The 57,671-nt window shown below is 63.7% G+C and carries 49 protein-coding genes and 1 pseudogene (1 of these 50 running past the window's edge); 28 read left to right on the top strand and 22 right to left on the bottom strand.

Annotation, left to right across the window (positions count from 1 at the left end; genetic code table 11):
* Positions 1-27, bottom strand: the start of a protein-coding gene (locus QQS38_RS24545) for a LacI family DNA-binding transcriptional regulator (protein WP_479647945.1). The gene continues 1,074 nt to the left of window position 1, outside the view; the window shows 27 of its 1,101 coding nt (coding positions 1-27); its start codon is at positions 25-27; its stop codon lies beyond the left edge, outside the window.
* Positions 28-440: 413 nt separating this feature from the next.
* Here QQS38_RS24545 and QQS38_RS24540 point away from each other — a divergent pair, with 413 nt between their 5' ends.
* The 3 genes from QQS38_RS24540 to QQS38_RS24530 all read left to right on the top strand — a co-directional run bounded on the left by QQS38_RS24540 (position 441) and on the right by QQS38_RS24530 (position 4,130).
* The gene (locus tag QQS38_RS24540; protein WP_479647944.1) at positions 441-1,988 is read left to right on the top strand and encodes a sugar ABC transporter ATP-binding protein; all 1,548 of its coding nucleotides are present in this window, start codon (positions 441-443) and stop codon (positions 1,986-1,988) included.
* A gap of 67 nt (positions 1,989-2,055) precedes the next feature.
* Positions 2,056-3,057, top strand: coding sequence for an ABC transporter permease (locus tag QQS38_RS24535; RefSeq protein ID WP_479647958.1), 1,002 nt, complete (start codon positions 2,056-2,058; stop codon positions 3,055-3,057).
* A 146-nt stretch (positions 3,058-3,203) separates the two neighbouring features.
* Positions 3,204-4,130, top strand: a complete 927-nt coding sequence (locus tag QQS38_RS24530; protein WP_479647957.1) for a substrate-binding domain-containing protein — start codon at positions 3,204-3,206, stop codon at positions 4,128-4,130.
* 147 nt (positions 4,131-4,277) lie between these two features.
* Here the strand turns inward: QQS38_RS24530 and QQS38_RS24525 are convergent, their stop codons facing one another.
* The 6 genes from QQS38_RS24525 to QQS38_RS24500 all read right to left on the bottom strand — a co-directional run bounded on the left by QQS38_RS24525 (position 4,278) and on the right by QQS38_RS24500 (position 10,934).
* Complete coding sequence (locus tag QQS38_RS24525; protein WP_479647943.1) at positions 4,278-5,750, bottom strand: NAD-dependent succinate-semialdehyde dehydrogenase; 1,473 nt, start codon at positions 5,748-5,750, stop codon at positions 4,278-4,280.
* Between the two features lie 99 nt (positions 5,751-5,849).
* Positions 5,850-6,938, bottom strand: a complete 1,089-nt coding sequence (locus QQS38_RS24520; protein WP_479647942.1) for a tartrate dehydrogenase — start codon at positions 6,936-6,938, stop codon at positions 5,850-5,852.
* Positions 6,939-7,044: 106 nt separating this feature from the next.
* Positions 7,045-7,536, bottom strand: a complete 492-nt coding sequence (locus tag QQS38_RS24515; protein ID WP_479647941.1) for an Lrp/AsnC family transcriptional regulator — start codon at positions 7,534-7,536, stop codon at positions 7,045-7,047.
* 43 nt (positions 7,537-7,579) lie between these two features.
* Entirely contained in the window at positions 7,580-8,977 is a 1,398-nt protein-coding gene (locus tag QQS38_RS24510) for an aminotransferase class III-fold pyridoxal phosphate-dependent enzyme (RefSeq protein WP_479647940.1), read from the bottom strand.
* A gap of 158 nt (positions 8,978-9,135) precedes the next feature.
* Positions 9,136-10,065 carry a 2-hydroxyacid dehydrogenase gene (locus QQS38_RS24505; protein WP_479647939.1) on the bottom strand — a complete coding sequence of 310 codons (930 nt, stop codon included), beginning with the start codon at positions 10,063-10,065 and terminating at the stop codon, positions 9,136-9,138.
* 8 nt (positions 10,066-10,073) lie between these two features.
* On the bottom strand, positions 10,074-10,934 hold the full coding sequence (locus tag QQS38_RS24500) for a GNAT family N-acetyltransferase (protein ID WP_479647938.1): 861 nt from the start codon (positions 10,932-10,934) through the stop codon (positions 10,074-10,076).
* Positions 10,935-11,273: 339 nt separating this feature from the next.
* On the opposite strand from QQS38_RS24500, the gene QQS38_RS24495 reads away from it, so the two are divergent.
* The 13 genes from QQS38_RS24495 to QQS38_RS24435 all read left to right on the top strand — a co-directional run bounded on the left by QQS38_RS24495 (position 11,274) and on the right by QQS38_RS24435 (position 25,527).
* A complete protein-coding gene (locus tag QQS38_RS24495; protein WP_479647937.1) occupies positions 11,274-12,752 on the top strand; it encodes an aldehyde dehydrogenase family protein in 1,479 nt (492 codons plus the stop codon).
* Between the two features lie 210 nt (positions 12,753-12,962).
* Positions 12,963-13,631: a haloacid dehalogenase type II gene (locus QQS38_RS24490; protein ID WP_479647936.1), complete on the top strand. Its 669-nt coding sequence runs from the start codon at positions 12,963-12,965 to the stop codon at positions 13,629-13,631.
* 39 nt (positions 13,632-13,670) lie between these two features.
* Positions 13,671-14,948 carry an NAD(P)/FAD-dependent oxidoreductase gene (locus QQS38_RS24485; protein WP_479647935.1) on the top strand — a complete coding sequence of 426 codons (1,278 nt, stop codon included), beginning with the start codon at positions 13,671-13,673 and terminating at the stop codon, positions 14,946-14,948.
* A 141-nt stretch (positions 14,949-15,089) separates the two neighbouring features.
* Entirely contained in the window at positions 15,090-16,709 is a 1,620-nt protein-coding gene (locus tag QQS38_RS24480; RefSeq protein WP_479647934.1) for an ABC transporter substrate-binding protein, read from the top strand.
* A gap of 92 nt (positions 16,710-16,801) precedes the next feature.
* A complete protein-coding gene (locus tag QQS38_RS24475; protein ID WP_479647933.1) occupies positions 16,802-17,758 on the top strand; it encodes an ABC transporter permease in 957 nt (318 codons plus the stop codon).
* Positions 17,755-18,669 (top strand): ABC transporter permease, encoded by a 915-nt coding sequence (locus tag QQS38_RS24470; RefSeq protein WP_479647932.1) that lies wholly within the window; start codon positions 17,755-17,757, stop codon positions 18,667-18,669. Before QQS38_RS24475 ends, QQS38_RS24470 begins: the two co-directional genes overlap by 4 nt.
* 8 nt (positions 18,670-18,677) lie before the next feature.
* Entirely contained in the window at positions 18,678-20,513 is a 1,836-nt protein-coding gene (locus QQS38_RS24465) for an ABC transporter ATP-binding protein (RefSeq protein ID WP_479647956.1), read from the top strand.
* Entirely contained in the window at positions 20,510-20,824 is a 315-nt protein-coding gene (locus tag QQS38_RS24460) for a (2Fe-2S)-binding protein (protein WP_479647931.1), read from the top strand. Before QQS38_RS24465 ends, QQS38_RS24460 begins: the two co-directional genes overlap by 4 nt.
* Positions 20,809-22,194, top strand: coding sequence for an FAD/NAD(P)-dependent oxidoreductase (locus tag QQS38_RS24455; protein WP_479647930.1), 1,386 nt, complete (start codon positions 20,809-20,811; stop codon positions 22,192-22,194). Before QQS38_RS24460 ends, QQS38_RS24455 begins: the two co-directional genes overlap by 16 nt.
* Positions 22,191-23,354: an NAD(P)/FAD-dependent oxidoreductase gene (locus tag QQS38_RS24450; protein WP_479647929.1), complete on the top strand. Its 1,164-nt coding sequence runs from the start codon at positions 22,191-22,193 to the stop codon at positions 23,352-23,354. The genes QQS38_RS24455 and QQS38_RS24450 overlap by 4 nt, the downstream gene beginning before the upstream one ends.
* Entirely contained in the window at positions 23,351-23,740 is a 390-nt protein-coding gene (locus QQS38_RS24445; protein WP_479647928.1) for a helix-turn-helix domain-containing protein, read from the top strand. Before QQS38_RS24450 ends, QQS38_RS24445 begins: the two co-directional genes overlap by 4 nt.
* A gap of 11 nt (positions 23,741-23,751) precedes the next feature.
* Positions 23,752-24,750: a M14 family metallopeptidase gene (locus QQS38_RS24440; RefSeq protein WP_479647927.1), complete on the top strand. Its 999-nt coding sequence runs from the start codon at positions 23,752-23,754 to the stop codon at positions 24,748-24,750.
* 123 nt (positions 24,751-24,873) lie between these two features.
* Positions 24,874-25,527, top strand: coding sequence for a nucleoside/nucleotide kinase family protein (locus QQS38_RS24435; protein ID WP_479647926.1), 654 nt, complete (start codon positions 24,874-24,876; stop codon positions 25,525-25,527).
* A gap of 80 nt (positions 25,528-25,607) precedes the next feature.
* On the opposite strand, the gene QQS38_RS24430 is transcribed toward QQS38_RS24435, so the two are convergent.
* The 5 genes and pseudogenes from QQS38_RS24430 to QQS38_RS24410 form a co-directional block, all read right to left on the bottom strand.
* A complete protein-coding gene (locus tag QQS38_RS24430; protein ID WP_479647925.1) occupies positions 25,608-26,099 on the bottom strand; it encodes a VOC family protein in 492 nt (163 codons plus the stop codon).
* Positions 26,100-26,142: 43 nt separating this feature from the next.
* On the bottom strand, positions 26,143-26,625 hold the full coding sequence (gene arsN2, locus QQS38_RS24425; protein WP_479647924.1) for an arsenic resistance N-acetyltransferase ArsN2: 483 nt from the start codon (positions 26,623-26,625) through the stop codon (positions 26,143-26,145).
* Between the two features lie 20 nt (positions 26,626-26,645).
* Positions 26,646-27,062 (bottom strand): VOC family protein, encoded by a 417-nt coding sequence (locus QQS38_RS24420; protein WP_479647923.1) that lies wholly within the window; start codon positions 27,060-27,062, stop codon positions 26,646-26,648.
* A complete protein-coding gene (locus QQS38_RS24415) occupies positions 27,059-27,730 on the bottom strand; it encodes a helix-turn-helix transcriptional regulator (RefSeq protein WP_479647955.1) in 672 nt (223 codons plus the stop codon). Before QQS38_RS24415 ends, QQS38_RS24420 begins: the two co-directional genes overlap by 4 nt.
* Positions 27,710-28,594, bottom strand: a pseudogene (locus QQS38_RS24410) (AraC family transcriptional regulator); the annotation flags it as partial. The gene QQS38_RS24415 and the pseudogene QQS38_RS24410, both read right to left, overlap by 21 nt.
* 105 nt (positions 28,595-28,699) lie before the next feature.
* On the opposite strand from QQS38_RS24410, the gene QQS38_RS24405 reads away from it, so the two are divergent.
* Positions 28,700-29,437, top strand: coding sequence for an SDR family NAD(P)-dependent oxidoreductase (locus tag QQS38_RS24405; RefSeq protein ID WP_479647922.1), 738 nt, complete (start codon positions 28,700-28,702; stop codon positions 29,435-29,437).
* A 134-nt stretch (positions 29,438-29,571) separates the two neighbouring features.
* Positions 29,572-30,327 carry a Fic family protein gene (locus tag QQS38_RS24400; protein WP_479647921.1) on the top strand — a complete coding sequence of 252 codons (756 nt, stop codon included), beginning with the start codon at positions 29,572-29,574 and terminating at the stop codon, positions 30,325-30,327.
* A 106-nt stretch (positions 30,328-30,433) separates the two neighbouring features.
* On the opposite strand, the gene QQS38_RS24395 is transcribed toward QQS38_RS24400, so the two are convergent.
* Genes QQS38_RS24395 through QQS38_RS24385 form a run of 3 tightly spaced genes read right to left on the bottom strand, consistent with a single transcriptional unit; the run spans position 30,434 to position 36,277 of the window.
* Positions 30,434-34,069, bottom strand: coding sequence for a hydantoinase B/oxoprolinase family protein (locus tag QQS38_RS24395; protein WP_479647920.1), 3,636 nt, complete (start codon positions 34,067-34,069; stop codon positions 30,434-30,436).
* A gap of 34 nt (positions 34,070-34,103) precedes the next feature.
* Positions 34,104-35,426, bottom strand: coding sequence for an MFS transporter (locus tag QQS38_RS24390; protein WP_479647919.1), 1,323 nt, complete (start codon positions 35,424-35,426; stop codon positions 34,104-34,106).
* A gap of 44 nt (positions 35,427-35,470) precedes the next feature.
* Positions 35,471-36,277 (bottom strand): putative hydro-lyase, encoded by an 807-nt coding sequence (locus QQS38_RS24385; protein ID WP_479647918.1) that lies wholly within the window; start codon positions 36,275-36,277, stop codon positions 35,471-35,473.
* 392 nt (positions 36,278-36,669) lie between these two features.
* Here QQS38_RS24385 and QQS38_RS24380 point away from each other — a divergent pair, with 392 nt between their 5' ends.
* Both QQS38_RS24380 and QQS38_RS24375 read left to right on the top strand, forming a co-directional pair.
* Positions 36,670-38,247, top strand: a complete 1,578-nt coding sequence (locus tag QQS38_RS24380) for a methyl-accepting chemotaxis protein (protein WP_479647917.1) — start codon at positions 36,670-36,672, stop codon at positions 38,245-38,247.
* Positions 38,244-39,176: a LysR family transcriptional regulator gene (locus tag QQS38_RS24375; protein ID WP_479647916.1), complete on the top strand. Its 933-nt coding sequence runs from the start codon at positions 38,244-38,246 to the stop codon at positions 39,174-39,176. Before QQS38_RS24380 ends, QQS38_RS24375 begins: the two co-directional genes overlap by 4 nt.
* A gap of 122 nt (positions 39,177-39,298) precedes the next feature.
* Here QQS38_RS24375 and QQS38_RS24370 read toward each other — a convergent pair whose 3' ends face one another.
* A complete protein-coding gene (locus QQS38_RS24370) occupies positions 39,299-40,213 on the bottom strand; it encodes a choline sulfate utilization transcriptional regulator (RefSeq protein ID WP_479647915.1) in 915 nt (304 codons plus the stop codon).
* A gap of 178 nt (positions 40,214-40,391) precedes the next feature.
* Here QQS38_RS24370 and betC point away from each other — a divergent pair, with 178 nt between their 5' ends.
* The 4 genes from betC to QQS38_RS24350 all read left to right on the top strand — a co-directional run bounded on the left by betC (position 40,392) and on the right by QQS38_RS24350 (position 45,643).
* A complete protein-coding gene (gene betC / locus QQS38_RS24365; protein ID WP_479647914.1) occupies positions 40,392-41,933 on the top strand; it encodes a choline-sulfatase in 1,542 nt (513 codons plus the stop codon).
* 106 nt (positions 41,934-42,039) lie between these two features.
* The gene (gene choX, locus QQS38_RS24360; RefSeq protein ID WP_479647913.1) at positions 42,040-43,008 is read left to right on the top strand and encodes a choline ABC transporter substrate-binding protein; all 969 of its coding nucleotides are present in this window, start codon (positions 42,040-42,042) and stop codon (positions 43,006-43,008) included.
* A gap of 64 nt (positions 43,009-43,072) precedes the next feature.
* Positions 43,073-44,215: a porin gene (locus QQS38_RS24355; RefSeq protein ID WP_479647912.1), complete on the top strand. Its 1,143-nt coding sequence runs from the start codon at positions 43,073-43,075 to the stop codon at positions 44,213-44,215.
* A gap of 321 nt (positions 44,216-44,536) precedes the next feature.
* Complete coding sequence (locus QQS38_RS24350) at positions 44,537-45,643, top strand: Rieske 2Fe-2S domain-containing protein (protein WP_479647911.1); 1,107 nt, start codon at positions 44,537-44,539, stop codon at positions 45,641-45,643.
* A 51-nt stretch (positions 45,644-45,694) separates the two neighbouring features.
* Here QQS38_RS24350 and QQS38_RS24345 read toward each other — a convergent pair whose 3' ends face one another.
* On the bottom strand, positions 45,695-46,675 hold the full coding sequence (locus tag QQS38_RS24345; RefSeq protein ID WP_479647910.1) for a LysR substrate-binding domain-containing protein: 981 nt from the start codon (positions 46,673-46,675) through the stop codon (positions 45,695-45,697).
* A 159-nt stretch (positions 46,676-46,834) separates the two neighbouring features.
* Here QQS38_RS24345 and ydiJ point away from each other — a divergent pair, with 159 nt between their 5' ends.
* The 3 genes from ydiJ to QQS38_RS24330 all read left to right on the top strand — a co-directional run bounded on the left by ydiJ (position 46,835) and on the right by QQS38_RS24330 (position 50,586).
* Positions 46,835-49,912 carry a D-2-hydroxyglutarate dehydrogenase YdiJ gene (ydiJ, locus tag QQS38_RS24340; RefSeq protein WP_479647909.1) on the top strand — a complete coding sequence of 1,026 codons (3,078 nt, stop codon included), beginning with the start codon at positions 46,835-46,837 and terminating at the stop codon, positions 49,910-49,912.
* Positions 49,913-50,023: 111 nt separating this feature from the next.
* Complete coding sequence (locus QQS38_RS24335) at positions 50,024-50,272, top strand: AbrB/MazE/SpoVT family DNA-binding domain-containing protein (protein WP_479647908.1); 249 nt, start codon at positions 50,024-50,026, stop codon at positions 50,270-50,272.
* Positions 50,266-50,586, top strand: coding sequence for a type II toxin-antitoxin system PemK/MazF family toxin (locus QQS38_RS24330; RefSeq protein WP_479647907.1), 321 nt, complete (start codon positions 50,266-50,268; stop codon positions 50,584-50,586). Before QQS38_RS24335 ends, QQS38_RS24330 begins: the two co-directional genes overlap by 7 nt.
* A 130-nt stretch (positions 50,587-50,716) precedes the next feature.
* Here QQS38_RS24330 and QQS38_RS24325 read toward each other — a convergent pair whose 3' ends face one another.
* Positions 50,717-51,154, bottom strand: a complete 438-nt coding sequence (locus QQS38_RS24325; RefSeq protein WP_479647906.1) for a hypothetical protein — start codon at positions 51,152-51,154, stop codon at positions 50,717-50,719.
* 291 nt (positions 51,155-51,445) lie between these two features.
* Here QQS38_RS24325 and QQS38_RS24320 point away from each other — a divergent pair, with 291 nt between their 5' ends.
* Entirely contained in the window at positions 51,446-51,913 is a 468-nt protein-coding gene (locus tag QQS38_RS24320; RefSeq protein WP_479647954.1) for a hypothetical protein, read from the top strand.
* Here QQS38_RS24320 and prpF read toward each other — a convergent pair whose 3' ends face one another.
* From prpF to QQS38_RS24300, 4 genes are all read right to left on the bottom strand, one after another.
* Positions 51,914-53,095, bottom strand: a complete 1,182-nt coding sequence (gene prpF, locus QQS38_RS24315; protein WP_479647905.1) for a 2-methylaconitate cis-trans isomerase PrpF — start codon at positions 53,093-53,095, stop codon at positions 51,914-51,916.
* A 26-nt stretch (positions 53,096-53,121) separates the two neighbouring features.
* Positions 53,122-55,716, bottom strand: coding sequence for a Fe/S-dependent 2-methylisocitrate dehydratase AcnD (gene acnD, locus QQS38_RS24310; RefSeq protein ID WP_479647904.1), 2,595 nt, complete (start codon positions 55,714-55,716; stop codon positions 53,122-53,124).
* 97 nt (positions 55,717-55,813) lie between these two features.
* Positions 55,814-57,457 carry an acyl-CoA synthetase gene (locus QQS38_RS24305; RefSeq protein WP_479647903.1) on the bottom strand — a complete coding sequence of 548 codons (1,644 nt, stop codon included), beginning with the start codon at positions 57,455-57,457 and terminating at the stop codon, positions 55,814-55,816.
* A gap of 67 nt (positions 57,458-57,524) precedes the next feature.
* Positions 57,525-57,671 (bottom strand): citrate/2-methylcitrate synthase (locus QQS38_RS24300; RefSeq protein WP_479647953.1); only part of this gene is annotated, 147 nt, incomplete at its 5' end.

The following is a 57,671-nucleotide window of genomic DNA, read 5'->3' as shown; positions in this document are numbered from 1 at the left end:
CGCCACATCTTTCATCGTTGCTGCCACGTTCTCATCCAATTCGGTTGTGCAACGCAATCGCGGACGCCGTGACGCGGGTGGCTCGGCCGAGACGGGGCCAGCGCACGAGCGCTGCGCTCTGCGTTTGCGCTCCCCGGAGGCTCGCCCGGGAGGGCGCGAAGTAAGCATTTTTTCGCTCGAATCATACGCGCGCCGCCCCGCGTTTGGCAAAGCAAAACGTTTAGCGAAACGTTTCGTTGGAGGGGGCGATATCGTTAACCCTATTCAGGCTAGGTCCCGGATTGACATTGCCTCATCGCCATCCTAGTCTCTCGCCGAAACGTTTAGCGAAACGTTTCGGCCGTGCGGCTGCACCAGGCTTGTCAAAGCCTGGTGCAGCCTCGTGAAACGCACGGAGTGCCCGTCGCCACCCATGCGGTTTTGACGCAATCAAGGCAGACATGAGCGAGACAGCAAGGCACTGCGGCGAGCCCGCCGAACCGGCGCTCGTGTCGATTAGCGGCTTGTGCAAGTCGTTTCCGGGCGTACGGGCGCTCGACCGCTGCCAGTTCGAGTTGCGCGCGGGCGAGGTTCACGCCCTGATCGGCGAGAACGGCGCCGGTAAATCGACGCTGATGAAAGTGCTGTCGGGCGTCTATCAGAAGGACGCCGGGGAGATCCGCATCGATGGCCGGCCGGTCGAGATTCGCGATCCCCGCAGCGCGCGCGATCTAGGGATCGGGATCGTTCATCAGGAACTCAACTTGATGAACCATCTGAGCGCGGCCCAAAACATTTTCATCGGCCGGGAGCCGCGGCGGGCGATGGGATGGTTCATCGACGAAAAGGAACTCAATCGTCGTGCAGCGGCGATTTTCGCGCGCATGCATTTGAAGCTCGATCCGCGCACGAACGTGGGCCGGCTGACGGTTGCCATGCAGCAAATGGTGGAGATCGCCAAGGCCTTGTCGTTCGATTCGCGCGTGCTGATCATGGACGAACCCACCGCGGCGCTGAACGACGCGGAAATCCACGATTTATTTCGAATCATTCGCCAATTGCAGTCGCAAGGCGTTGGCATCGTCTACATCTCGCACAAGATGGACGAGCTCCGCGAAATTTCCAGCCGCGTCACGGTGATGCGTGACGGCCAATACGTTGCGACCGTGCCCACCGCCACGACGCCGATCGAGACGATCATCGCGCTCATGGTGGGGCGCGAGCTGGATCTGACGCAGCGGCGGGCAAGCGTGGCCGCCGATGGCGAGATCGCGCTCGAAGTAAACGGGCTCACGCGCGGCAAGACGCTGAGAGACGTCGGCTTTTCGGTGCGCAAGGGCGAGATTCTCGGATTCGCCGGTTTGATGGGCGCGGGGCGCACGGAGGTTGCGCGCGCGGTGTTCGGCGCGGATGCGATCGACTCGGGCGAGATACGCGTGCATGGGCGCGCTGTTTCCATCCGATCGCCGCAGGACGCGGTTCGTCACCGCATCGGCTACCTCTCCGAAGATCGTAAGCAATTCGGCTTGGCGACGGGCATGGACGTCGCGTCGAACGTCGTGATGCCGTGCCTGCGCGAGTTCACGTCGCTCGGCTTGTTTTTGGACAAGCGGCGCATCGACGAGGCGGCCCGCGGTTATGTCGATCGGCTGCGCATCAAGACGCCGTCGGTGCACCAGCAGGTTCGACTGTTGTCGGGCGGCAACCAGCAAAAGATCGTGATCGCGAAGTGGTTGCTGCGCGACTGCGACATTCTGTTTTTCGATGAACCGACGCGCGGCATCGACATTGGCGCCAAGACGGAAATTTACCGGTTGCTCGACGCGCTCGCGGGGCAAGGCAAGGCGATCGTCATGATTTCGTCGGAATTGCCGGAGGTGCTGCGCATGAGCGACCGCGTGCTCGTCATGTGCGAGGGGCGCGTCACGGGCGAATTGTCGCGCGCGCAGGCCTCGCAAGAAGAGATCATGCGGCTTGCGACACAGCGAGAATCGACGGTGTTCGCATGAATCGACGGAAGCCCAAATGACCCATACCCCGAACCCCGCACCCGAAGCCGAGCCGCCGCTTCCCGTCATGGGAAGCAGAAGGGGCTTCGCCGCTGTCCGCGCACGGCTTTTCGATTCGAGCGCAAGACAAAAGCTGCTCGCGTTTGCAAGCTTGATCGTCTTGATCGCATTCTTCGGCTTTGCATCGCCCGAGTTTTTGCAGATGGAGAACGTCGTCAGCATTTTGCAGGCGACGGCAGTCAACGGTGTGCTGGCCATCGCTTCGACCTTCGTCATCATCACGGGCGGCATCGATCTGTCGGTCGGTACTCTGATGACCTTCTGCGCGGTCATGAGCGGCGTCTTTTTGACGAACTGGGGCATGCCGCTATGGATCGGCGTGCTGGCGGCGATCGGGTTCGGCGCGCTGTCCGGATCGATCTCGGGCGTGCTCGTCGCGAAGCTGCGGATTCCGCCGTTCATCGCTACGCTGGGCATGATGATGCTGCTCAAAGGCCTTTCGCTCGTCATTTCGGGCACGCGCCCCATCTACTTCAACGACACGCCCGGCTTCACCAGGATTTCTCAGGATTCGGCGATAGGTGCGATCGTTCCGGCATTGCCCATTCCGAATTCCGTGTTGATTCTGTTCGTCTTGGCTTTCCTGGCGGCGATAGCGCTCAACAAAACGTTGTTCGGCCGGTATACGTTCGCGCTCGGCAGCAACGAAGAAGCGATTCGGCTCTCGGGCGTCAACGTCGATCTTTGGAAGATCGCGGTCTATGCTTCGGGCGGCGCGATTTGCGGCATTGCCGGGCTGTTGATCGCCTCGCGTTTGAATTCCGCGCAACCCGCGTTGGGACAGGGCTACGAGCTCGATGCGATCGCCGCGGTGGTGATCGGCGGTACATCGCTCTCGGGCGGCACCGGGACGATTACCGGAACGATGATCGGCGCGTTCATCATGAGCGTGCTCGTCAATGGATTACGGGTGATGTCGGTCGAGCAGGAATGGCAAATCGTCGTAACCGGCCTCATCATTATTGCGGCCGTCTATATGGACATACTGCGTCGGAGCAAACAACGCTGAGGCTTTCATCCGCCTGGCGGGTGGCTGTGCGGTCGACGTTTCGACGCTCGATAGTCGGGCCTTGCTTGCATACGGCGCGCCGGGTGGGGGCGCCGCGGGTTTAACCAGAGAGGAGACGGGAAATGAACAAACGAACCTTCGCCCGCATGACCCTTGCGCTCGCGGCCACGCTCGCGCTGGCCGGAGCGGCCCGCGCGCAGTCGGCGCCCGAGCCGTATGTGGCGTTGATTTCGAAAGGCTTCCAGCATCAGTTCTGGCAGGCCGTGAAGACGGGTGCGGAAAAGGCCGGCCAGGACTATCACGTGCGCGTGACTTTCGAAGGCCCAGAGACCGAGGCGATGGTCGACAAGCAGATCGACATGCTGGCCGCCGCACTGGCGAGAAAGCCGAACGCGCTCGGATTCGCGGCGCTCGACAGCCAGGCTGCGATCCCGCTGCTCAAGAAGGCCCAGGCGCAGCACATCCCGGTGATTGCTTTCGACTCGGGCGTGGACAGCGCGATTCCCGTGACGACGGCCGCGACCGACAACAAGGCCGCCGCGGCGGAAGCGGCAGACCGGATGGCCGCGTTGATCGGCAACGAAGGCGAGGTGGCCGTGGTCGCACACGATCAGACGAGCCGCACCGGCATGGACCGGCGAGACGGGTTCGTCGCGCGCATGAAGGCGTCGCATCCCAAGGTCAAAATCGTCACGGTGCAATACGGCGGCGGCGATCAGTTGAAGTCGACCGAGGTGACCAAGTCGATCCTGACGGCTCATCCGAATCTGAAAGGGATCTTCGGCACGAACGAGGGCTCGGCCATCGGCGTGATCAACGGATGCCGGGAAATGAAACGCAAGGTCGTGATCGTCGGCTTCGATTCGGGCAAGAAGCAAACGGATGCGATCCGCGAGGGCTTCGAGGCCGGAGCGATTACGCAAAATCCCGTAGGGATCGGCTACAAAACCGTGGAAGCGGCCGTGAAAGCGCTCAAGGGCGAGAAATTGCCGAAGGTGATCGACACGGGCTTCTATTGGTACGACAAGAGCAACATCGACGATCCGAAGGTTCGCGCGGTCCTGTACGACTGAACGCATTGATCGACGGTCCCGCCGCATGCCGGCGCAGCGATGCGCGCCATCCGAACCTTGCGGCGGGGCGGTGCCCGATGGCGGGGCGCGGATGCGAGGCGAACGTGCCCTCCATCACGTGCCCCGCCTGCTGCTCTACGCAGCTTGCTACGCAAGCCCCCCCTGACACACGTACTTGATCGACAAGTAATCGTCGAGCCCGTATTTCGAGCCTTCCCTGCCGTAGCCCGATTCCTTCACCCCGCCGAAAGGCGCCGCCTCGCTGGCCAGCGCACCTTCATTGACACCGACGAGGCCCGCTTCGAGCGCGCGCGACACGCGTTCGATGCGCTTCATGTCGTTCGTGTAGAAATACGACGCGAGCCCATAGGGCGTGGCGTTCGCCGCCTCTACCGCTTCCCGCTCGCTCTCAAAACGAAACAACGGCACGACCGGCCCGAACGTTTCTTCGCCGCACAGCTGCATGGTCGAGTTGGCGTCGGCGAGCACGGTCGGTGCGTAGAAGTTGGGGCCGAGCTCAGGCAAACGCTTGCCACCCGTGACGATGCGCGCACCGTGCGCGAGTGCGTCGTCCACATGGCGCTCGATCTTGTCCACCGCGCGGGCGTTGATCATCGGCCCGATCTGCGTATTGGCCTCGCGCGCCGGGCCGACCACCATGTCTCGCACGCGATCGCCCAACAACGCGGCGAAGCGCTCGTACACGCCGCTTTGTACATACACGCGATTCGGGCAGACACAGGTTTGCCCGCCGTTGCGGAATTTGGCCGCGATCAGCCCGTTCACGGCGGCCTCCAGATCGGCGTCGTCGAAGACGATGAAGGGCGCGTTGCCACCGAGCTCGAGCGAGAGCTTCTTGAGCGTGCCGGCCGATTCGCGCGCGAGATGCTTGCCGACGGCCGTCGATCCCGTGAACGTGATCTTGCGCACGCGCGAATCGTCCAGCCAGTCGGCCACTGCTTCGACGCCGCGTTGGCGCGATGCCGTGATCAGATTGAGCACGCCCGGCGGCACGCCCGCTTCTTGCGCGAGCAGCACGAGCGCCGAGGCCGTCAGCGGCGTATCCTCGGCCGGTTTGGCGACGACGGTGCAGCCGGCCGCCAGCGCAGGGGCGATCTTGCGCGCAATCATCGCGAGCGGGAAGTTCCAAGGCGTGATTGCCGCGACGATGCCGATCGGCTCTTTCACCGCGCTCATGCGCTTGCCGCGTTGCTGTTGCGGAATCAAGTCGCCATAGATGCGCGTCGCTTCTTCGGCGAACCATGCGACGTACGATGCGCCGTAGGCGACTTCGCCGCGCCCTTCCGAAAGCGGCTTGCCTTGCTCGCGGGAAATCAGCGCACCGAGCGCGTCCTGATTCGCGAGGATCAGCGCATGCCAACGGCGCAGGATTTCAGCGCGTTCTTTCGGCAAGCTATCGCGCCAAGCGGGAAGCGCCGCGGCGGCAGCATCGGTTGCGGCGCGCGCGTCCGCCGCGTGGCTGTCCGCCACTTCGGCGATCGAGGCGCCATCGGCCGGATCGGTCACGGCAAAGCGAGCGCCGTCCGCAGCGGGCAGCCAGCGGCCGCCGATAAAGTTCTCCGTCCGAATCAAGGCTTCGGGGGTAAAGGTTTTCGTCATGCTCGTGCTCCTGGTTCTGATCGGCGCCGGCCGTTGCGCTCCGGCGGTTCGGCGGCCGCCCCGCGCCGCACCGCGCAGGCCGGAAGCCGCCCTCGTGGTTCACATCTTCGCGACGCGCTCGGCAACGGCTGCGCCCACTTCGGCGGTGCTGGCCTTGCCGCCGAGATCTCCGGTGCGGGGGCCCTCTTTCAGCGTCGCTTCGATGGCGGCAAGCATCGCGTCGTGCGCCTCGCGTTCCTTGCCGCTGTGCCCGCCAAGGAAATCGAGCATCATCGCCGCCGACCAAATCATCGCGATCGGATTGGCGATGTTCTTGCCGGCGATGTCGGGCGCCGAGCCGTGCACGGGCTCGAACAAGGAAGGGAACTTGCGGTCGGGGTTCAAATTCGCCGACGGCGCGAGACCGATGGTGCCGGTGCAGGCCGGGCCCAAATCCGAAAGAATGTCGCCGAAAAGATTCGTGGCGACGACGACGTCGAAGCGGTCGGGACTGAGCACGAAGCGGGCGCAGAGTATGTCGATATGCTGCTTGTCCCACGTCACGTCGGGGTAGGCGCGCGCCACTTCGGCGGCTCGTTCGTCCCACCAGGGCATGCTCACGGCGATGCCGTTGCTTTTTGTGGCTACCGTCAGTTTTCGTTTGGGGCGCCGTTGCGCGAGGTCGAATGCGAACTTGAGTACGCGCTCGCTGCCATGGCGCGTGAAGATCGATTCCTGCACGACGAACTCGCGGTCGGTACCCGCGAACATGACGCCGCCCACCGACGAATATTCGCCTTCGGTGTTCTCGCGCACGATCCAGAAATCGATGTCGCCCGCGCCGCGGCCGGCGAGCGGCGAGGGGACGCCTTCGAACAGGCGCGCGGGCCGCAGGTTGATGTATTGATCGAACTCGCGCCGGAATTTGAGCAGCGAACCCCACAGCGAAATGTGATCGGGCACCTTGGCCGGCCAGCCCACGGCGCCGAACAAGATCGCATCGCAGCGCGCCAATTGGGCTTTCCAATCGTCGGGCATCATTTGCCCATGCTTCTCGTAGTAGTCGCAACTTGCCCACTCGATGTGCTCGTATTCGAGCGAGATGCCGAAGCGCCGGCTCGCGGCGTCCAGCACGCGCAACCCTTCGGGCATGACCTCGACGCCGATGCCGTCGCCGGGGATGACGGCGATTCGATATTTGCCAGTCATGTCGGAATTGCCTCCATAAAGCGTAATGAGCGAAACGAGAAATCAATCGCCCGCGCCTGCGCGTCGTCGCGAAGGCAACGGCTCGGCGCGTCGCAGGCAGCGCGCGCTACGAGTGGGGAAACAGCACTTCGAGCGGGTAGTGCGTTTTCACGAACGGCGATTTGATGATGACGTAGCTGAAATACTTTTCGATACCGATGTCGCGTTCGAGCAGCCCTTCGATCACGCTTTGATAGTGGCTGACGCTGCGTGTCACGAACTTGAGCAGATAGTCGTAGCCGCCGCTCGCGAGATGGCATTCGATGATCTCGTCGACGTCCTTGATCGCGGCGACGAACCGGTTGAAATCCTCGCGGCGGTGGTCGGCCAGCGTGACTTCGGTGAACACGATTTGCACGTCGCCGAGCTTTTCGAGCTGAATCTGCGCGCCGTATCCGACGATGTAACCGGCCTTCTCGAGCCGCTTGACACGTATCAAGCAGGGGCTGGGAGATAGGCCGACGGCATCGGCGAGTTCCACGTTCGTAATACGCCCACGCTTCTGAAGTTGCGAAAGGATCCGTAGGTCGATCCGATCAAGCTTGCAATCGCCGCTCATCGTGCTGTCGCCAAAGTCGTACCACTAACGGTGAGCGGCTACTTTAGCACGCTGCCACACGCGTTCGGCGATGGAGCGCGGATCGCACTTCCCTTTGCGCCAGCACCTCGTCGAGGGTTCGGCGCAAGCGTTCGAACAGCAGGTCGAATTCGGCGGCGCTATAGGACAGGGCTGGGGCAAACCCGAGTATGTTGTCGCCGAACGCACGAAAAATCAGCCGGTTGCGATAGGCGGCAGCTGCGATGCGATCCGGCAGGGCGAGCGCCGCATCGAAGCCGGCCTTGCTGTCCTTGTCGGAGACGAGTTCGAGCGCGCCGAGCAGGCCGCGGTGGCGCGAATCGCCCACGAGCGGATGCTCGAGCAACGCGTCGAGCCCTTGCGCGAAACGAGGGGCGAGCGACGCGGCGTTGGCGAGCAAGCCGCCTTCGTGATAAAGGCGCATGACTTCGAGCGCGATCGCCGCGCTGACCGGGTGCGCGGAATAGGTATAGCCATGTCCGATCGCCGAGCCCGGGCTGCCGTCCGCGATGCCGCGGTAGACCTCGTCGGACATGAGCACGGCCCCCATCGGGGCGTAGCCGGCGGTCAGCCCCTTGGCGACCGTCATCAGATCGGGTTCGACGCCCTCGGCCTCGCAAGCGAACAGGGGACCCGTGCGGCCGAAACCCGTGATGACTTCATCGGCGACGAACAGGATACCTAGCCGGCTGCACGCGTCGCGCATGGCTTTGAGCCAACCGACAGGAGGCACGATCACGCCGCCCGATCCCTGTATCGGCTCGCAAAAGAAGGCGGCGACGTTCTGAGCGCCCAGTTCGGCCACCTTCGCTTCCAGTGCGGCCACCGACGCGGCGATGAGCGCCGCATCGTCGGCGAAATCGTTGCGGTAGGCATAGGGCGATGCGATGTAATGCTGGTGCGGCAGCGGCAGGTCGAAATGGCGATGAAAAACCGGAAGCGCAGTCAAACCTGAACCCACCGAGGACGAGCCGTGATAGCCGCGCTCGAGCGAAATGAATTGCTTCTTTTGTGCTTGGCCTGTCGCGTTGAAGTAATGCGTGATGAAGCGGACGGCCGAATCCACGGCATCGGATCCGCCGAGCGTGAAGTAGACATGCTGGAGTGATGCCGGGGTGCGCGCGACGAGCTGCTCGGCCAACTCGATCGCGGGCGTCGACCCGAAATGAAAATATCCCGTTGCGTAGGGCAGCTTCTTCATTTGCTCGGCGGCGGCATCGACGATGCTCTGCTGGCCATAGCCGACATTGACGCACCAGAGTCCCGCGAATGCATCGAGAAGCTCGTTGCCCTCGGCATCGGTCACGAACGAGCCGCGCGCCGATTCGAGGATCGTGACGCCGCGCGCCTCGTGCGCACGATAGTTGACGACGGGATGAATGAGATGCTTGCGGTCGGCTTCGATGAGTGAGGAAATCGACATGGTGGCGGGCTCGTACGGGGGTGATCGATGAACCATGGTACCGATCGGACGTCCTGCTTCTTTTCCGAAAAAAGCCTGCGAAAAGCGTGCGCCGCGCGTTTTGATGCGTGCCGTCAGCATTTTCTGCTGCCCGCAGGACGCGGCCGGCGCAGCGTCCATCAGTAGCCGCGCCGGCGATCGATTTCTCCGATCATCGGCAGGCCTGAGCGATGCCGGCGCAGGTTCTCCAACACCGATTCGACCGCCGTCTCGGGGCGCGTCGCGCTCGCGATGTGCGGCGTGATGCGAACACGCGCGTGCCGCCAAAGCGGATGATCGGCGGGCAGCGGTTCCGGCGTCGTGACATCGAGCAGCGCGCAGCGCAGGTGTCCGTCGTCGAGCAGGCGCAGCAGATCGTCTTGGACGAGGTGAGCCCCGCGGCCCGTTTGAATCAACGATGCGCCGCGCGGCAGCTTGGCGAGCAAACGCGCATCGAGCAGATGATGCGTGGCCGCCGTGAGCGGCAACAGGCAAACGAGGATGTCGGTACGCGCGAGGAACGCATCGAGCCCTTGGTCGCCGGCATAGCAATCGACGCCTTCCATGCGGTGCGGGGACCGGCTCCAACCGGCGCACGGATAGCCGAACACGCGCAACCGTTCGAGCACGGCTGCGCCCAATTGCCCGAGCCCGAGAACGCCCACCCTGCAGGAAGCGGCCGGGCGCACCGGCAATTCGCGCCAGCAAGCTTGCCGCTGTTGCTCGGCATAGTCGAAGAAATCGCGATGGACCGTCAGCACGGCATGCGTGACGTACTCGACCATCCCTTCCACGATGCCCGGTTCGACCATCCGGACCACGGGCACGTGCGCGGGGATGCCGGATAGATCGAATTGATCGACGCCCGCACCCACCGAGAACAACACTTCGAGATTCGGCAGCGTTCGCATCGGATCGTCGGGCGGCTGCCAGGCCGCCAAATACCGGATTCGCGTCGGGTCGCCGCCCATATCGGGCCAGACGTGAAACGGGATATCGGGCTCGCGTTCGGCGAACAGGCGAGCCCATACCGCGCCGCGCGCGGGATCGGCCTTGTAGAGAAAGCTCATGGCGCTCGTCAACCGATCGCTTGGTTGATGATGCCGTACTGCCCGAACGCTTCGTCTGGCGGCGGCATTCGCTCGGCGTTGCGCGCCATTTTGACGACACTGTCCACTCGCGCGAGCCCCAGCGCTTCGAGCCAGTCGGTCAGGCCGCTTTCTCTCGGCACGTCGATGCGAATGAACATGCCCGGATTGGAAGCGAGCCAGTGTCCGATCAACGCCTTCGCGCGCACGGGATCCGCATCGCGCGGCGCGACCACGGGACCGATCGCACGGCCGCGCCCGAACCGGCGAAACAGCGCGAAGCCGATCAGCTCGCCGTCGCGATCGAGCCCGATGCCGTCGGAGCAGGCGACGAGCGCGGGCAGCACGGCGGAACGATCGAGGCCGCTCGTGCGCGAGGCCAACTCGATGAGGCGCGGCGTGTCGTTCACGCCCAGCGGGCGCAGCCGTTCGCGCGAGGGCAACGGCAACAACGGCGGCTGCAGTGCCGCGCCTTGGTGTTGATCGAGTGTGCCGATACGCCTGAAGCCGAGCTTCTCGTAGAGCGGCAGCCCGGCCGGCGTTGCGTGTAGCAGCGTGGCCCTTGCGCCGAGCGCTTCGAGCGCCATTTCGGTCAGCCGGCGGCCGATGCCGTATCCCTGGAAAGCAGGCGAGACGATGACCATGCCGAGCGACGACGTATCTGCGCCGTACTTCCAACACATGACCGTGCCGACGACGCGCCCGTCGCGTTCGGCGACGAAGCCCGTGCCGAGGTTGGCGACGAACAGCCAATCTTCTGGGCGATGCGGCCATTTGAGTTCGAGCGTCAACCCATGGGCGGCATCGACGTCCGCCACGGTAAACGGCCTGTAATGGATGGAGTCGGACACGCGAGGCCCCTCGTTGTCTTGATGGGTAAGCACTGTGTCATGCGGCGCAGGCCTTGACTAGGACGATCTTTTTATCGGCCGCGTCTCGCTCGCTCGTGCGTATCCCGCGCAATGGGCCGCGCTGAAAGGCCGTCCGTTTGGTGCAATGCAATCTCGCTGCTACGCGGTGCAACGACGCTTGCGTTGTGCGGTCTGCGCAATTTTGTCGATGCAATATGCCGCGGCGCTCGCCGTACGATCTTCGGTATGGAGCGAATGCGCCGCCGCGCTGATGCTCGCCCGATCGATCGACGGCAACGGCTCGCCGGCCGGATGCCATGCCATGACGGAGCGTATGCCGTGAACACCTTCGACCCCAATGCGATTGCCGTGCGCAGCGGCCATTTCATCGACGGCGCGTATCTCGACGCGCAAGGCCCGGCACTCGATGTTGCTCGCCCATCGGATGGGCAAATTTATGCATCGGTGCCGATCGGCGACGAGAGCCTCGTCGCTCATGCCGTCGACAACGCGTGGGGTGCGTGGCGCAAGAGCGGATGGGCGACGATGCCGCCGCGCGAACGTGCTCGCATCCTGCGCCGCTTCGCCGATCTCATCGCCGCCGATGCCGCGACGCTCGCCCCGTTGGAAGCGGTCGGTTCGACTCGGCCCGTCCGTGACGCGTTCGCATGGGACATCCCGTTCACGGCCGAAGGAATTCGCTTCTACGCGGAGTTCGCCGACAAGATCGGTGGGCAGGTTGCGCCTACCGGCCACGATCATCTAGGTATGACGATTGCCGAACCGATCGGCGTGGTCGGTGCGATCGCGCCGTGGAATTTCCCGCTGGTGATGGCATCATGGAAGATCGGCCCGGCGCTCGCGGCCGGTAACGCGGTCGTGTTGAAACCGTCGGAAATGACGCCGTTTTCCGTACTGCGTCTCGCCGAGTTGGCGATCGAGGCGGGCGTGCCCGCCGGTATCTTCAACGTGGTTCAAGGCGATGGCCGTGTGACAGGCGACGCGCTGGTGCGGCATCCGCGCGTGGGCAAGGTGACGTTCACGGGGTCGACCCGAACGGGAGCCGCGATCATGGCCGCCTGCGCCCTGTCGGGAACGAAGCCCGTTACGCTCGAACTCGGCGGCAAGAGTCCGCAAATCGTCTTCGCCGATGCACCGCGGATCGACGATGTCGCGCGCCGCATCGCTTCGGCCATCACCATCAACGCGGGGCAAGTCTGCGTGGCCGGATCGCGGCTCATCGTCGAGCGTTCGATTGCCGAGCCGCTGGTCGAGCGCATCGCGCAGATCTTCCGCGGGCTCGAAGCGGGCGCGACTTGGCACGAGCACACCCATCTCGCGCCGATCGTCTCTTCCGCCCAAGCCGAGCGAATCGATGCGATCGTGCGCTCGACGCTCGAGGCGGGTGCGCAAGCGCGCTGCGGCGCACGGCGAGCGGCGAGCGATGTAGCCGGCGCTTACTACATGCCGACCATCGTCGAAAACGTGACGGCCGATTCCGCCGCGGTGCGCGAGGAAATTTTCGGTCCGGTGTTGACGGTCCAGACGTTCGATTCGGAAGACGAGGCGTTGGCGCTCGCTTCCCATCCCGACTACGGCCTGGCCGCGGGCGTCCACACGGCGAACCTGGGCCGGGCCCTGCGTTTCGTGAGAACGCTCGATGCGGGCACGGTCTGGGTCAATCGTTACGGCCGCAGCAACGACTTCATCGTTCCAACGGGCGGCTACAAGCGCTCGGGTATCGGCAAAGATCTAGGGAAAGAGGCTTACGAGGCCAATTTGCGCTTCAAAAGCGTCCTGATCGACTTGAACGGCTGAGGGCTAGCGCGGCCCCGGGCCAAGCCTGTCGGGCGCGCCGCAGACTCTGCTGTCGGACCGCTGCAAAACGCACGCTTTATGTCGTGGGCGGCGACCACTTTAGAGACATCTTTGTTTTTGCATTGATTAAATCTTTCTATGACGCGAGCTTTCGCAGGACGACGCGGCGGCTCGCAAGCCACTCACGAACCTACCAGAGGATGCATTGAGATGATCGATTTCGAGCCGAAATACATCACGTTCGACTGCTACGGCACGTTGACTCGTTTCCGCATGGCGGACATGACACGCGAGCTTTATGGCGAGGAACTCGATTCCGCCAAACTCGAAAGTCTCGTCAGTGCGTTCGCCGGTTATCGCCTCGACGAGGTGCTCGGTGCGTGGAAACCCTACCGCGAGGTGGTCGTCAACGCCTTTCGCCGCGCCTGCAAGCGGGTGGGCGTGCCGTTCGACGAAGCAAAGGCGGAAAGCTTCTATCTGGCCGTGCCGAGCTGGGGCCCCCATCCGGACGTGCCGGAAGGGCTCTCGCGTCTCGCCAAGAAGTACAAGCTCGTGATTTTGTCGAACGCATCGAACGACCAAATTCAGAGCAACGTCGATAAGCTAGGTGCGCCGTTTCACGCAGTGTTCACGGCCCAGCAAGCGCAGTCCTACAAGCCGCGCATGCAGGGCTTCGAGTACATGTTCGACAAGCTCGGTTGCAATCCGCAAGACGTCCTGCACGTGTCGTCGAGCCTGCGCTACGACCTGATGACGGCGCACGACTTGGGCATCAAGCACAAGGCGTTCGTCAACCGTGGACATGAGCCCTCCACGCCGTATTACGAGTACTACGAAGTGAACGGCATCCCGCAGCTCGCATCGATGCTCGGGCTGTGATCGCTCGACGCAGCCGCCATTGAACCGAGGAAAGCCACGATGAAGCTAGAGTCCTACTGGCTCGATACCGTGCCCGCCGCGCCGCTCGGCGACGAGGGGCCCGTGCAGGGCCGCGCGGACGTCGCCATTATCGGCGGCGGCTTCACGGGGCTCTCGGCAGCCGTTGCGCTCGCCCGGCGCGGTGCGGCGGTGGCGTTGCTCGATGCCGGGCGGATCGGCGGCGGCGCGTCGGGCCGCAACGGCGGGCAAGTCAACACCGGGGTCGCGCAGGATTTCGCGGCGCTCGCGTCGCAGTTGGGTCTCGAGCGTGCGCGCCGCTACTACCTTGCCTACGCGGCTGCGGTCGATACGGTCGAGCGCTTGATTCGCGAGGAAGCGATCGATTGCGACTATCTCGCCACCGGAAAGCTCAAGTTGGCCGCCAAGCCGCAGCATTACGCGCACTTGGAGAAAACGGCGGAGTTGATACATCGGGAAGTCGATCAAGACATCGAGCTGATCGATGCGGCGCATATTGGCGACGAGGTGCAGTCCGAGCGGTTCTACGGCGGTTTGCTGCAGCGCCATGGCGGGCAGATGCATATGGGCAAGTTCGCGGCGGGTCTCGCGCATGCGGCGCGCCGGCACGGGGCTGCCTTGCACGAGCATGCGCCTGTTTCGGCGATCGTCAAGCAAGGAGCGGGCGGCTACCGCATCGTGTCCGAGCGGGGCGAGCTGACGGCGACGAACGTGCTGATCGCGACCGGCCCGTCCAAGCACGGACCGTTCGCATGGTATCGGCGGCGGCTCGCACCGATCGGCTCGTTCATCATCGTGACCGAGCCCATCGGCGCCGAAGCCGTGGTGCGCATCTTCCCCCAGCGGCGCGCCTATACCACGACGCGGCTCATGCACAACTACTTCCGCGTGACGGCCGATGCGAGGCTCGTGTTCGGCGGCCGCGCGCGGTTCACGGCGTCGGAGCAGCCGTCCGACGAAAAGAGCGGGCGCATTTTGCAGCGCAGCCTTGCGGAGCTGTTTCCGCAATTGGCGAGCGCGCGCATCGACTATTGCTGGGGCGGCCTGGTCGACATCACGGCGGATCGCTTGCCGCGCGCCGGGCAGCACGACGGCTTGTACTTCTCGCTTGGCTACAGCGGGCATGGCACGCAGATGTCGACGCATATGGGGCAGGTGATGGCAGATGTCATCGACGGCCGAACGGATGCCAATCCGTGGCGCGATCTGCCCTGGCCCGCGATTCCCGGCCACACGGGCAAACCCTGGTTTCTGCCGATCGTCGGCGCCTATTACCGTATCAAAGACGTGTTCTATTGAGATCGGGCCGACGAACGCGCTCACAGTCGTTGCAGCGAAGGTAAGAAAACCTTCGTTGAACGTTAAGGCGTATTAAAACCTTCAAGTTGACCGCCGGTTAACTGTTTTTGCCAGCCTTGGCTTACTTCGCGGAGAAGTGAAATGAAAAAGGACACCTCACAATACGGTGCTGTCGGAGCCGAGACCACACTCGAGCAATTGACCGCGAAAGGCGCTTCGCGCCGCGACGCGTTGCGCGCGCTGGTTGCGGCGGGGCTCGTCTCGGTGACGGGTGGCGGCTTGCTCGTGGCGAGCACGGCCGCGCAGGCGCAAGCCAAGCCGAAGCAGGGCGGCAAGATTCGGGTGGCGACGCAATCGTCGTCCACGGCGGACACGCTCGACCCCGCGAAGGGCTCGCTCGCAACGGACTACGTTCGCTGCAACATGATCTACAACGGCTTGACCGAGCTCGACGAGCACCTCGGGGCGAAGATGGCGCTCGCCACTTCGTTCGATACGCAGGATGCGAAGGTTTGGGTCGTCAAGCTGCGCTCGGGCGTGCAGTTCCACGACGGTAAGGCGCTCACGCCGGCCGACGTAGCCTATTCGCTGTTGCGCCACAAAGACCCGGCCACGGCCTCGAAGGCCAAGACGCTTGCCGATCAAATCAGCGACGTGAAGGCGACCGGCCCGAACGAGCTGACGATCACGCTGTCCGGCCCGAATGCCGATTTGCCCGTCATTCTTGCCGACGCGCACTTCCTCATCGTGAAAGACGGCACCAAGGATTTCGCGAAGAGCGCGATCGGGACGGGTCCGTTCAAGCTCAAGGAATTCACGCCGGGCGTGCATACGGTGGTAGTCAAGAACGATCGCTACTGGAAGCCGGGCCTGCCGCATCTGGACGAAATCGAGCTCATCGGCATCGCGGACGAATCGGCGCGCGTCAATGCGCTGCTGTCGGGCGACGTACAGCTCATCAATCAGTTGAACCCGCAATCGACGGGCCGCATCAAGGCCACGCCCGGTTTCGCCGTGCTCGAAACGAAGACGGGGCAATACACGGATCTCATCATTCGCAATGATGGCGGGATCACGGGCAATCAGGATTTTCGTCTCGGGCTCATGCATTTGCAGAATCGCGATCAGATGCGTCAAGCCGTGTTTCAAGGCTACGGCGCGATCGGCAACGATCAGCCGATCGACCCGACCAACAAGTACTACTTCGCCGGGCTGCCGCAACGGCCGTTCGACCCCGACAAGGCGAAGTTCTACTTCAAGAAGGCCAATATCGGCAGCACGCCGCTGCAAGTCTTCGCGTCCCCGGCCGCCGATGGCTCCGTCGATATGGCGATGCTGCTGCAGCAGGCCGCCCCGCTCGCAGGCTTGACGTTGCAAGTGACGCGCGTGCCTTCGGACGGCTACTGGTCGAATCACTGGATGAAGCATCCGCTCTCCTACGGCAACATCAATGCGCGCCCCACGGCCGACATGCTGTTCACGCAGTTCTTCAAATCGGATGCGCCATGGAACGAGGCGAACTGGAAAGACCCGCAGTTCGATCAAATGCTCGTTGCGGCGCGCGGCGAGCCGGACGAAGCAAAGCGCAAGAAGATCTACGGCGATATGCAGGTGCTCGTGCATGAAAAAGGCGGCATCGGCATTCCGATGTTCCTGAGCTCGCTCGACGCGCATACGACGAAGCTGCAAGGGCTAGGCTCCATTCCGTTGGCGGGGCTCATGGGCTTCGCTTTCGCGGAGCATGTCTGGCTGGAAGCCTGACGGGCCGGGAAGGGCGCGCGCGGTTAAAGGGCAGGGGATCGAGTGATCGAACTCGGACATGCCATGCACGAGACTGAAGGAGGCACATCTAAATGAAACGTCAAGCATATAGGTTGATTGCCAGCCGCCTGGGCCTTGCGTTGCTGACGTTGCTGATCGTCTCGGCAATCGTGTTCGCGATGACGGGTCTCCTGCCCGGCGACGCCGCGCAGGAGGCGCTCGGCCAGGCCGCCACGCCCGAGGCCGTGGCGGCGCTGCGGCATCAATTCGGCTTGGATCAACCGGCGCTGCAGCGCTACTTGAGCTGGCTCGCACACGTCGTGCGAGGCGACTTCGGCATGTCGCTGTCCAATAGCCTGCCCGTTGGCGAGCTGATCCGAACGCGTCTGCCCAACTCGCTGATGCTCGCCGGTTTGACGACGGTCGTCTCGGTGCCGATTGCGCTCGCGATCGGCATCTTCTCGGCGATGTTTCGCGGTTCGTTGCTGGACCGGGCGCTTAACATTTTGACGCTCGCGACCGTGGCGGTGCCCGAGTTCCTGGTCGCGACGGTGGCCGTCTTGATCTTCGCCGTCAATCTGCATTGGCTTCCGGCGCTGTCGTATCTGTCTTCGGTGTCTTCGTTCAGCGATATCGTGCGCATCTATGCGATGCCGGTCATGACGTTGTGCTGCGTGCTCGTGGCGCAAATGGCGCGCATGACGCGGGCGGCCGTGCTCGACCAACTCAACGCCGGGTATGTCGAGATGGCCTACCTCAAGGGCGCATCGCAAGTGCGTGTGGTGTTGCGCCACGTGCTGCCCAATGCAATCGGCCCGATCGCCAACGCGGTGGCGCTCAGTTTGTCGTACCTCTTCGGCGGCGTGGTGATCGTCGAATCGATCTTCAACTACCCGGGACTCGCGAGCTTGATGGTGGACGCGGTAACCAATCGCGACATGCCGCTCGTGCAGGGCTGCGTCATGGTGTTCTGCGCAGCGTATCTCGCTCTTGTTTTGATGGCAGACCTATGTCAGATCGTTTCCAATCCGAGGCTCCGTCAACGATGACTCGCCCTATCCAACCCTCGATTGCCCACCCCGGCACGCAGATTTACGACGAGGCGGCGTCCGACGCGGCCGCGCCCGCGCGCCGCCCGCGCCGCGCTCGTCTGTCTTGGCTCGGCAAGATCGGCATGACGCTCGTTTGCTTCTGGCTGGCGATGGCCGTGTTCGGCCCCATGCTCGCGCCGTACAAGGAAGGCGTGCTCGCGTCCACGCTGAGCTTCGCGGGCTTCAGCGCCGCCCATCCGTTCGGCACCGACTATCTGGGCCGCGACATGTTGAGCCGCATTCTGTACGGCACGCGCTACACCGTCGGGCTCGCGCTTGCCGCCGCCTTGCTCGCGAGCGGCATCGGCACTTGCTTGGGGCTCGTTGCCGCCGTGTCGGCGCGCTGGGTGGACGAGGTCATGTGCCGCCTGTTCGACGCCTTGATCTCGATTCCGAGCAAGGTGTTGGCGCTCGTCGCCATCGCCGCGTTCGGCTCGTCGGTTCCGATGCTGACGATGGTGGCGGCCGTGGCTTACATTCCCGGCGCCTTCCGTATTTCGCGTTCTCTCGCAGTCAATTTAATGACGCTCGAATACGTTCTCGTGGCCCGGGCGCGCGGCGAACGCCTGCTGTACATCGCGCGCGTGGAAGTGCTGCCGAACATGATTCACCCGGTGCTGGCCGATTTCGGCTTACGGTTCGTCTTCATCGTGTTGCTGCTGAGCGGCCTCAGTTTTCTCGGCCTGGGCGTGCAACCGCCCAACGCGGATTGGGGCTCGCTCGTACGCGAGAACATCGGCGGCTTGGCGCAAGCGGCGCCGGCTGTGCTGATGCCTTCGATCGCCATTGCGACGCTGACGGTCGGCATGAACTTGCTGATCGACAGCTTGCGGCGTCATGCCGGGTTCGGAAAGGGAGGACGGCCGTGAGCGACATCATGATCGAGGTGAAGGGGCTGCGCATCGTTGCCGCCAGCCCGGGCGGAGATGCCGCGGAAATCGTCAAGGGCGTCGACTTCGACGTGAAGCAAGGCGAAGTGCTGGCGTTGATCGGGGAATCGGGCTCCGGCAAGACGACCATCGCGTTGTCGCTGCTCGGTTATACGCGGCAAGGGTGCGCTTTCTCGGGCGGGAGCGTGCGCGTGGGCGGCACCGACGTCCTCGCGCTGGACGAAGCGGGCCGGCGCACATTGCGCGCCCGGACCGTGGCGTACGTGGCGCAAAGCGCGGCGGCCGGATTCAATCCGGCGCGCACGTTGATGGATCAGGTGATCGAACCTGCGTTGCTGCATCGGTTGACGACGCGCGAGGCCGCGCGCGCGAAAGCCGTCGCGCTCTTTCGCGCATTGGCGCTGCCCGATCCAGAGCACATCGGCGAACGGTATCCGCATCAAGTGTCGGGGGGGCAACTTCAGCGCCTGATGGCCGCCATGGCGTTGATCACGGATCCGGCGGTGATCGTCTTCGACGAACCGACGACGGCGCTCGACGTCACGACGCAGATCGAAGTGCTCGCCGCCTTCAAGCGCGTGATCAAGGAGGTCGGCACCACGGCGGTCTACGTATCGCACGATTTGGCGGTGGTCGCGCAAATGGCCGACCGGATCGTCGTGCTCAACGGCGGCGAAGTGCAGGAGTGCGGCGACGTCGATCAAGTGCTCGACGCGCCCGCTCATGCCTACACGCGAGCGCTGTTGGCTGCATCGGCGCGCCGAGAGGCGAACGCCGGCTCGAGCCAAGCAGCCGCAGCGGCCCCCAACGTATCGTTGCTCGAGATTCGAGGCCTTTCGGCCGGCTACGGCCGCGTCGATCGCAATGGCAACCCCGCCGTGCGGGTGCTCGACGATGTCAATTTGTCGATTCCGCGCGGCGGTGCGCTCGGCGTGATCGGCGAGTCGGGGTCGGGCAAGACGACGCTCGCGCGCGTCGTCGCGGGGCTCGTGCAGCGGACGAGCGGTGAGGTGCTGTTCGAGGGGCAGCCTCTTGCGCCGGGATTGCATGGGCGCACAGCCGATCAATACCGCAGGATTCAGCTCGTGTTTCAGAATGCCGATACGGCGCTCAATCCGAGTCATACGGTGGCGGACATATTAGGCCGTCCGCTGGCGTTCTATAGAGGGTTGCGCGCAGCGGCCGCGCAACGGCGCATCGGGGAATTGCTCGATCTCGTCAAGCTGCCGGCGTCGATCGCCGGGCGGCGTCCTGCCGGCTTGTCGGGAGGACAAAAACAACGCGTGAACTTTGCGCGTGCGCTGGCTGCGGAGCCGTCGCTCATTCTGTGCGACGAAGTCACGTCGGCGCTCGACACCTTAGTGGGCGCGGCGATTCTGGACTTGTTGCGCGAGTTGCGTCGCGAACTGGGCGTGTCGTACATGTTCATTAGCCATGACATCTCCACCGTGCGCGCGATCTGCGACGACGTGGTCGTGCTCTATGCCGGCCGGCGCGTGGAGGCGGGGCAGCGCCGCTTGCTGGATCAACCGCCGCATCACCCGTACACGGGTTTGCTGGTCGATTCGGTGCCTGCACTGAAGCGCGGCTGGCTGGACGCGCATCGCAATATCGGCAACTGCGCGCTGCCTCCGCTGTCGGAAAGCGCGTCGGGCGAAGCGGAGGGACTGTGCAGCTTCCGGGCGCGGTGCTCCGCGCGCGTGGAGGGCAAATGCAATGTCGAGCGGCCGCCGATGAGAGTGCTGCCGTCCGGCGCGCAGATTCTCTGTCATCGTTCGGCGGATGAATTGAAGCTGCTTCAACCCCTGCGAGGCGCCGCATGAGCGGACGGTTCGTGCGGGTGGCCGAACGCGAGAGAAAGACGTTCACGATCGAGGTCGATGGCGTCGCCTGCGAAGCCGCCGAGGGGGATACGGTGCTCGTCGCTTTGCTCGGCACCGTGCGCGCGGTCCGCGATTCGGAGTTCGGCGACGGGCGCCGTGCCGGCTTCTGTCTCATGGGCGCGTGTCAAGACTGCTGGGTATGGTGCGAGGACGGCACGCGTCTGCGCGCATGCACGACGCCCGCCGCACCGGGCATGTCGCTCGTGACACGCCTGGCGGCGACCGGGAGAGGTGTATGGCCGCGCGCATAGTGATCGTCGGTGCGGGTCCGGCGGGCGTGCGCGCCGCGCAAGCGCTCGTGCAAGCCGGGCATCGGCCGTTCGTCGTCGACGAAGGAAGGCGAGACGGCGGCCAGATCTATCGCCGGCAACCCGAGGGATTCACGCGCTCGTACGAGACGCTCTACGGCACGGAGGCCCGTCGCGCCGAGGCGCTGCATCGAAGCTTCGATGCCTTGAAAGGCGATATCGATTACTTGCCCGAGACGCTCGTCTGGAACATCACGCCCGGGGAAATCCACCTCGTCGCGGGCGAGCGCTATCGCTCGCTCGCTTTCGATGCGCTCATCGTCTGCAGCGGCGCGACAGATCGGCTGATGCCGGTCAAGGGCTGGCAATACGCGGGCAGTTACAGCCTGGGCGGTGCGCAGATCGCATTGAAATCGCAAGGCTGCGCCATCGGCAGCCGCCCGGTTCTGTTCGGCAGCGGGCCGCTCCTTTATCTGCTTGCCGCTCAGTACGTGAAGGCGGGCGCCAATCTCGTTGCAGTGCTCGACACGTCGAAGGCGCGCGAGCGCTATGCGGCGTTACCGGCGATGCTTGCCGTGCCGTCGGCGCTCGTGAAAGGGCTGAACTTGCTGCGCGTGCTGCGCCAAGCGCGTGTGCCGGTGCATTGCGGCGTGCGGCCCGTGGAAATTCTCGGCACGGCCGAAGACGGCGTTTGCGGTGTCGTGGCCGAGCAAGCGGACGGCAGCCGGCTCGAGCTGAATTGCGACGCGGTGGCGATGGGGCACCACTTGCGCCCTGAAACGCAATTGGCCGATCTTGCCGGTTGTGCATTCGAGTTCGACGACGCGAGCCGACAGTGGCTGCCGAGCGTCGACGCAGACGGGCGCAGCAGCGTCAAGGGTGTGTACCTTGCAGGCGACGGCGCCCGCGTTCGCGGGGCCGATGCCGCCGAACGCGCGGGGCGCGCGGCCGCGTTGGCCGTGTTGCGCGATTTGGGCGGCGTGCAGACGAACGGGCCAGGGCCGGGCGCGGCCCAATTGCGCAAGGCGCTCGCTCGATACACGCGCTTCGCCGATGGCTTGCGGCGGGCGTTTCCATGGCCCGCACACGAAGCCGCTCGGTTGCCGGACGATACGATCGTGTGCCGCTGCGAAGCCGTTACGGCGGGCGCCTTGCGCGAAGTCGTTCGCGCGACGGGGGCCACCGAAGCCAATCGTGCTAAGGCATTCTCAAGGGTGGGCATGGGGCGATGCCAAGGCCGCTATTGCGGCCATGCCGCGGCAGAGGTCATTGCAGCCGAGGCGGGCGTGCCGCTCGTGCAAGTGGGCAGGCTGCGCTCGCAAGCGCCGGTGAAACCGCTTCCCATGGCGATCGTCGAGGACTCCGAAGCATGAAGACGCTCGAATCGGATGTCCTCATCGTGGGCGGCGGCATAGTCGGAACGACGACCGCATTTTTCCTGCGTCGCCGTGGCCAATCGGTGCGCTTGCTCGAACGAGGGCTGACCGGCCAGCAAGCGAGCGGCGTCAACTTCGGTGGCGTTCGACGGCAAGGGCGCGCGTTGGAGCAATTGCCGCTTGCCAATCGCGCGCTGGTTACGTGGCGGCATGCCGCCGAATGGCTTGGCGAGGACGTCGAATTCCTCGCAAGCGGCCACACGCGCGTGTGCTACCGCGAGCAGGACGTCGATACGTTCGTGCGCTATGCGGGCGAGGCGCGCGAGTGCGGGCTCGAGCTCGAAGTGCTGCAGGGACGGGCGCTCCTCGAGCGTTTTCCGTTTCTGGGGCGCGACGTGCTGGCGGCGTCGGTTTCGCCCTTGGACGGCCACGCCAACCCGCGACTGGCCGCGCCGGCGTTCGGCAGGGCCGCTCGCAAGCTGGGCGCCGACGTGCATGAGAACGTCGAGGTGGTTCGCGTCGAGCGCGAGGGCGCGGGCTTTCGCGTCGAAGATACCGCGGGGCGGGTCTATCGCAGCGCTCAACTCGTGATTTGCGCAGGTGCTTGGGCGAATCGGCTCAGTTCGCAATTCGGCGAGTCCGTTCCGCTCGAATCGCGCGGTCCGCAAATGGCGGTGACAGAGCCGGTACCCTACGTGTTCCATTCGTCGATGGGCGTGTTCACCACGGTGAAGGCGGAAAGCGTCTACTTTCGCCAAATTCCGCGCGGAAACCTCATTCTCGGCGGCGGGCCGCACGGCCCGGCCAGCATCGAAACGAACCGCGCCGGTGTCGTACCGCTCAACACGGTGCGCCAAATGGCGCAATTCCGGCGGCTCGTGCCCGGTCTTGCGCCACTGCATGTGATTCGCACTTGGAGCGGTGTCGAAGGCTACTTGCCCGACGCCGAGCCGGTGATCGGGCCGAGTCGAGCGGTCGATGGTCTTTACTACGGTTTTGGATTCAGCGGATCGGGATTTCAGATCGGTCCCGGGGTGGGCGAAACGCTGGCCGAATTGATATCGACGGGCGCCACGCCTATTGCGCTCGATAAGTTTTCGATCGGCCGCTTCGGCGAACGAGCGGCGGCGAAGCAGGAAAAAGAAGGTGCGATATGACGCGATCAGAAGGGCTTGACCTAGCCAGGGCGTTTATCGAGGCGCATTTCGCCGAACCGCTGACGCTCGCGCAAATGGCGGCGCCGGCCGCGCTGAGCATCTCCCGTTTCGCTACCGTGTTTCGCGAGCGTTTCGGTTCCTCCCCGTATCGCTATCTATGCGGCTTGCGCATCAAACGGGCGCAATCGTTGCTGTTGGCCGGCGTACCGAGCGTGGCGGTCGCGACCGAAGTCGGTTTTTTCGACCAAAGCCACTTCGGGCGGCATTTCAAGCGCATGTGCGGGATGACGCCGACGGCTTTCGTGGCCGCCGGCGGCGCGGCGCTCGGCAAGGCCAAGCGCGCGCCGGGCAAGCGCCCTGCGATGGATCAAAGGCGTTCAGCGTAAGGAGCGATTGCGTGACCAACGAAGCCTATCCGATCGAAATCGAGTTTCCGGATATCGACCGGCACGCGCCGGGCAACACCGGCGTCGATTACGTGCACACGTTCGATTCCGGCGTTGCCGGTCCGCACGTGATGATCAATGCGCTGACGCACGGCAACGAAGTGTGCGGTGCGATCGTCGTCGACGCCTTGCTCCGGCACGGCCTGCGTCCGCGCCGCGGAAGGCTCACGCTGTCGTTCGCGAACGTGTCGGCCTATGCTCGTTTCGATCCCGCCCAGCCCGACGCGGCGCGTTACGTGGACGAGGATTTCAATCGGGTATGGACCGCCGCTGTGCTCGACGATCTCACGCGTCGATCGCAGGAGCTCGAGCGCGCCCGAGCGATGCGCCCCGTGATCGATAGCGTGGATTTGCTGCTCGATCTTCATTCCATGCATGAGCGAAGCGCGCCGCTGATCGTGTCGGGCCCCCTCGATAAAGGGATCGAGCTTGCCGTACACCTGGGCACGCCGGCTACCGTCATCAGCGACGAAGGGCATCCGCAAGGCAAGCGCATGCGCGATTACGCCGGTTTTGGCGATCCCCACAGCGCGAAGAACGCATTGTTGATCGAATGCGGGCAGCATTGGGAGCGGCGCGCGGTGGACGTGGCGCGCGATTGTACGGCGAGGTTTTTGCTGATGTCGGGTGTAGTCGAAGAACCCGATCTGCCGCGGAGATGGATCGCGCCGTTGCCGCGGCGGATGACGGTCGTGCGCGTGACGCAACCGGTGGTCGCCAAGAGCATGGATTTTCGCTTTGCGGGCGATTACACGGGGCTCGAGACGTTTCCCGAAGCGGGGACCGTGATCGGATGGTCGGACGGCGAGCCTGTCGTGACGCCATACGACGATTGCGTTCTCGTCATGCCTTCGCTGAGACAGCTGCGGCCCGGCGTGACGGTGGTACGGCTGGGCCGAATCGGCGCGCGCATTGACCGACGTAAGGACGAAGGGCAAGCGGGTGGCTGATGCGAGCGGCATCTGGCGTGCCGCAGGGGAAGACTGGATAATCTAGCGCAGGTTGCGCGACATGCGCGCCTGAACGAAGGCAGGACGCCTACATTACCAGCCCACCCACCGGAGCCGTTTGCAGTGAACCGCACAACCGCGCAGCAGAGCCGAATCGATCTTGCACAATTAATCGAGCGCGTGCGCGCCATGCCGCGTGGCGCGCGTCGGCTCATCGCCATCGCAGGCGCACCGGGCGCGGGCAAGAGCACTTTCGTGCAGTCGCTATGCGACGGTCTGAACTGCGATCATCCGGATTTCGCCTGCATTCTCGCGATGGACGGCTTTCATTTCGACGATCGCGTGCTCGAGGCGCGCGGCCAACGCGCCCGCAAGGGCGCGCCTCATACGTTCGACGTCGGTGGGCTCGAAGCGATGCTCGAACGCCTCGTTGCCGACGATGGAAGAGAGATCGCCGTTCCGGTGTTCGACCGCTCTCTTGAAATCGCACGAGCCGGCGCTCAAATCATCCCGGCCTCGGCAAGGTGCATCGTGGTCGAAGGCAACTATCTGCTGCTCGACGATCCCGCATGGGCACCTTTGCGGCGGTTCTTCGATGTCACGGTCATGCTCGACGTTCCGCGCGAAGCGCTGATCGATCGCCTGACGGCGAGATGGCGCGGGTACGGCATGGATGAAGCTGCCGTACGCGCGAAGCTGGATGGCAACGACCTGCTCAACGTAGAGCTCGTGCTGTCGCGAAGTGTGGCCGCGCAGTTCGTCGTGGCGAACGTTTAGTCGAAGCACCGGCGCGCTGCGCAGAGTCGGTCGCCGCGCCGAGCGTGCCTACGGATTCTCGCAGCGCGACATGCGAACGGTCAGCGACGGCTCGCTTGAACGGCGCGTTCGATGTCGGCAATGACGATTTTTTTCATCTCGAACATTGCGCGCATGGCGGCCGATGCCGCAGCGGGATCGTCGCCGCATACGAATTCGAGCAGACGCCGCGGCGTGATTTGCCACCTCAAGCCGTAACGGTCGACCAGCCATCCGCACGGGCGCTCCTCGCCGCCTTCGCAGAGCTTCGTCCAGAGTTCGTCGACCTCCTCCTGCGTTTCGCATTCGACGAGCAGCGAGATCGATTCGTCGAATTTGTATTGCGGGCCGCCATTGAGCGCATGAAACCGTTGACCGCCAAGCTCGAACGTGACGACCATGACGGAACCGGCTTTGTCGGGCACGGCGTCGGGGTATCGGCTCGTGGTGACGATACGGCTATCGTCGAAGAGCGACGTGTAGAAGCGGGCGGCTTCTTCGGCCTCGGTGTCGAACCAGAGAAAGGGCGCAATCGTGTGGCTGAGTTTGACCATTTTCGTCTCTCCGTGCGAATCGAACCGTATTGGATCGCCGCTCTCAGCGATCGCCTATGGGGCGCGCCGCGGCGGCGTCCTCACCCAGTGCCTTCATCATGCAAACTGCCGATGCTGGACACAGCGACGCAAATTGTGAACTCGACTGCATGGGCGCCGAAGCGTCGCTTCTAGGGACCTCACGATAGCCCATGCCCGCGAAATAGCCGCTCGCATCGATCGTCAGCAAGAATAGACGATGTACGCCACCACGTGCAGCTTCTTGTTGGGCACGCTCGACGAGCGCCGCGCCCAGCCCCCGCCGCTGTGCATTCGTCGCAACCGCCACCGACCGCAGCAACGCATCGGCCCCGTAGGGCTCGATCGCGGCGCAGCCGAGGAGCGTGTCGTCGCTGCCCGCTGCAACGTAAAAGCGCTGGGCGTCGCCGGCGGTGACGTCGTCCGCGGGCAAGCCCTGTGCGACGAGCAACGCACGGATAGCGGGGAAGTCATCGGGCCGTGCCGCACGGATGGCGTGCGTGGGCACGGCGGACCTCGCGTTCGTATTCAATCCTTTGCCTTCGGTGCTTGGATCATTTTCCAGCCGTTTCCGGCAGGATCGCGAAAGCCCGCGTCGACACTGCCATAGCGGTCGATCGGCTCTTGCGTGAATTCTACGCCGCGCTTGCGCAGCCGCTCGTAGGTCGCGCGGCAATCGGCGACGGCAAGCACGAGCGGCGGCATCGCGCCCTTGGCTACCATCGCGCGCAGGCTTTGCGCGGTGGCGACGTCGTGCATGGGCGGCCCGGGCGTGAACAGCCCGAGCTGAAACGACGGTTGGTCCGGGTGCTGAACCGTGAGCCAGCGGTAATCGCCGTTGCGCACGTCGGTATGAACCTTGAAGCCGAGCTTGTCGACGTAAAACGCGAGCGCCTCGTCCTGGTCGCCGACATACAACCCTACGACATCGATGCCTTCATTCATAACGCCTCCTTGGTTGAAGGCGGCAATGTAGCGCCTGCCGCACGCCGTCGCTTCTCCGAAACTGCGATGGTGATATCGGGGCGTTGGGCGGCCTTCACGACGCAGGCCGGCACGACCGACAGACGGGTCTCGTCCGCCGTGGCTTGGTCGCGCAATGCGCCGGGGCTGTGTCCGGTGACGTCGCGAAAAATGCGCCCGAATGTACCAAGGCTTTCCCAACCGGTGGCGAAGGCGATTTCGGTGATGCTCAGATCGCTCTCGCGCAGCAGTGCGGCAGCCTGCTCGATGCGCCGCGTCAAGAGGTAGCGGTGCGGCGGCAAGCCGAAGGCGCGCTTGAACGAGCGCGCAAAATGCGCTGCGGACACGCCGCTTATTTTCGCCAGGCGCTCGACGGGCCACGCCTCATGCGAAGCGGCATCGATGCGGTCCTTTGCGCGCAGCAGGCGGCGCAATAGCCCGGGATCTTCCAATGGGGCGGAATCGGCGGGTCGAGGCGATGCCGCAGGCGGCGGGGCGGGCTTTTCAGAGGGCGGCGCTTCCAGCTCGGACTCGGACTCGGACTCGGACTCGGACTCGGACTCGGATTCGGATTCGGATTCGGATTCGGATTCGGGCTCGAACTCTGGCTCTGCTTTCGCCTTTGCGTTCGCAAATCGCGTAGGCGGCACGCCCACTACGCGCGCAAACGCCACGCTAAATGCGCTGGCCGAACGATATCCGACGCGCTCTGCCACTTCGGCCACGCTGCCTTCGTTTCGCAGCAAGAGGCGCTTGGCCATCGCCATGCGCCAATTGAGCAAGTACTCCATGGGCGCAACGCCCACGGCGCGATTGAATCGATCGAAAAACGCCGAGCGCGAAAGCGCGGCCAGCTTGGCCAGCGCAGGCACGGTCCACGAATGGGCGGGCGCTTCATGCATGGCGCGAATGGCGGCTGCGAGCCGTTCGTCGGCGAGCCCGCGCAAGAGTCCGGGCGGCGCAGCCGTCTGCGCGTTGCACCGCAGCGCCTCGATCAGCAGGACCTCCAATAGCCGCGTGAGGACCACTTCGCGCGCAGGGCGCGACGCGCGCGATTCATCGCCCACGAGGTGCACGAGCGTGGCGAGCCGCTCGTCGCCGCGAACATGTACGAGCTGCGGCAACAACGAAACGAGCAGACCCGCATCGGGCGAGCCGAAGACGCAATGGCCGATCAGAAAACGAACGTCCACCGGCCCGCTTTGGTCGCCGAGCCGAAATTGGCCGTCGCTCAGGCGCACCGGGGCGGTCACGGTGTCGTTCGACGAAGGCGGAGCGAGGCTCGACATCGAGCGGGCGAAGCCAGAGGGGATGAGGACAAAATCGCCAGCTTGCAACGTGATCGGAGCGCGGCCGTCGACGGTCAGGCGGCACGACCCTTCGAGGATCACGCAATAGAACGGTTGGCCCGATTCCTCGCGGCGCACATGCCAGCGGCCCGCCGCCCCGACGATTTTCGAGAATGCCGGGCGCGGTTGCAGCAGCATGACGACTTCGGAGAGCGGATCGATCATGCCCGGACTCCTGCGAATGAAACTCGGACTCCGGATTGTAGCTAATCCGGAGGTTAGCCACTATCGTTTCGATACCGCAACGATTCGAAGAAAGGAGTGCCGCGTATGAAAACCATTCTGATCACGGGTTGCTCGTCGGGATTCGGGCGCGATGCCGCCCGATATTTTCTCGAGCGCGAATGGAACGTCGTCGCAACGATGCGCAAGCCGGATCCCGACCTGTTGCCCCGTTCGGAGCGATTGCGCATCGTCGCCCTCGATGTCACCGATCCGGAAAGCATCCGCCGCGCCGTGGAAGACGCGGGGCCGATCGATGTGCTCGTCAACAACGCCGGAATCGGCGTATTGAACGCACTTGAAGGGTTGGCGATGGACGTCGTGCGCGAGGTGTTCGAGACGAACACGCTCGGTACGATCGCCATGACGCAAGCCGTGCTGCCTCAATTCAGGCAACGCCAAGCGGGCGTCGTGGTGAACGTCACTTCGAGCGTGACGCTGAAATGGCTGCCGCTGCTTTCCGTCTATACCGCGAGCAAGGCCGCAATCAATGCGTTCTCCGAAACGCTCGCATTGGAGCTGACGCCGTTCAACGTGCGCGTGAGGGTCGTGTTGCCGGGGCGCGCTCCCGAAACGCGCTTCAGCGAGCATGCTCGCGGCCGGATGCAAAACGGCGTTCCCGAACCCTACGTCGATTTGGCGCAGCGGGTGTTCGCGGGGTGGGAGCAAGCGACGGCCGTGACGCATTCGCTGGACGTTGCCAAGGCCATCTGGCGCGCGGCCACCGACCCGGCTTGCCCGATTCGTCTTGCCGCCGGCGAGGATGCGATGGCGTTGATGTCGTAGGGCGCATGCGAGCAGGCACGAGCCGACAGGTGTCGAAACAGGTGTCGAATCGTGCCGCACCGAGTGCGATCGTAACGAGCGCCGCCCTAGTGACGGTATACAATCTCGCGCGTCACGATCGCAATGGTGAATTCATGAATCCGTCTCTACAGACCTTGCTGCAAGCCGTCGATGCCGATAAGGCAAGGCTGGACACCGCGCGGCCTTTGCCGCTGCATACGCTCGAAGCGCTGCGCGAGCAGTTGACGTTGGAGTGGACCTATCACTCGAACGCCCTCGAGGGCAATACGCTCACGCCGAGCGAAACGAAGGGTGCGCTCGACGGCGCCACGGTGGCCGGCGAGCCGTCGCAAGCGCAGCGCGAAGCGGCGAACCATCGCGATGCGATCCGCTATGTCGAGGATATCGTCGCGGGCAACGAGACCCTGTCGGTGCAGCACATTCAACGGATCCACCGTTTGCTGCTCGCGGGCATAGATGACACGCAAGCGGGGCGATGTCGCGAGCAGAACGTACCGGCTACCGGCACGTGTCCCGCTCCTGTCGACTTCTCCCAGGTGCCGGCGCAGCTGGCCGCGCTGATCGAATGGCGTGCGCACGCGGAAAAGATGCATCCGCTGGCGCGGGCGGCCGAGCTGCAGGCACGGTTCGTCACGATTCACCCGTTCATGGGGGGCAATCGAACGATCGGGCGGCTTCTGTCGAATCTGGATCTGATGAAGGCGGGGTACCCGCCCGCGATCATCCGCGGCGAGGACCGCGCGACCTACGACTACGCACTTGAACGCGCATGCGCGACCGAGGACGTCAGCGCCTTGACGCTGCTTGTCGCCGAAGCGACCCATCGGACGCTTACCACTTACCTTGGGTCGCTCGGGGCGGCCGACTGACGAACCCTTTACCGCGCGGCGTATCCCGCGCTGTTCCGTTACGGAAAAAAACGTCCGCCGCGAATGGCTCGCGGCGGACGTTTTAGCTGGGATCGACGAGGCGGCCTCAAGCTGCGCCGTAACCGCCACCCCCCGGCGTCTGGATCACGATGACATCGTCCACGCCCATCTGCATCCGATGCCGCGCGCCGAAGTCTTCGCGGGTGCCGTCCAGGCGCTCCACCCAGTTCACTCCGACCGCCCCCGGCGTGCCGCCTTCGAGGCCGAAAGGCGGCACTTCGCGCCGATTCGCGAGCATCACGGCCGTCATCGGCTCCAAAAAGCGCACGCGCCGCTCGGTCCCGTCGCCCCCGCGATGGCGTCCGGCGCCGCCGCTGCCGCGCCGCACGCGGAATTCATCGAGCCGCACGGGGAAACGCCATTCGAGCACCTCGGGATCGGTCAAGCGCGAGTTCGTCATATGGGTCTGCACCGCACTGCACCCGTCGAACGTCGGGCCCGCGCCCGCTCCGCCGCAGATCGTCTCGTAGTACTGGAAGCGATCGTTGCCGAACGTGAAGTTGTTCATCGTGCCTTGAGCGCCGGCCATGACACCCAGTGCGCCGTAGAGAGCATCGGTGACCACCTGCGATGTCTCGACGTTGCCCGCCACGACCGCCGCGGGATAGCGCGGGTTCAGCATCGAGCCTTCGGGAATCTTGATCTCGAGCGGCTTCAAGCAACCGGCATTGAGCGGGATGTCCTCGTCTACGAGCGTTCGGAAAACATAGAGCACGGCCGCTTTGCAGATCGCCGCCGGCGCATTGAAGTTGTTCGGCTGCTGCTCGCTCGTGCCGGCGAAATCGATGACGGCTGAACGCTGCGCCTTGTCGATCGACACGTTGACGACGATTTTAGCGCCGTCGTCGAATGCGTATTCGAAACGGCCGTCCTTGAGCACCGACAGCGTGCGGCGCACGACTTCCTCGGCATTGTCCTGCACGTGCCGCATGTAAGCCTGCACCGTATCGACGCCGAACTGTCCGCACATGCGATCGAGTTCCAATGCTCCCTTGGTGCAGGCGGCCACTTGAGCGCGTAGGTCCGCTAGGTTCTGCTCGACATTGCGCACGGGCCATGGGCCCGAGAGCAGCTTGTCGCGAATTCGGCCTTCCAGGAAGCGGCCTTCGGCGACGAGTTGCACGTTATCGAGCAACACGCCTTCCTCATCGACATGGACCGAATCGGGCGGCATCGAGCCGGGCGTGACTCCGCCGATATCGGCATGATGGCCGCGCGCCGCGACGTAGAACATCGGTTCGCTGGAACCAGCGGTAAACACCGGCATGATGACGGTCACGTCGGGCAAATGCGTGCCGCCCGCATAGGGCGCATTCAGCGCGAACGCATCGCCGGGCCGCATGGTGCCGGTGCGGCGCTCGATCACGGTGCGCACGCTCTCGCCCATCGAGCCGAGGTGAACCGGCATGTGCGGCGCGTTCGCGATCAAATTGCCGTCGCCATCGAACAACGCGCACGAAAAGTCCAAGCGTTCCTTGATGTTGACCGAGTACGACGTGTTCGCGAGCGTGACCCCCATCTGTTCGGCGATCGACATGAACAAGTTGTTGAACACTTCCAACAGCACGGGGTCGGCTTGCGTGCCGGCCGCGTGGCGCGCTTCGAGCGGCACCGTGCGCTCCACGACCATGTGGTTGTGGCGCGTCACGACGAGCTGCCATCCCGGTTCGACGATCGTCGTGCCGGTGCGTTCCTTGATGATGGAAGGGCCGTCGATCTTTGCGCCGGGCGCCATCGTGTCGCGATCGTAGACCGGCGTCTCGCGCCATTGGCCGCCGGTGAAGACTCGCGTGGTGGCGAGCGGGGCCGGCGCGGCCGATGCGTTCTCGCCGAGCGGCCAGCGTTCGTCGTCAGCCTGTTGCGTGCAACCGATCGCTTCCACGGCAACCGCTTCGACGATCAATGCGCGGTTGGGCATCAGGAAGCCGTAACGCGTGCGGTAGAGCGTTTCGAATTGAGCGGTCACGGCCGCCACGTCTTCCTTGAAGTCGACTTCGAGTGCGGTGTCGGTGCCGTCGTACTTCACATGCAGTTTGTGGCAGACGGTGACGCGCGTGTCATCGATACGCTGCTCGGCGACTTCGCGGCGAGCGGCATCCACCAGGTCCGCAAACTCGGTTTTGCAAGCGGCCAGTGCGCGCGCATCGAGCGGGACTTCGAGCGCGCGTTGGCGCAGCGCACGCACGTCGGCGAGCCCCATGCCGTACGCCGACAGCACGCCCGCAAGCGGATGAATGAACACGCGCGTCATGCCGAGTGCGTCCGCGACGAGGCACGCATGTTGGCCGCCCGCGCCGCCGAAGCAGGCGAGCGTGTACTGCGTCACGTCGTAGCCGCGCTGCACGGAGATTTGCTTGATCGCATTGGCCATGTTCTCGACGGCGATCTTCAAGAAACCTTCGGCGATCTCCTCCGGCTGACGCTCGATTCCGGTTGCCGCGGCCACTTCGCCGGCCAACGTCGTGAAGCGTCGGCGCACGATCGCATCGTCGAGCGGTTCGTCGCCCTCGGGGCCGAATACGGCCGGGAACCATTGCGGGTTGAGCTTGCCCGTCATGACGTTGCAGTCGGTGACCGTCAAGGGGCCGCCGCGCCGGTACGATGCGGGGCCCGGATTGGCCCCCGCGCTTTCGGGGCCGACCCGGAAACGGGCGCCGTCGAAGCTGCAGATCGAGCCGCCGCCGGCCGCGACAGTGTGGATCTTCATCATCGGCGCGCGGATGCGCACCCCGGCCACCTCGGTAATGAATTCGCGCTCGTATTCGCCTGCGTAGTGGGTGACGTCGGTCGAGGTGCCGCCCATGTCGAAGCCGATGATGCGGTCGAACCCGGCGAGCGCTGCCACTTGCGCCGCGCCGACGATGCCGCCTGCGGGGCCGGACAGAATCGCGTCCTTGCCTTGGAAACGGTGCGCGTCGGTCAAACCGCCGTTACTTTGCATGAATTGCAGCGGCACGGGGCCTAGCTCGCCTTCCACTTGGCGCACGTAATGGCGCAGCACCGGCGAAAGATAGGCGTCGACGACGGTCGTGTCGCCGCGCGAGACCAGCTTCATCAGCGGGCTGACCTCGTGGCTCACCGAAATCTGGGTGAAGCCGATCTCTTGCGCGATCGCCTTCAGCTTGCGCTCGTGCTCGGGATGGCGATAGGCGTGCATCAACACGATCGCGCAAGCACGAATGCCCTCGTCGTACGCGCTTTGCAATGCTTGACGCGCAGCCGCTTCATCGAGCGAGCGCACGGCTTCGCCGCGCGCGCCGATGCGCTCGTCGATCTCCACGACGCGCTCGTAGAGCAACGTGGGCAACTCGATATTGCGCACGAACAGCTTCGGCCGGTTTTGATAAGCGATACGCAGCGCGTCCGCAAATCCCTTCGTGATCGCGAGCACCGTGCGCTCGCCTTTGCGTTCGAGCAGGGCATTGGTGGCGACGGTCGTGCCCATCCGCACGCATTCGATCAAGTGCGCGGGGACCGGCGCGCCGTTCGGGACACCGAGCAGTTCGCGAATCCCTTGCACCGCCGAATCGCGATAGCGCTCGGGGTTCTCCGAGAGGACCTTGTGCGTGACGAGCATGCCGTCGGGGCGCCGCGCGACGATGTCCGTGAACGTGCCTCCGCGGTCGATCCAGAACTGCCATCGTTCGGAGTCCGAAATATTTTCAGTGGTGTCGTACGTCATGGTTGGGGCCTGAAACAGAGAGTGCGATAGGGAATTAGTGCTCGAGCTTGGCGCCGCGCGTCTCGGGCAGCGTGAGGGCAGCGAGAATCACCACGCCGTACGCTGCCGCGGCGAATGCGCCGATCGCCGCGCCCAGCGTGATTTGCTGCGCGACGTAGCCGATGAGGAACGGGAAGGCAGCGCCGACAGCGCGGCCGAAGTTGTAGCAAAAGCCTTGGCCGGAGCCGCGGATGCGCGTCGGGAAGAGTTCCGACATGAAGGCGCCCATGCCCGAGAACATGCCCGATGCGAAAAAGCCGAGCGGAAAACCAAGAATCAGAAGCAGGGTGTTGTCGAGCGAAACATGCGTGTAGGCGAGCGCGATGATCATCGACGCCAGCGCGAACGTGATGAAGCCGAGCTTGCGGCCGATCCGGTCGGAAAGCCATGCGCCGAACAGATAGCCGGCGTATGAGCCTGCGATGATCACGGCAAGGTACTCGCCGGTGCCCACGACGCTCAGGTGCTGCTCGGTCTTCAAGTAGGTGGGCAGCCAGGTCGTGATCGCGTAGTAGCCGCCTTGCGCGCCGGTTGCAAGCAGGGCGGTGCGCAGCGTCGTGAACCACATGTCGGCGCTGAAGATTTCGAGGAACGAGTGCGCTGCGTTGGTCTCGCGTTCACGTTGCTTCGCAAGGCGATGCACCTCCGGCTCTTCGACGAAACGGCGAATGAAGATGACGAAGGGGGCCGGCAAGATGCCCAGCGCGAACAGGGCACGCCAAGCGATCTCATGCGGCAGGAACGTGAACACGAGCGTATAGAGCCCGGCCGACACGGCCCAGCCGATGGCCCAGCCCGCTTGAACCATCCCGACGGCCTTGCCGCGATCGCGGGCACGGATGACTTCCCCCATCAGGACGGCGCCCGCGGTCCACTCTCCGCCGAACCCGAGCCCCATCAGCCCGCGGGCGACGAGCAATTGCGTGAAATTCTGCGCAAACGCGCACGCGAGCGTGAAGACGGCGAACCAGACGATCGTGATCTGCAGCGTGCGTACGCGTCCGAACCGGTCGGACAAGATGCCCGCGAGCCAGCCGCCCACCGCCGACATCAGCAGCGTAACCGTGCCGATGAGTCCCGCTTCGCCCTTGGTGAGCCCCCACGTGGCAATCAACGCGGGGATGACGAAGCTCAGAAACTGGGTGTCCATCGCATCGAGTGCGTAGCCGGTCTTGCAGCTCCAGAACGCACGCCGTTCGTTGGCGTTCAGGTGCGCATACCAGCCGAACATCGCGTGGCGGCCTTCGCTCGTATCGGCGGCGCTTGCCGCCGTATCGTCTGCGTGCTTCATGTCGGGATAATGTGCTTCGGTATTCATGGTGGTCTCCTCGCTACCACGGACGTTCGAGAATCAACCGCACGTCAAAGGACGGCGAGCGATGCGTTGGGGATATCGGTCACCAGCATGTGGCCGGGGCGATGGGCGATAGCGAACGGCAGGCGCGCTGCTTCGATCGCGCTTTGCGGGGTGACGCCGCACGCCCAGAACACCGGCATTTCGTCTTCACGGATCGTGACGGCATCGCCGTAGTCGGGACGTGAGAGATCCGCGATGCCGATCGCGCGGGGATGGCCCAAATGCACCGGAGCCCCGTGAACCGACGGGAATCGACTCGTGACCTGCACGGCTCGGATCGCGTTCGCTCCGGTCATGGGCCGCATCGAGACGACCAGTTGTCCGCCGAACGGCTCGGCCGGCACGTTGGCGACGTTGGTGCGAAACATCGGCACGTTGACGCCTTCTTCGACGTGCCGCAGGGGAATGCGCTCGAGCGCGAGCATCTGTTCGAACGAGAACGAGCAGCCGATCGCGAACGCCACGAGATCGTCGTTCCACAGCGAGACGATGTCGCCGGGCTGCTCGGTCAACACTCCGTCGCGATAGACGTTGTAGCCGGGGACATCGGTGCGCAGGTCGAGGTCGCGCCCGAGCGAGGGGATCGCCCATTGCCCCCGCTCGCCCACGCCCAACAACGGGCACGCTTTCGGATTCCTCACGCAAAACCGCAGGAAATCCTCGGCATAGGAGCTCGGGATGATGACGAGATTGGCTTGAGCGTAGTCGCCGCACTGGCCTGCCGTGGGACCGGTGAAGTCCTTGCGGCGCACGAGCTGGCGGAAGTGGTGGGGCATGACGGTATTCCTTGAATCGGTGGAGCAATCGAGCAATCGAGCAACGGGGCAAGGGCGATGGCTTGGACAGGAGATTAGGTTTGAATTTAATGACACGCCAGCAAGTTATTCCGCGCGGTGCCGTCAAGGTTTTTTTAACGGATTCGTGCGGGTTTTCCCGGCGATGCGGCGAACGTCGGGGTATCGGAACGAACCTTGGAGCCGTGCAGCGCAAGGCATGGGCGATAATTGGCGGGTTCCCAGCGATGGTGCATCCGGTTGACTAACCTGGTGCAGAACCCCGCAGCGGATGCATCGAAAAGATCGGCGTGGGCTTTTTGTTCTGCTTAACATCGGCGCCAGGATGCCGATAAGCATGACCGGGGGCGCGATGCTTTCGCGCGGCCGGCCCACCATACGAACAAGCCCTATTCGTCGGAAGAAACACTATGTCTCGTTTGACTTTGCGACAAAAGCTCTGGATCCCGCTGCTGCTGACTTGGGTTGGATTGCTGACGCTAACCGTCTGGCATGCCTTGCAGATGCGCGAAATGCAGTTGACCGAACGCAAGCACGCGCTTGCGGACGTCACGGAAACGGCTTATTCGATCGCGGCCGGTCTCGATCGCGATGCGCAGGCGGGAAAGATCGGCGCGGATGCCGCCAAACAGCAAGCGCTCGCGCGCATCGCCGATCTGCGCTACAGCGGCAACGGTTACGTCACGGTGGTCGGCGCCGATTCCGTCGTGGTCATGCATCCGATGGCGCCCAAGCTCAATGGCAAGGACATGTCGCAATGGAAGGATGCGAAGGGCAATCTGCTCTATAAGGACATCGCGGCGGCGGGCGCCTCGCCCGGCGGCATCGGTTACGTCGAGTACTGGTGGCCCAAGCCGGGTGAAAAAGAGCCGAGTTCGAAGCTGGGCTTCGTCAAACGTTACAAGCCCTGGAATTGGGACTTCATAGCCGGGGTTTACCAGGACGATATTCAAGCGGCGTTCTATCACACCCTTGTCACGTCCTTAGCGGTCCTGATCGTGCTTGGCGCGGCCATTTCCCTGTTGACGTCATTGGCCGTCAAGAGCGTGCGCCGCTCCGTGGGCGGCGAGCCGTCTCGTGCCGCCGAGCTGGCGCGCCAGATCGCTTCGGGAGATCTGACGGGGCGGATCGACGTTGCGCATGGCGACGATGAAAGCATCGTGTCGGCGATCGCCTATACGCGCGATACGCTCGCGGGCGCGGTCTCGCGCGTCAAGTCGGCCGCCGAAGCGATCCATACCGCGGCGGCCGAGATCGCGACAGGCAATGGCGATTTGTCGAGCCGAACCGAACAGCAAGCGGCCTCGCTCGAGGAAACGGCGGCCGCGATGGACGAGCTTACGTCGACCGTGAAGCAAAACGCCGAGAATGCCTCGCGTGCGACGGAAGTCGCGGCGAGTGCGTCATCGGAAGCCGAGCGCGGCGGGGGCGTGGTCGGCGATGTCGTGAGCAAGGTGCGCGCGATCGCCGAAAGCTCGAAGAAGGTGGCCGACATTACGTCGGTCATCGACAGCATCGCCTTCCAGACGAACATCCTCGCGCTGAACGCGGCGGTGGAAGCGGCGCGCGCCGGCGAAAACGGACGCGGCTTCGCCGTGGTGGCCAGCGAAGTGCGCAGTCTCGCGCAGCGCAGTGCGGCCGCAGCGAAGGAGATTCGCGTGCTGGTCGATACCTCGTTGACGCAAGTGGAGAGCGGGGCGGCGCTGGCCGAAAGCGCCGGTCAAGCGATGGACGGCATCGTCACGGCGGTCAAACGCGTCACGACGATCGTCGACGAGATCGCCACGGCGTCCGTGCAGCAAAGTACCGGCATCGACGAAGTCAATCGTGCGATCGCGCAGATGGACGGCGCAACGCAGCAGAACGCGGCGCTCGTGGAGCAGGCCGCCGCCGCGGCTGCCTCACTGAACGAGCAGGCGCAGCAATTAGGGGCGGCTATTCGAGTCTTCCGCGTGCAAGCCGATGCGACGCACCTAGCGACTCGATGAATACGCGCTTTCTCGAAACCTTCGTCACGCTAGCGGAACTCGAGAGTTTCCGCGCCACCGCGCGCGTGCTGCACGCCACGCCCGCGACGATCTCATTGCGGATCAAATCGCTAGAAGACGACCTGCGCACGCAGCTCATCGACCGCACGACGACACAATTTCGGCTGACCCCGGCGGGCGAGAGCTTGCTTGGCCTCGCACGCAATGTCGTCGACGCGGCGCGCGCGCTGCGCGAGGCCGCCGGGCAGGAAGTCGTCGTTGGCGGAAAGCTCAGATTGGGCGTGATCGAGACCGTCGTTCATTCATGGCTGTCGCATTACATTACGCACCTGAACGCGAAATTTCCGCAACTCGATGTCGACTTGACCGTCGATTCGAGCGCCGTCCTACAGCAGCGCTTGTTGGCGGGCGAACTCGATCTGGCGATTCGCGTGGAGGGGATCGACAGCACGAAGATCGCCTCTAGCGCCATCGCCAGCTACCCGGTGCGTTGGATCGCGCGCCGCGGGTTGCTGTCGCGGCGCACGACCGGGCTTGCCGCACGCGTGTTGCAACGGCCGATCTTGACGTTCGGCCGCGGGACGGCCCCGCAAGTGGCATTGCAGAGCATCGTGCATACGCTGGCTCGCCAGGAACAGATGCGTCCCGAGCAAACCCGGGTGACCTGCTCTCCCTCGGTGGCCGCCATCGTGCAACTCGTTCGCGACGGCTATGGCGTCGCTTGTATCCCGAGCCTGTTCGTCACCGACGAGCTGCAGACGGGAGAATTCGTCGAGCTTGCGCTCAAGCCGGTGCCCCCGCCGATCATCGTGTCGGTCTGTAAGCCCATGAATGCGAGCGCGATGGTGAACGCTGCCGCGAGCGCGGCCCATATTGCGTGTTCGGCCTATTGCAGGACCAAGCGCCCGGATTTGGTCGAGGCGCTCTGAGGCGTCGCTGCACGCCGTTGCACGCGGCGAACGAGGCGTGGTTTATCGCTCGGCTCGCGGGCCGTTTGCGCGGCGACGCATGGGAAAGACGGCGTTTCTACGCCGCGATGCGACGCGTGGAACTACACCGCACCGGACGCGCACGCCGCGAACAACCATCGCCGAAACGCGGGTGCGGCGGGCGTCTCCGGCCGGGCCGGCGGACATACCAAGAAATACCCGCGCGGCGTCGTAACCGGCTCGTCGAACAACATCTCCAACTGGCCGCTTCGAATGAGTTCATCGACGAGCGGCAGCCAGCCGAGCGCGACGCCCTGGTGGGTGAGCGCAGCATGCATGACGAGCGCATAGCTGTTGAAGGTCGAACCGTGTTCGTCGGGCGGCGCGGATAAGCCATGCATCGCGAACCAGCCATTCCATCCGAGCCAACGTTCGGGCTCGGTGGGCTGCACGTGCAGCAGCGGTGCCGTGCGCAGGTCGGCTGGGGCGGCGATTTCCGGGTGCGCTCGGCGAAACGCGGGTGAGCAGACCGCAACGACTTGCTCCTGAAACAGCCGCGTTGCCGTGCATGGCGACCAATCTCCTTCGCCGAACGCGATCGCTACGTCCGCATGGTCGCGACGGGGATCGAACGCCGACTGCGAGGTCACCACTTTCACGGTGACATCGGGAAGCAGGCGCCTCAAATCCATCAAACGCGGCACGAGCCAGTAGGTCGCAAAACCCGCGTCGGTCAATATCGTCAATGCGCCTTTCGCACGTGCGGCGCGAATCTGCGTGACGGCATCGCGAATCGTTCCGAGGCTTTGACGTACGGCCTCGTAAAGACGCAGGCCCTCGACTGTGAGCGTCACACCGCGATGGCCGCGCTCGAACAGCGGCGTGCCAAGTTCCGCTTCCAACTGCACGATGCGCTGACTGACGGCCGGCTGCGTCGACCCGAGCTCGCGCGCCGCAGCCGTGAAGCTCGCCAGCCGAGCGGCGGACTCGAACACCGACAGCATTTGCAGCGGTGGCAAACGGTCTTGATCAGACATAAGCACGCCTTATGGGGCCATAAGAAACAGCTGTCTTCACACGCGAATTGTGGGTCGACATATTGAGGTCACGCGCTCCGGGCGCCGCCATCTTGCAGTGCAGCGGCGGCGCGGAACGACACGAAGCCCGTGGATGGCCCCCGGTTCCGATGAATCAACGCATTGTAAACACGAGTTCATGAAGCCCGACACAGGAAAAAATATCCTCGTTCTGATGGCCGATCAGATGACGCCGTCATCGCTGCGGTCTTACGGCAATGGCGTCTCGAAGACGCCCCGCATCGATGTGCTCGCCCGCAACGGCGTATCGTTCGATTCGGCCTATTGCGCGAGCCCGCTGTGCGCGCCCTCGCGCTTCGCTTTCATGGCCGGCAAGCTCGCGTCGAAGATCGGTGCTTACGATAACGCCGCGGAATTCCCCGCGCAAACGCTGACCTTCGCCCATTACCTGCGCGCCGAGGGCTATCGGACAGTGTTGTCGGGCAAGATGCATTTTTGCGGCCCTGATCAGCTGCACGGCTTCGAAGAACGGCTCACGACCGATATATATCCGGCCGACTTCGGCTGGGTGCCCGATTGGGAGCAGCCGCAAGTACGGCCGAGCTGGTACCACAACATGAGCTCCGTGCTCGATGCGGGTCCGTGCGTACGCACGAATCAGCTCGATTTCGACGACGAAGTCACGTTCACGGTCCGGCAAAAGCTCTACGACATCGCGCGGGAGCGGCAGGCCGGCACCGACGAGAGGCCGTTTTGCATCGTGGCCTCGCTCACGCATCCGCACGATCCTTATGCGATTCCCGAGCCATATTGGAATTTGTATCGCGACGACGAGATAGATTTGCCCCACACGACACTCGGCTTCGAAGAAAGCGACCCGCATTCGAAGCGGTTGCGTCATGTCTGCGAAAACGATCGAACGCCGCCGACCGAGCAACAGGTACGCAATGCGCGCCGGGCCTACTATGGCGCGCTCTCGTACGTCGATGCGCAATTCGGCGCAATGCTCGATGCGCTGGACGCGACGGGTATGGCCGACGACACCATCGTGATCGTGACGTCCGATCACGGCGATATGCTTGGCGAACGGGGCCTTTGGTACAAGATGACGTTCTTCGAGAACGCTGCGCGCGTACCGCTGATCGTGCATGCGCCGAAACACTTTCAGCCTCGGCGCGTGGCCGAATCGGTATCGACCATCGACCTGTTGCCCACGCTCGTCGAATTGGCCACGGGCAAGCGCGAGACGGCGTGGCCGGATGCCGTGGACGGCCGCAGCCTCGTGCCGCATTTGCGCGGCGATGGCGGCCATGACGAGACCTTCGGCGAATATCTGGCCGAAGGCGCGATCGCCCCGATCGTGATGATTCGGCGCGGCCGGTACAAGTTCATTCATACCCCGGTCGACCCCGATCAATTGTTCGACCTCGCGGCCGACCCGCGGGAGTTGAGCAATTTGGCGAGCGATCCTGCACATGCGCAGATCGTGGCCGAGTTTCGTGCCGAAGTGAGACAACGGTGGGACCTCGACACGCTGCATCGCGAGGTAGTCGCCAGCCAACGGCGACGGCGTTTCCATTACGCGGCGACGACGCGAGGGCGAATTCAATCATGGGACTGGCAACCGTTCAACGACGCGAGCCAGCGTTACATGCGCAATCACATCGAGCTCGACACGCTCGAAGCGATGGCGCGCTATCCGCGCGTGATGCGCGAATGAGGGGAGCGCGGCTCGCCGAAGCGAAATCGAACGAAGCGCACTGGACTGAACCGACTTGAACGAGCTGAAACCTACCACATGCTGACCGACTCTTGAGGAGCGAGAGATGACCCGAGACACCCACTCATGGCCCAGGCGCTTCCTGTCCGCGATCGTCATCGCGGTCGTTGCCGCGGCGGCGCCGGGGACGCGCGCGGCGGAGCCGAGCAGTTGCACACAGGTGCGCATGGCCGATCCGGGCTGGACCGATATCGACGCGACCAACGCCATCACCGGCGTTGTATTGAAAGCCCTCGGCTATCAACAGAGCGTGGCGAACTTATCCGTCCCGATCACATACGAAGGGCTGAAGAAAGGACAGGTCGATGTGTTCCTCGGCAACTGGATGCCGGCGCAAGGACCGCTCGTCAAACCCTTCGTCGATAGCCATGCCATCGACGTGCTGCATGCCAACTTGACCAACGCGAAGTTCACGCTGGCGGTGCCCGACTATGTCGCTGCCGCGGGCGTCCATTCGTTCGCCGATCTGGCGAAGTACAGCGACAAGTTCGGCGACAAGATCTACGGCATCGAGCCGGGTGCCCCCGCGAACCAGAACATCACGAAGATGATCGGCGACAAGGCGTTCGGTCTCGGCAATTGGACGCTGGTGGCCTCGAGCGAAACGGCGATGCTGACCCAGGTCGAGCGCGCCGTGCGCGACAAGCGTTGGATCGTATTTCTCGCTTGGGAGCCGCATCTGATGAATACGAAGTTTCATTTGACGTATTTGTCGGGCGGCGACGCGTACTTCGGACCGAACTATGGCGGCGCGACGGTGAATACGGTGACCCGTACCGGATTCTCCGATCAATGCACGAATCTGGGCCGGCTGTTCAAGCAGATGACGTTCAACGTGGACCTCGAAAATCGCATCATCGCAAACGTTCTGCAAAACAAGGTCAGCGTCAATACAGCGGCGCGCGAGGCGTTGAAGGCCGATCCCAAATTGCTTGGGCCATGGCTCGATGGCGTAACGACGGTGAGCGGCGCTAGCGGCCTGCAGGCGGTCAGCGGCGCATTGGCCGACCACTGACGCCACCACAGCGCAACCCAACACGACACAACACGACACAACACGACACAACGAGACCATCATCATGAAAGTATTTCGCGCGCCGATCCACTCGGGCGTGGCGCTGGCGCTCGCCAGTCTGCCCGCCGTGAGCCACGCCCAAAGCAGTGTCACGCTCTACGGCATTCTCGATGCCGGTGTCACTTATGTCAGCAACACCGGCGGTGCGCACGTCGTCAAGTTCGACGACGGCATTTCGTACGGAAACCGTTGGGGCATCAAAGGGAAGGAGGATTTAGGGAACGGCCTCGCCGCGGTATTCGCCCTCGAAAGCGGATTCAAGCTCGGCACGGGCAGGCTCACGTTCGGCGGCGCGCAGTTCGGACGGCAGGCATATGTCGGCCTTTCGAGTCCTTGGGGCACGGTGTCGTTCGGCGATCAACTCGACATGACCGAGGAGATGGTGTTTCTATATAACATCTCCGCGTGGGCGAGCGGCTATGCGATTCACCAGGGCGACTTCGACCGATTCAACGGGGACCGCTTGCCGAACTCGGTGAAGTTCATGTCGAACGACATCGACGGCTTCAAGTTCGGAGGCATGTGGTCGTTCGGGAACGTTGCGGGCAATTTCCATCAAGCTAGCGCGTACAGCCTCGGGGCGCATTATGCCCATGGCCCTTTTACTATGGGCGCTGCTTATACGCAGTTGAACAATCCGAACGGCATCTATGCGTTCGATCCTTACGCGATGATCGGCGCCCGTACGTTCCTGGGTAGGCCGACCGTCAGTGTCGACCCCGCGACGGGGGCGGTGACGGATCTCTACTCGAATACCGCGTTCGCAGTGGATAAGCAGGGCACGTTCGGTGTCGGCGCGAGCTATGCGCTCGGCCCGGTGACGCTGATGGGCAACTACTCCTATACGACGATCAAAGCGTTCGGGCAATCGTCGCATATGCAAGTCGGGGAGGGCGGCGCATCGTGGAGCGTGACGCCGGCATTCACCGTGGATGGCGGCTATCAGTACACGAACTTCGAGGGACACCACTGGAATCAGGTGTCCGCGGGACTGCATTATCTTCTGTCCAAGCGTACGGATATTTACATCTCAGGGGACTATTTGAAAGCCTCGAACGGGGTCGACGCCGTGATCGGGTATAGCTTCACGCCGTCGACCACCACGACCCAGGCCGATGTACGCATTGGCATGCGGCACTCGTTTTAATCGGGCTCCTCGTCGTACTTGGGCGGGCGTGTCTTCGGACGCGGCCCGCTGTTTTTTTTGCGTGGGCTGGGATATCGCGCTTTTGCCGCGATGCGACGGTGCGACGGTCCGACGGCCCGACGGTCACGCCGCACGGGGCCGAGAGGCGGTGGCGCCCCGGGACGAGCCGGGCCGCCCTGGGACATTCCCCGGCGTCATGGCAAACGCGCGTTCGTAGTGAACGAGCGGCAAACTTCACGTAGACTTCGCTAAATCTGCCGTTTGCTTGCTCGCCCGATAATGGCGGCGGTCCCAGCTCCCCTATGCAAGGAGGCCTCACGCATGCAATCAGTGCCATTCGTGGACAGCGGTGTCCTCGATCCGCGCGCAACCGCGCCCGTACGCGACCTGCGCCGTGTGCCCATCCATCCCGATTATTGGTATCCGCTTGCTTGGTCCAAGGAGGTCAAGCGCGGCAAAACGTATGGAACGCACTTCGCCGGCGAGCCCATCGTGCTCGTGCGGACTGAGTCCGGTGCGGTTTTTGCACTGGAAGACCGTTGCGCGCATCGACAGGTGCCGCTGCATGCGGGCGTCGTGAAAGGCGAATCGATTCGCTGCGGGTATCACGGTTGGACCTACGACTGCTCGGGCCAGTGCGTCGAGGTGCCCTATCTCGGGAAAGAGCGCTTGCCCAACGGCGTGCGCGCCTATCCGTGCCGCGAGGCTCATGGCCTGATCTTCGTGTTTCCAGGCGATGCGGCGCTGGCGCAAACGCGGCCGTTTCCTGCGTTGGCCTCGGTAGACGACAAGGCGTACAAGACGCGTCGTTTCGGCCGTGAGGTCAAGTGCCACTACTCGTTCATGCACGAGAACTTGATGGACATGAACCATCAGTTTCTGCATCGGCGGTTGATGGGCCAGATGCGCACGCGTTCGCTGGGGCGCCGGCGCGGCGAAGATTGGGTCGAGGTGGATTACACCTTTGCGCGAATGGAAGGCAAGCAGCCCGTTGGCGAGGCGCTCGTGTTCGGGGCGAGCAAGGCGCGGCGCGAGCAGGACAAGGATGTGATGACGATCCGCACCGGCTATCCGTATCAAACGCTGCAGATCCGTTCGCCGGAAGGCACCCTGGTCATGGATCTATGGATCGTGTATGTGCCGCTCGATGCGCAGCAGCGCACCAACCGGACGTTCGGGTTGCTGTCCATCCGCAAGCCCAGCCTGCCGTTCGTTCTCGACCTAGCCTGGCCGCTTTTGGTGTGGTTCACGGAAGGCATCTTCAAGGAAGACCGCTGGATCGTCGAACTCGAGCAGCAGGCCCATGACAAACAGGGCGCCGATTGGAATCACGAAGTCTTTCCGGTCATCAACGATTTGCGCGACGTGCTGCGCAACTGCGGGGGCGCCACCGTCATTCCGATTCGCCAGGTGGGCGACGTGGGGTGATTTTTTGCGTGGGTATAGCGTTGCGGTTCGAATGAAGCGGGTTCCGTCGGTTCAAGCCTGCGAATGCTTCCCGCGCTGCCCCGATCTTCCGTTTGAAGCTTCTTCCTGAAGCAGCCACTCGCGAAACGCCACGAGGGCGGGGTGATTTTGCACGCGCTCCGGGTACGTGAAGTAGTAGGAGCGCGAACTCGGCACCGGCTCGAACGGGCTGCAAAGTGACCCGTTCGCCAATTCGTCTTCCACGAGCATGCGCGGCACGAGCCCCACCCCAATTCCAGCAATGACCGCCTGAATCAGGTGCGAAGTCAATTCGAAGCTCGGTCCGAGCCGCAGCGCGTGATGCGGTAAGCCGAAATGAGCGCAACATTCACGCCAAGCGTCCGGGAAGCTGCCCACCCTAAGCAGCGTCGAGCCTTCGAGCATCGCGACGCTCGGGCCGACACGGCGTTCGCTCGTGGCCTTCGCACGCTTGGCGTTGCTCGGCCCACGACTTGCCGGCTTCAGCGTCGCAGGGCTCGTAATCAAAACCAATTCTTCCGGGTACAGCCGGTGTGCGATCACGTTGGGCCAGCGCCCGTCTCCCACCGTAATGGCCGCGTCGAGCGGTTGCGATGCGAAGTCGATCTCCTCGATGCGCGAGTGTAAATCGATCTGTAAATCCGGGTGCGCGCGATAAAGCTCGTGCAGCCTGGGCAAGAGCCACTTGGCGCCGAACGTAGGCAACGTCGCCACCCGCAGATGCTTGCCGAACGTTTCGGACGACAGCGCCTGTAACGTCGCGTTGCGAATCTGCGTCAACGCTGCCCCTATTTCAGCCATGTATGCGCGGCCGGCATCGGTCGTCATGATGCGCTTGCCTTCGCGCACGAACAACGCCACGCCCAGCATGGCTTCCAAGGTCGGCACTTGCCGGCTGACCGCGCTTTGAGTCAACGCCAATTCTTCGGCGGCGCGCGTGAAGCTTGCGTGTCGAGCCGAGGCTTCGAAGGCCAACAGGAGCGACATCGACGGGGTGAGCTTGCGGTAATTCATTCATAAACCTCATGAATATCCCAAGGAACTTCCGTTTGTGGAACGGCAGTTTGCGAAACAGAATGTCGTATCGACAGAAAATGCGCGTCGAGCTCAGATTCGGATCATGCGAAGTCTACATGGATCCGGGCACGGCCCGGCGACCGCCAAGCGCGAACCATGACGATCTCACGCCTTCCCATCGACGATACTCTGGCTACGCTCGATGCACGCTTCCTAGATGCGTTGCGGGCCGCGGGCTTCGAGGGAGACATCGACTGCAGTCAAGCACTGCGCACCGTGCTTGCAACGGACAACTCCATCTACCAGCGTTACCCGAAAGCCGCGCTGTTTCCCCGGCATGCGCACGATGTTCAGCGCATCGCAACGCTCTTGGGTCAGGAAGCATTTCGTGAAGTCGTGGTCGCTCCCCGAGGCGGCGGCACGGGCACGAATGGCCAATCGCTGACCGACGGGATCGTGGTGGACTTGTCCCGGCATATGAACCGGATTCTGGAGATCGATCCGCAATCGCGGACGGTACGTGTCGAGGCCGGCGTCGTAAAGGACCAACTCAACGCCGCGCTAAGGCCGCACGGGCTGTTCTTCGCACCGGAGTTGTCCACGTCCAATCGCGCCACGATCGGCGGCATGATCAGCACCGACGCGAGCGGCCAGGGCAGCTGCACCTATGGAAAGACGCGTGATCACGTGTTGGCGCTCGAATCGATTCTGATCGGCGGCGAGCGTCTAGCGAGCATGCCGGTCGACGCGACCCAATTGACGGAGCTTTGCGCTCGCAACGATGCGATAGGGCACGTGTACCGCGTCGCGCGAGAAATCGTGGAACGCGAAGCCGATGTGATCCGCGAGCGTTTTCCCGCATTGAACCGCTGCTTGACGGGCTACGACCTCGCGCATCTGTGCGAGGTCGGTGGCCGCTTCGACATCAACAGCGTGCTATGCGGTTCGGAGGGCACGCTGTGCTTCATCGTAGAAGCGACGCTGAACGTTCTTCCCATTCCCACGCACGCGGCGCTCGTCAATATCCGCTACGCGAGCTTCATGGATGCGCTGCGCGACGCGCGCGCGTTGATGAAGCACCGGCCGCTGTCGATCGAAACGGTGGATTCGACGGTATTGGCGCTTGCGCGTCGCGACATCGTATGGAGCAAAGCGGCGGAATTCTTCCCGGATGCGGAATCGGCAACCGACGATGCCGGTGGCATCAACATGGTCGAATTCACCGGCGACGAAGCCGAAGCGGTGCGCGCGCGCGTGTCGGCTTTTGTCGAGGCGATCCGCGAGGACGCCACCGCGCGTCGCCTGGCGATCACGGTCGCGGACGGCGAAGCGGCGATAGAGCGCGTCTACGCGATGAGAAAACGCGCTGTCGGCCTGCTCGGCAACGTCAGTGGCGCAAGCCGTCCGCAACCGTTCGTCGAAGATACCGCCGTCCCGCCCGAGAACCTGGCCGATTACATCGCCGAGTTTCGCGGCTTGCTCGACGGCTTCGGCCTGCGTTATGGCATGTTCGGACATGTCGATGCGGGCGTGCTGCATGTTAGGCCGGCGTTGGATATGCGCGATCCGCGGCAAGCCGCGTTGGTTCGGCCGATCTCGGATGCGGTTGCGGCGCTGACCATGAAGTACGGCGGCTTGCTATGGGGCGAACACGGCAAGGGCGTGCGCTCGGAATACGTGCCCGAGTATTTCGGTCCGTTGTATGCCGCCCTGCAACGGCTCAAGGCCGCATTCGATCCTCACGATCAACTCAATCCGGGCAAGATCGCGACCCCGGCCGGAAGCAGTGCGTCGCTGCTGCGCATCGATAAGGTGCCGATGCGCGGCGAAGCCGACCGGCGCATCGACGAGCGCGTGTGGCAGCGCAACGACGACGCCGTGCATTGCAACGGCAACGGCGCCTGCTACAACTTCGATCCCGACGACGCCATGTGTCCATCATGGAAGGCGACCCGCCAGCGAATTCATTCGCCGAAGGGGCGCGCATCGCTGATGCGCGAGTGGTTGCGCCTGCAAGGCGAGGCGGGCGCCGATCTGACGGCGGAGCCGACCGTGGCGGCGTTGCCTGTCCGAATAGCCAATAGCTTGCGCAAGCTGCGCGGGCAGAGCGACTTTTCGCACCAAGTGTACGACGCGATGGCCGGATGCTTGGCGTGCAAATCATGCGCGGCGCAATGCCCCGTGAAGGTCAACGTGCCGGAGTTTCGCGCGCGCTTTCTCGCCCACTACCACACGCGTTATGCGCGTTCGCTGCGCGACTACATGATCGGTTCGCTCGAATTCACGGTGCCCTACATCGCCGCGGCACCCGGCGGGAGCAAGCTCTACAACGTGCTCATCCAGGCTGCGCCGACGAAGGCGTTGCTGCGCGGCATGGCCGGTATCGTCGACAGCCCGTTGCTCAGCACGATTTCGTGGAAGGATGTATGCCGTCGATGGTCGCTCGAACCCGCTTCGCAAGAGGTGCTCGACGCACTGAGCGCGGCGGAACGCGCGCGCACCATCGTATTCGTTCAAGACGCCTTCACGCGCTTTTTCGAAACTCAGGTGGCTGCAGCATTCGTGGAACTCGCGGCACGGCTCGGTTATCGAGTGCTGCTCGCGCCCTACATGCCGAATGGAAAACCGCTGCATGTCCAGGGGTTTCTCGGTGCATTCGCTCGCGCGGCGCGCAAGAACGCGACGCGACTGGCTGCGCTCGCTCGGTTCGAGGTGCCGTTGATCGGCCTCGATCCGGCCATGACGCTCGTTTATCGACAGGAATATCGAAAAGTCGCGGGCGGCGATACGTGCCCACGTGTTTTGCTGCCGCAAGAATGGCTGGTCGGCGCGCTCGATGGGGTGAGGGCGGAGCGGGCGCACCTTGGGCGAAGAAGCTACCGAATGCTGCCGCATTGCACGGAGCGCACGAGCGAGCCGGCCGCTGCGGGATTATGGCGAGAGGTGTTCGCGCGCATAGGATCGTCGCTCACGATGCCTGCGAGCGGGTGTTGCGGCATGTCCGGCACCTACGGCCATGAGTTGCGCAATGTCGAAACGTCGAAGACGATCTTCGAGCAGTCGTGGGCGCGTCATGTAGACGAATGGGTGGCGCCGGGCGGTTCTGGCGCGCCGGCGGAGCCCGAACCGCCGGAACTGCTGGCGACGGGCTACTCATGCCGGTGCCAAGTGGCTCGCCTCCGAGGACGACGGGTTCGTCATCCGATCGAGGCATTGCTCGATTTCTTTCGGTGAGTTGTCCGTGAGCCGGCGTAGGAATCGACTATGCCATGTAGCACGAAAATGTAATAACATTGTTATATGTCGACCCGCCTTACGGCATAATATTATTATTACGGTGATATGATGAAAACCGCGATCCGCAGGATAGGCAACTCCCAAGGGGTGTTGATCCCAAAGCCGATTCTGGCGCAGTTAGGTCTGGAGAACGAGGTGGAAATGGAAGTCGAGAACGACGTGATTATCTTGCGTCGACCGCGGACGGCGGCCCGCGAAGGTTGGGCCGATGCGAGCAAGGCTATCGCTGAGGCCGGAGACGATGCGCTCGTGATGGGGGAATTCGGCAACGCAGATGACGCGGAGATAGCATGGTGAAGCGGGGCGATGTCTGGCTTGTCGCACTTGACCCTATGCTCGGCAGCGAAATACAAAAGACACGCCCATGCGTGGTTGTCTCTCCGCCGGAACTGCATGATCACCTGCGCACCGTAATCATTGCGCCCATGAGTTCAAAGGGGCGGCCGGCACCGTATCGAGTACCGGTGACGTTCAAGAGAAAGGCAGGGCTGATCTTGCTCGACCAGATCCGCACGGTGGACAAGGTGCGCTTGGTCAAGAAAGAGGGCGCGGTTGTGGAAAAAACCTTGACGGACACCCTGCGAACGTTGCAAGAAGTGTTCGCGGAATAAATAAGAAAGACGGTAGCAACGATGTTCGCAAGCCCGCGCCAAAGCAAAAAAGGCGAACCCGAAAGTTCGCCCGAAACGGCAGGCCCAGCATTATGCGACGCGCGGGACTCTGCCGAACAGACCGATGTCGTTATTGCGTCTTCGTCGTCGTATCGGTCTTGGTGTCGGCCTTGATATCGGTCTTCGTATCGGCCTTGGCGCCGGTCGTGGCATCCGCCTTTACATCCGCCTTCGTGCCGGCCTTAGCCGTCGTCGGTTGCTGATCGGCGCTGGTTGCCGTTTCCTTTTCGCTCTTCTTGCTGGCCTTGTGCGTGTGCGTCTTCTTCAGGTGCTTGGCCGTGTGCTTCGTCGCCGTCGTGCTTTTCTCTTGCGCCACACCGCCTTCGTTCGTCGCTTTGTCGGCCTTCGTCGCGTCAGGTTGCGCCTGCGTGCTTGCCTTCAAATTGGCTTGTCCAGCCTGCGCGGATGTAGTTGCGTTGATTCCCGGAGCCGAGGCCGGGGTCGCGGTTTGAGCGAAAGCCGTCGAAACGAGCAGGGCGGAAGCGAGGGCAGCGAACATCGTCTTCATGTGTGAACTCCTATTGGGGCGGCTGAGAAAATTCAGCGCTGCCGGTTTAACGCTAGGGCGACGACGCAAGTTGACCCTGCTCTGGTGACAAAACGTAAGCGCTGTGACGAAACCCTCGGAAGTGAGTAACGCGCTTTTAGGGCGGGTGCGCTATCCTTGCGCGTCGATCGGCAATTGCATAGCGAGGATCGCGTGGGCAAGACGAACAAGCATTGGAAGTGGCTAACGATCGCGTGTGCGGGCGCCACGCTAGCGTTGGCGGGATGCGACGACCATCAAGGCGACCAGGTCATGGGAAAACTCAGAGCTTTCTTGAATGCGATCAAGCCGGATGAAATGCTGCTGCGGGGTTTGACGCCCGGTCTCACGACCGAAGCTCAGATTCGCGAGCAAATGGGGCAGCCCGAAACCGAGCGCTTGCATGCGGACGGATCGAAACGGCTCGAATATCCGCGCGGCCCGCAAGGTACGACCACTTATATGGTGGATATCGATTCGCGGGGCAGGCTCGTCGCCGTCACACAAGTATTGACCGCCGAAAACTTCGCGAAGGTCCGCATGGGCATGTCGGCCGATGAAGTACGGCGGCTGCTCGGCAAACCGGGCGAGATCGCCGTGTATCGGCTCAAGCCGGAAACGGTGTGGAGTTGGAAGTGGCAAGAGGGTGGCCCGACCGGCGACGCATACTTCAACGTTCACTTCGACGCGTCGGGTGTCGTCTACACGACTTCGCGATCGGACATTATCAAGGGGCGTTGATCAAGCCGGCACGCGCACCCAACCCTCCATCAACACGCGCGCGCTGCGGCTCATGATCGCCTTTTTGACGACCCATTGGCCATCCACGAAGGCAGCTTGCGCGCCAACGCGCAACGTGCCGGACGGGTGCCCGAACCGAACCGCCTCGCGCTCGCTGCCGCCCGCGGCGAGATTGACGAGCGTGCCCGGAATCGCCGCGGCGGTGCCGATCGCGACGGCCGCCGTGCCCATCATCGCGTGATGAAGTTTGCCCATCGACATCGCGCGCACGAGTAGATCGACATCACCGGCCCGTACCGCTTTGCCGCTCGACGCCACGTAATCCGTAGGCGGCGCGACGAAGGCGATCTTCGGCGTATGCTGGCGCTTCGCGATTTCATCGACCTGTGCGACGAGCCCCATGCGCAGGGCGCCGTACGCGCGAATCGTCTCGAACATCGCGAGCGCCTTTTCGTCGCCGTTGATGGCCTCTTGCAGTTCGGTGCCGTGGTAGCCGATCGCCCGCGCATCGACGAAAATCGTGGGGATGCCCGCGTTGATCATCGTCGCCTTGAGCGTGCCGATGCCGGGCACGTCCAGATCGTCCACGACGTTGCCCGTCGGGAACATCGCGCCGCCCGCGCCATCCTCGTCGGCGGCCGGGTCCATGAACTCGAGCGCGATCTCGGCCGCGGGGAACGTCACGCCGTCCAGCTCGAAATCGCCCGTCTCCTGCACCGCGCCATCGGTCATCGGCACATGGGCGACGATCGTTTTGCCGATATTGGCTTGCCAGATTCGCACGGTAGCCATGCCGTTGCGAGGCAGGCGCGCGGCGTCGATGAGTCCGCTCGCAATCGCGAAGGGTCCCACGGCGGCCGACAGGTTGCCGCAGTTGCCGCTCCAATCGACGAATGCCTTGTCGATTGCTACCTGCCCGAACAAATAGTCGATGTCGTGACCGGGCCGTGTGCTGGGCGAAACGATGACCGTTTTGCTCGTGCTGGAGGTCGCGCCGCCCATGCCGTCGATCTGCTTGCCGTAAGGATCGGGGCTGCCGATCACGCGCATGAGCAGGGCGTCGCGCGCTGCACCGGGTGTTTGCGCCGGTGCGGGCAGATCTTGCAGACGGAAGAACACGCCTTTGCTCGTGCCGCCGCGCATGTACACGGCGGGGATCTTGATTTGAGGTAGGTGGGCCATTCGTTAGTCTTCCTTACTGATGCTGCTCATGCCGCCATCGACGATTCGAGAAAATCTTGCGCGAAGCGTTGCAGCACGCCGCCGGCTTCGTAGATCGAGACTTCTTCTGCCGTGTCGAGCCGGCAGGTGACCGGCACCGTGACACGCTCGCCGTTCTTGCGTGTGATGACGAGCGTTAGCTCGGCGCGCGGCGTGCGTTCGCCGCTCACATCGAACGTCTCCGTGCCGTCGATCCCGAGCGTCGTTCGCGTCGTGCCCGGCTTGAACTCGAGCGGCAGCACGCCCATGCCGACGAGGTTCGTGCGGTGAATGCGCTCGAATCCTTCCGCGACGATCGCCTCCACGCCGGCAAGGCGCACGCCCTTGGCCGCCCAATCGCGCGAGGAGCCTTGGCCGTAGTCTGCGCCTGCGATGATGATGAGCGGCTGCTTGCGCTTCATGTAGGTTTCGATTGCTTCCCACATGCGCGTGATGCGGCCCTCCGGTTCGATGCGCGCGAGCGAACCGGTCTTCACTTGGCCGTTCTCGACGACCATTTCGTTCTTCAGCGTGGGATTGGCGAACGTTGCGCGCTGCGCCGTGAGGTGATCGCCGCGGTGGGTGGCGTACGAGTTGAAATCTTCCTCCGGCAAGCCCATTTTTTCGAGGTACTCGCCTGCGGCGCTGTTGCGCATGATCGCGTTGGACGGCGAGATATGATCGGTCGTGATGTTGTCGCCGAGCACCGCCAGCGCGCGCATGCCCTCGAGCGTGCGCTCACCGGCGAGCGCCCCCTCCCAATACGGGGGGCGGCGAATGTAAGTGCTCTGCGCCCGCCATGCGTAGAGCGGCTGCGCCTGTTCCGAACGCTGCGCGGCAAGGGCGAACATCGGCTCGTAGACGCGCCGGAACTGCTCGGGCTTCACGCTCGATGCGACGAAGGCGTCGATCTCCTCGTCGGTCGGCCAGAGGTCCTTGAGCGTAACCGGCTTGCCGTCGCGATCGACGCCGAGCGCGTCTTTCTCGATGTCGAAGCGAATCGTCCCGGCGATCGCGTAGGCCACGACGAGCGGCGGCGAAGCGAGGAACGCTTGCTTCGCGTACGGGTGAATGCGGCCGTCGAAGTTGCGATTGCCCGACAGCACGGCCGTGGCGTAGAGATCGCGCTCGACGATCTCCTGTTGAATCTTCGGATCGAGCGCGCCCGACATGCCGTTGCAGGACGTGCACGCATAGGCGACCACGCCGAAGCCGAGCTGCTCGAGTTCCGGCAGCAGCCCGGCCTCGTCGAGATAGAGCGTCACGGCTTTCGATCCCGGTGCGAGCGAGGTCTTGACCCACGGCTTGCGCACGAGCCCTAGACGATTGGCATTGCGCGCGAGCAGGCCCGCCGCAATCATGTTGCGCGGATTGTTGGTGTTGGTGCAGCTCGTGATCGCGGCGATGATGACCGCGCCGTCCGGCATTTTGCCAGGCTCGTTTTCGACCTTGCCGCTGATGCCGCGAGCCGCCAACTCGGTGGTCGGCACGCGGCGGTGCGGGTTCGACGGTCCCGCGATGTTGCGAGTGACGCTCGAAAGGTCGAAGCGCAGGACGCGTTCGTATTGCGCGTGCGTGAGCGTATCGGCCCACAGCCCGGCTTCCTTGGCATACGTTTCGACCAGCTTGACGAGTGCGTCGTCCCGGCCCGTGAGCTTCAGGTAGCGGATCGTCTGCTCGTCGATGTAGAACATCGCGGCGGTCGCGCCGAATTCGGGCGCCATGTTCGAGATGGTCGCGCGGTCGCCCAGCGTGAGCCGCGATGCGCCTTCGCCATAAAATTCGAGGTATGCCGATACGACCTTCTCCTTGCGCAGGAACTCGGTCAAGGCCAGCACGATGTCGGTTGCCGTGATGCCGGGTTGGCGCGCGCCTGTCAGCTCCACCCCGACGATGTCGGGCAGGCGCATCCACGATGCGCGGCCGAGCATCACGCTCTCCGCTTCGAGGCCGCCCACGCCCACGGCGATGACGCCGAGCGCATCGACCATCGGCGTATGCGAATCGGTGCCCACCAGCGTGTCGGGAAACGCGACGCCGTCGCGAACCTGGATGACCGGGCTCATGCGCTCCAGGTTGATTTGATGCAAGATGCCGTTGCCCGGAGGAATCACGTCGACGTTCTTGAACGCTTTCTTCGTCCAATCGATGAAGTGAAAGCGGTCTTCGTTGCGGCGGTCTTCGATGGCGCGGTTCTTCGCAAAAGCATCCTTGTCGAAGCCGCCGCATTCGACGGCGAGCGAATGATCGACGACGAGTTGCGTAGGCACGACGGGGTTGACCAAAGCGGGATCGCCGCCGCGTTCGGCGATGGCGTCGCGCAGGCCCGCGAGATCGACGAAGGCGGTTTGGCCGAGGATGTCATGGCACACCACGCGCGCGGGGAACCACGGGAAGTCGAGGTCGCGCTTGCGCTCGATCAGTTGCTTGAGCGCATCCGTGAGCAGCGACGGCTCGCAGCGGCGCACGAGGTTCTCGGCGAACACGCGGGACGTGTAGGGCAGCGTGTCGTAAGCGCCTTTCTCGATCGCTTCGATGGCCGAGCGTGCGTCGAAATAGTCGAGCCCGGCGCCGGGCAATGCTTTGCGGTAGTCGGTATTCATAGCGTATGAGGCGAAGTTGCGCCGGGCGCGCCGCGATCGATTCGTGATCGATCGCGATGAGCCGGCCGCGGAAACGGTTAGTGAAAGCGGAGAAACGTCATACGTCGATCGCCGACACGGATTTGGCGAGTTTGCGCAGCTCGAACTTCTGGATCTTGCCGGTCGACGTCTTCGGCAATTCGACGAACTCGATCGCGCGCGGCACTTTGAAACCGGCTAGATGCACCTTGCAATGCGCGATCAAATCGGCGGCGCTCGCCGTTGCGCCCGCTTTGAGCTCGACGAACGCGCACGGCGTTTCGCCCCAGCGCGGATCGGGCTTGGCGACGACGGCTGCGGCCAGCACGGCCGGGTGCCGATAGAGCACGTCTTCGATCTCGATGCTCGAGATGTTTTCGCCGCCCGAAATAATGATGTCTTTGCTGCGGTCTTTGATGCGCACGTAGCCGTCGGGATACGCCACGCCCAAGTCGCCCGTGTGAAACCAGCCGCCGCGAAAGGCTTCTTCGGTGGCGGTGGCATTCTTCAAATAGCCCTTCATCGTGATGTTGCCGCGGAACATGATCTCGCCGATGGTTTCGCCGTCGGCGGGCACGGGCTTCATGGTCTCCGGGTCCAACACTGCGCAGCCGTCTTGCAAGTGATAGCGCACGCCCTGACGCGCGTTCAAACGCGCGCGCTCGCCGATGTCCAGCGTGCTCCATTCCTCTTGCTGCGGACAGACGGAGGCCGGCCCGTAGACCTCGGTCAGACCGTACACGTGCGTCAGTTCGAAGCCGAGCCGCTCCAAGCTTTCGATCAACGCGGCGGGCGGCGCGGCGCCGGCTACCATCGCGTGGACCCGGTGAGCGATGCCGCCTTTCAATTCGTCGGGCGCATTCACGAGCATGTTGTGAACGATCGGCGCGCCGCAGTAATGTGTGACGCGCTCGGCGCGAATGAGATCGAAGATCGTCTTCGCGTCGACTTTGCGCAGGCAAACGTTGACTCCCGCGCGCGCAGCGACGGCCCAGGGAAAGGTCCATCCGTTGCAATGAAACAGCGGCAATGTCCACAGATAGACGGCATGCTTGGGCATGTCCCATTCGAGGATGTTGCTGATTGCCGCGGTGTAGGCGCCCCGATGGTGATAGACGACGCCTTTGGGATTGCCCGTGGTGCCCGACGTGTAGTTCAGGCTGATCGCGTTCCATTCATCGTCCGGCGGTTGCCAAGCGTATTGCGGATCGCCGCTATCGAGCAGCGCTTCGTATTCGATCTGTCCAATGCGCTCGCCCGGCCCCGTGTAGAGCGGATCGTCGACGTCGACCACGAAGATGGGCCGCTCCACGGCCGGCAGCACGGAGCGCATGAGGTCGGCGAACTCGCGATCGACGAGCAAGGCCTTCGCTTCGCCGTGATTGAGCATGAAGGCTAGGGTCGCGGCGTCCAGGCGGGTATTGAGCGTGTTGAGCACCGCGCCGATCATCGGTACCCCAAAATGGGCCTCGATCATGGCGGGTGTATTGGGCAGCATCGCGGCCACGGTGTCGCCCGCGCCGATCCCGCGTGCCGCGAGCGCCGAAGCGAGGCGCCGCGTGCGTGCGTACGTTTCCTGCCACGTTCGGCGAATCTGGCCGTGTACGACGGCCAGGCGCGTCGGGTAGACGCTTGCCGCGCGCTCGATGAAGCTGAGCGGCGTCAGCGCGGTGTAGTTTGCCGTGGTTTTGCCAAGGCCTGCTTCGAACATGTCTGTGCTCATGATTGTCTCCCCACCTCTCCCATGGTGCTGCGTAGGCCCGCGTCGAACGCGCGGGCCGCACTTGCGATCAGCGTTTGCCGATCGGTGCAAACTTCAGATTTTCGGGTCCCGTGTAGTTCGCGCTCGGCCGGATGATCTTGTTGTCGACGCGCTGCTCGATGATGTGCGCGCTCCAGCCCGAGGTGCGCGAGATGACGAACAGCGGCGTGAACAT

This window comes from Trinickia sp. Z7 (assembly GCF_056498045.1).
Note: the sequence above shows the minus strand (reverse complement) of the source record. Positions and strands in the feature narration are given on the sequence as shown.

Excerpts from the sequence above, each read along its gene's own strand:
- QQS38_RS24475 (WP_479647933.1), top strand. The coding sequence starts at position 16,802 with ATGAAACGTCAAGCATATAGGTTGATTGCCAGCCGCCTGGGCCTTGCG.
- QQS38_RS24515 (WP_479647941.1), bottom strand. The coding sequence starts at position 7,536 with ATGAGCGGCGATTGCAAGCTTGATCGGATCGACCTACGGATCCTTTCG.
- QQS38_RS24330 (WP_479647907.1), top strand. The coding sequence starts at position 50,266 with ATGGTGAAGCGGGGCGATGTCTGGCTTGTCGCACTTGACCCTATGCTC.
- betC (WP_479647914.1), top strand. The coding sequence starts at position 40,392 with ATGAAGCCCGACACAGGAAAAAATATCCTCGTTCTGATGGCCGATCAG.
- QQS38_RS24510 (WP_479647940.1), bottom strand. The coding sequence starts at position 8,977 with ATGTCGATTTCCTCACTCATCGAAGCCGACCGCAAGCATCTCATTCAT.
- QQS38_RS24370 (WP_479647915.1), bottom strand. The coding sequence starts at position 40,213 with ATGTCTGATCAAGACCGTTTGCCACCGCTGCAAATGCTGTCGGTGTTC.
- QQS38_RS24490 (WP_479647936.1), top strand. The coding sequence starts at position 12,963 with ATGATCGATTTCGAGCCGAAATACATCACGTTCGACTGCTACGGCACG.
- QQS38_RS24335 (WP_479647908.1), top strand. The coding sequence starts at position 50,024 with ATGAAAACCGCGATCCGCAGGATAGGCAACTCCCAAGGGGTGTTGATC.
- QQS38_RS24505 (WP_479647939.1), bottom strand. The coding sequence starts at position 10,065 with ATGAGCTTTCTCTACAAGGCCGATCCCGCGCGCGGCGCGGTATGGGCT.
- QQS38_RS24520 (WP_479647942.1), bottom strand. The coding sequence starts at position 6,938 with ATGACTGGCAAATATCGAATCGCCGTCATCCCCGGCGACGGCATCGGC.
- QQS38_RS24390 (WP_479647919.1), bottom strand. The coding sequence starts at position 35,426 with ATGAATACCGAAGCACATTATCCCGACATGAAGCACGCAGACGATACG.
- choX (WP_479647913.1), top strand. The coding sequence starts at position 42,040 with ATGACCCGAGACACCCACTCATGGCCCAGGCGCTTCCTGTCCGCGATC.
- QQS38_RS24325 (WP_479647906.1), bottom strand. The coding sequence starts at position 51,154 with ATGAAGACGATGTTCGCTGCCCTCGCTTCCGCCCTGCTCGTTTCGACG.
- QQS38_RS24455 (WP_479647930.1), top strand. The coding sequence starts at position 20,809 with ATGGCCGCGCGCATAGTGATCGTCGGTGCGGGTCCGGCGGGCGTGCGC.
- QQS38_RS24395 (WP_479647920.1), bottom strand. The coding sequence starts at position 34,069 with ATGACGTACGACACCACTGAAAATATTTCGGACTCCGAACGATGGCAG.
- QQS38_RS24405 (WP_479647922.1), top strand. The coding sequence starts at position 28,700 with ATGAAAACCATTCTGATCACGGGTTGCTCGTCGGGATTCGGGCGCGAT.
- QQS38_RS24465 (WP_479647956.1), top strand. The coding sequence starts at position 18,678 with ATGATCGAGGTGAAGGGGCTGCGCATCGTTGCCGCCAGCCCGGGCGGA.
- QQS38_RS24400 (WP_479647921.1), top strand. The coding sequence starts at position 29,572 with ATGAATCCGTCTCTACAGACCTTGCTGCAAGCCGTCGATGCCGATAAG.
- prpF (WP_479647905.1), bottom strand. The coding sequence starts at position 53,095 with ATGGCCCACCTACCTCAAATCAAGATCCCCGCCGTGTACATGCGCGGC.
- QQS38_RS24460 (WP_479647931.1), top strand. The coding sequence starts at position 20,510 with ATGAGCGGACGGTTCGTGCGGGTGGCCGAACGCGAGAGAAAGACGTTC.
- QQS38_RS24540 (WP_479647944.1), top strand. The coding sequence starts at position 441 with ATGAGCGAGACAGCAAGGCACTGCGGCGAGCCCGCCGAACCGGCGCTC.
- QQS38_RS24345 (WP_479647910.1), bottom strand. The coding sequence starts at position 46,675 with ATGAATTACCGCAAGCTCACCCCGTCGATGTCGCTCCTGTTGGCCTTC.
- QQS38_RS24525 (WP_479647943.1), bottom strand. The coding sequence starts at position 5,750 with ATGACGAAAACCTTTACCCCCGAAGCCTTGATTCGGACGGAGAACTTT.
- QQS38_RS24350 (WP_479647911.1), top strand. The coding sequence starts at position 44,537 with ATGCAATCAGTGCCATTCGTGGACAGCGGTGTCCTCGATCCGCGCGCA.
- QQS38_RS24445 (WP_479647928.1), top strand. The coding sequence starts at position 23,351 with ATGACGCGATCAGAAGGGCTTGACCTAGCCAGGGCGTTTATCGAGGCG.
- QQS38_RS24305 (WP_479647903.1), bottom strand. The coding sequence starts at position 57,457 with ATGAGCACAGACATGTTCGAAGCAGGCCTTGGCAAAACCACGGCAAAC.
- ydiJ (WP_479647909.1), top strand. The coding sequence starts at position 46,835 with ATGACGATCTCACGCCTTCCCATCGACGATACTCTGGCTACGCTCGAT.
- QQS38_RS24485 (WP_479647935.1), top strand. The coding sequence starts at position 13,671 with ATGAAGCTAGAGTCCTACTGGCTCGATACCGTGCCCGCCGCGCCGCTC.
- QQS38_RS24535 (WP_479647958.1), top strand. The coding sequence starts at position 2,056 with ATGGGAAGCAGAAGGGGCTTCGCCGCTGTCCGCGCACGGCTTTTCGAT.
- QQS38_RS24430 (WP_479647925.1), bottom strand. The coding sequence starts at position 26,099 with ATGGTCAAACTCAGCCACACGATTGCGCCCTTTCTCTGGTTCGACACC.
- QQS38_RS24380 (WP_479647917.1), top strand. The coding sequence starts at position 36,670 with ATGTCTCGTTTGACTTTGCGACAAAAGCTCTGGATCCCGCTGCTGCTG.
- QQS38_RS24320 (WP_479647954.1), top strand. The coding sequence starts at position 51,446 with ATGGGAAAACTCAGAGCTTTCTTGAATGCGATCAAGCCGGATGAAATG.
- acnD (WP_479647904.1), bottom strand. The coding sequence starts at position 55,716 with ATGAATACCGACTACCGCAAAGCATTGCCCGGCGCCGGGCTCGACTAT.
- QQS38_RS24375 (WP_479647916.1), top strand. The coding sequence starts at position 38,244 with ATGAATACGCGCTTTCTCGAAACCTTCGTCACGCTAGCGGAACTCGAG.
- QQS38_RS24530 (WP_479647957.1), top strand. The coding sequence starts at position 3,204 with ATGACCCTTGCGCTCGCGGCCACGCTCGCGCTGGCCGGAGCGGCCCGC.
- QQS38_RS24470 (WP_479647932.1), top strand. The coding sequence starts at position 17,755 with ATGACTCGCCCTATCCAACCCTCGATTGCCCACCCCGGCACGCAGATT.
- QQS38_RS24355 (WP_479647912.1), top strand. The coding sequence starts at position 43,073 with ATGAAAGTATTTCGCGCGCCGATCCACTCGGGCGTGGCGCTGGCGCTC.
- QQS38_RS24450 (WP_479647929.1), top strand. The coding sequence starts at position 22,191 with ATGAAGACGCTCGAATCGGATGTCCTCATCGTGGGCGGCGGCATAGTC.
- QQS38_RS24480 (WP_479647934.1), top strand. The coding sequence starts at position 15,090 with ATGAAAAAGGACACCTCACAATACGGTGCTGTCGGAGCCGAGACCACA.
- QQS38_RS24420 (WP_479647923.1), bottom strand. The coding sequence starts at position 27,062 with ATGAATGAAGGCATCGATGTCGTAGGGTTGTATGTCGGCGACCAGGAC.